Source organism: Stenotrophomonas sp. YJH_SMC_6, assembly GCF_059371335.1.
In genome coordinates, this window is record NZ_JCAFUM010000001.1 from 1 (window position 1) to 53,971 (window position 53,971).

The 53,971-nt window shown below is 66.3% G+C and carries 61 protein-coding genes and 1 tRNA gene (1 of these 62 cut by a window edge); 30 read left to right on the top strand and 32 right to left on the bottom strand.

What is annotated here, in order from left to right; genetic code table 11:
• On the top strand, nt 1-128 hold a 128-nt coding region (locus tag AC5P9N_RS00005), incomplete at its 5' end, for an integrase core domain-containing protein (RefSeq protein WP_146256670.1).
• 140 nt (nt 129-268) lie between these two features.
• Here the strand turns inward: AC5P9N_RS00005 and AC5P9N_RS00010 are convergent.
• On the bottom strand, nt 269-838 hold the full coding sequence (locus AC5P9N_RS00010) for a Maf family protein (RefSeq protein ID WP_012479286.1): 570 nt from the start codon (nt 836-838) through the stop codon (nt 269-271).
• A gap of 113 nt (nt 839-951) precedes the next feature.
• Here AC5P9N_RS00010 and AC5P9N_RS00015 point away from each other — a divergent pair, with 113 nt between their 5' ends.
• The 16 genes from AC5P9N_RS00015 (at nt 952) to AC5P9N_RS00090 (ending at nt 14,372) form a co-directional block, all read left to right on the top strand.
• Nucleotides 952-1,461 (top strand): YceD family protein, encoded by a 510-nt coding sequence (locus AC5P9N_RS00015; protein WP_012479287.1) that lies wholly within the window; start codon nt 952-954, stop codon nt 1,459-1,461.
• 107 nt (nt 1,462-1,568) lie between these two features.
• A complete protein-coding gene (gene rpmF / locus AC5P9N_RS00020; protein ID WP_005408308.1) occupies nt 1,569-1,763 on the top strand; it encodes a 50S ribosomal protein L32 in 195 nt (64 codons plus the stop codon).
• A gap of 91 nt (nt 1,764-1,854) precedes the next feature.
• A complete protein-coding gene (locus AC5P9N_RS00025; RefSeq protein WP_005408309.1) occupies nt 1,855-2,832 on the top strand; it encodes a beta-ketoacyl-ACP synthase III in 978 nt (325 codons plus the stop codon).
• Between the two features lie 78 nt (nt 2,833-2,910).
• Nucleotides 2,911-3,693 (top strand): BUD32 family EKC/KEOPS complex subunit, encoded by a 783-nt coding sequence (locus AC5P9N_RS00030; RefSeq protein ID WP_005408310.1) that lies wholly within the window; start codon nt 2,911-2,913, stop codon nt 3,691-3,693.
• A 239-nt stretch (nt 3,694-3,932) separates the two neighbouring features.
• On the top strand, nt 3,933-4,877 hold the full coding sequence (gene fabD, locus AC5P9N_RS00035) for an ACP S-malonyltransferase (protein ID WP_099484759.1): 945 nt from the start codon (nt 3,933-3,935) through the stop codon (nt 4,875-4,877).
• Between the two features lie 82 nt (nt 4,878-4,959).
• Entirely contained in the window at nt 4,960-5,703 is a 744-nt protein-coding gene (fabG, locus tag AC5P9N_RS00040; protein ID WP_005408312.1) for a 3-oxoacyl-ACP reductase FabG, read from the top strand.
• 152 nt (nt 5,704-5,855) lie between these two features.
• Nucleotides 5,856-6,095, top strand: a complete 240-nt coding sequence (gene acpP, locus AC5P9N_RS00045) for an acyl carrier protein (RefSeq protein ID WP_005408313.1) — start codon at nt 5,856-5,858, stop codon at nt 6,093-6,095.
• A 143-nt stretch (nt 6,096-6,238) separates the two neighbouring features.
• Nucleotides 6,239-7,501 (top strand): beta-ketoacyl-ACP synthase II, encoded by a 1,263-nt coding sequence (fabF, locus tag AC5P9N_RS00050; protein ID WP_012479290.1) that lies wholly within the window; start codon nt 6,239-6,241, stop codon nt 7,499-7,501.
• A gap of 190 nt (nt 7,502-7,691) precedes the next feature.
• On the top strand, nt 7,692-9,056 hold the full coding sequence (locus AC5P9N_RS00055; protein ID WP_099484760.1) for an aminodeoxychorismate synthase component I: 1,365 nt from the start codon (nt 7,692-7,694) through the stop codon (nt 9,054-9,056).
• A gap of 197 nt (nt 9,057-9,253) precedes the next feature.
• Entirely contained in the window at nt 9,254-10,315 is a 1,062-nt protein-coding gene (gene mltG / locus AC5P9N_RS00060; RefSeq protein WP_099484761.1) for an endolytic transglycosylase MltG, read from the top strand.
• Nucleotides 10,312-10,977, top strand: coding sequence for a dTMP kinase (tmk, locus tag AC5P9N_RS00065; RefSeq protein ID WP_005412450.1), 666 nt, complete (start codon nt 10,312-10,314; stop codon nt 10,975-10,977). The genes mltG and tmk overlap by 4 nt, the downstream gene beginning before the upstream one ends.
• The gene (locus AC5P9N_RS00070; protein ID WP_005412451.1) at nt 10,974-11,930 is read left to right on the top strand and encodes a DNA polymerase III subunit delta'; all 957 of its coding nucleotides are present in this window, start codon (nt 10,974-10,976) and stop codon (nt 11,928-11,930) included. The genes tmk and AC5P9N_RS00070 overlap by 4 nt, the downstream gene beginning before the upstream one ends.
• Nucleotides 11,927-12,280: a PilZ domain-containing protein gene (locus AC5P9N_RS00075; protein ID WP_005412452.1), complete on the top strand. Its 354-nt coding sequence runs from the start codon at nt 11,927-11,929 to the stop codon at nt 12,278-12,280. The genes AC5P9N_RS00070 and AC5P9N_RS00075 overlap by 4 nt, the downstream gene beginning before the upstream one ends.
• Nucleotides 12,281-12,454: 174 nt before the next feature.
• Nucleotides 12,455-12,529: transfer RNA gene (locus tag AC5P9N_RS00080), tRNA-Val, on the top strand.
• Nucleotides 12,530-12,616: 87 nt separating this feature from the next.
• The gene (locus AC5P9N_RS00085) at nt 12,617-13,177 is read left to right on the top strand and encodes a hypothetical protein (RefSeq protein WP_033835182.1); all 561 of its coding nucleotides are present in this window, start codon (nt 12,617-12,619) and stop codon (nt 13,175-13,177) included.
• Nucleotides 13,178-13,349: 172 nt separating this feature from the next.
• Nucleotides 13,350-14,372 (top strand): hypothetical protein, encoded by a 1,023-nt coding sequence (locus AC5P9N_RS00090; protein ID WP_143569564.1) that lies wholly within the window; start codon nt 13,350-13,352, stop codon nt 14,370-14,372.
• A gap of 210 nt (nt 14,373-14,582) precedes the next feature.
• On the opposite strand, the gene AC5P9N_RS00095 is transcribed toward AC5P9N_RS00090, so the two are convergent.
• Nucleotides 14,583-14,990 (bottom strand): hypothetical protein, encoded by a 408-nt coding sequence (locus AC5P9N_RS00095; RefSeq protein WP_033835184.1) that lies wholly within the window; start codon nt 14,988-14,990, stop codon nt 14,583-14,585.
• Between the two features lie 567 nt (nt 14,991-15,557).
• On the opposite strand from AC5P9N_RS00095, the gene AC5P9N_RS00100 reads away from it, so the two are divergent.
• Nucleotides 15,558-15,938: a tautomerase family protein gene (locus AC5P9N_RS00100; RefSeq protein ID WP_005408320.1), complete on the top strand. Its 381-nt coding sequence runs from the start codon at nt 15,558-15,560 to the stop codon at nt 15,936-15,938.
• Between the two features lie 30 nt (nt 15,939-15,968).
• Here AC5P9N_RS00100 and AC5P9N_RS00105 read toward each other — a convergent pair whose 3' ends face one another.
• The 23 genes from AC5P9N_RS00105 to AC5P9N_RS00215 all read right to left on the bottom strand — a co-directional run bounded on the left by AC5P9N_RS00105 (nt 15,969) and on the right by AC5P9N_RS00215 (nt 34,819).
• On the bottom strand, nt 15,969-17,042 hold the full coding sequence (locus AC5P9N_RS00105) for a phage late control D family protein (protein WP_051187995.1): 1,074 nt from the start codon (nt 17,040-17,042) through the stop codon (nt 15,969-15,971).
• Nucleotides 17,033-17,248, bottom strand: a complete 216-nt coding sequence (locus AC5P9N_RS00110; RefSeq protein ID WP_005408322.1) for a tail protein X — start codon at nt 17,246-17,248, stop codon at nt 17,033-17,035. The genes AC5P9N_RS00105 and AC5P9N_RS00110 overlap by 10 nt, the downstream gene beginning before the upstream one ends.
• Nucleotides 17,232-17,699: a phage tail protein gene (locus AC5P9N_RS00115; RefSeq protein WP_005408323.1), complete on the bottom strand. Its 468-nt coding sequence runs from the start codon at nt 17,697-17,699 to the stop codon at nt 17,232-17,234. The genes AC5P9N_RS00110 and AC5P9N_RS00115 overlap by 17 nt, the downstream gene beginning before the upstream one ends.
• A gap of 2 nt (nt 17,700-17,701) precedes the next feature.
• Nucleotides 17,702-20,149, bottom strand: a complete 2,448-nt coding sequence (locus AC5P9N_RS00120; RefSeq protein ID WP_099484762.1) for a phage tail tape measure protein — start codon at nt 20,147-20,149, stop codon at nt 17,702-17,704.
• 120 nt (nt 20,150-20,269) lie between these two features.
• Nucleotides 20,270-20,560: a phage tail assembly protein gene (locus AC5P9N_RS00125; protein WP_005412456.1), complete on the bottom strand. Its 291-nt coding sequence runs from the start codon at nt 20,558-20,560 to the stop codon at nt 20,270-20,272.
• A gap of 80 nt (nt 20,561-20,640) precedes the next feature.
• Complete coding sequence (locus AC5P9N_RS00130; RefSeq protein ID WP_005412457.1) at nt 20,641-21,144, bottom strand: phage major tail tube protein; 504 nt, start codon at nt 21,142-21,144, stop codon at nt 20,641-20,643.
• A gap of 2 nt (nt 21,145-21,146) precedes the next feature.
• Nucleotides 21,147-22,349 carry a phage tail sheath C-terminal domain-containing protein gene (locus tag AC5P9N_RS00135; protein WP_099484763.1) on the bottom strand — a complete coding sequence of 401 codons (1,203 nt, stop codon included), beginning with the start codon at nt 22,347-22,349 and terminating at the stop codon, nt 21,147-21,149.
• A 106-nt stretch (nt 22,350-22,455) separates the two neighbouring features.
• Nucleotides 22,456-23,115 (bottom strand): hypothetical protein, encoded by a 660-nt coding sequence (locus AC5P9N_RS00140; protein ID WP_099484764.1) that lies wholly within the window; start codon nt 23,113-23,115, stop codon nt 22,456-22,458.
• A gap of 1 nt (nt 23,116) precedes the next feature.
• On the bottom strand, nt 23,117-25,141 hold the full coding sequence (locus AC5P9N_RS00145) for a phage tail protein (protein ID WP_099484765.1): 2,025 nt from the start codon (nt 25,139-25,141) through the stop codon (nt 23,117-23,119).
• Nucleotides 25,142-25,148: 7 nt separating this feature from the next.
• The gene (locus tag AC5P9N_RS00150) at nt 25,149-25,697 is read right to left on the bottom strand and encodes a phage tail protein I (protein ID WP_227860081.1); all 549 of its coding nucleotides are present in this window, start codon (nt 25,695-25,697) and stop codon (nt 25,149-25,151) included.
• A gap of 223 nt (nt 25,698-25,920) precedes the next feature.
• Complete coding sequence (locus AC5P9N_RS00155; RefSeq protein WP_099484766.1) at nt 25,921-26,817, bottom strand: baseplate assembly protein; 897 nt, start codon at nt 26,815-26,817, stop codon at nt 25,921-25,923.
• A 2-nt stretch (nt 26,818-26,819) separates the two neighbouring features.
• Nucleotides 26,820-27,158 carry a GPW/gp25 family protein gene (locus tag AC5P9N_RS00160; protein WP_005408332.1) on the bottom strand — a complete coding sequence of 113 codons (339 nt, stop codon included), beginning with the start codon at nt 27,156-27,158 and terminating at the stop codon, nt 26,820-26,822.
• A 52-nt stretch (nt 27,159-27,210) separates the two neighbouring features.
• On the bottom strand, nt 27,211-27,801 hold the full coding sequence (locus AC5P9N_RS00165) for a phage baseplate assembly protein V (RefSeq protein WP_012479303.1): 591 nt from the start codon (nt 27,799-27,801) through the stop codon (nt 27,211-27,213).
• Nucleotides 27,798-28,352 (bottom strand): hypothetical protein, encoded by a 555-nt coding sequence (locus tag AC5P9N_RS00170; protein WP_005412464.1) that lies wholly within the window; start codon nt 28,350-28,352, stop codon nt 27,798-27,800. Before AC5P9N_RS00170 ends, AC5P9N_RS00165 begins: the two co-directional genes overlap by 4 nt.
• Before the next feature lie 353 nt (nt 28,353-28,705).
• Nucleotides 28,706-29,083, bottom strand: a complete 378-nt coding sequence (locus tag AC5P9N_RS00175) for a hypothetical protein (protein ID WP_012479305.1) — start codon at nt 29,081-29,083, stop codon at nt 28,706-28,708.
• The gene (locus tag AC5P9N_RS00180; protein WP_012479306.1) at nt 29,080-29,565 is read right to left on the bottom strand and encodes a glycoside hydrolase family 24 protein; all 486 of its coding nucleotides are present in this window, start codon (nt 29,563-29,565) and stop codon (nt 29,080-29,082) included. Before AC5P9N_RS00180 ends, AC5P9N_RS00175 begins: the two co-directional genes overlap by 4 nt.
• Nucleotides 29,562-29,912, bottom strand: a complete 351-nt coding sequence (locus AC5P9N_RS00185; RefSeq protein WP_005408337.1) for a hypothetical protein — start codon at nt 29,910-29,912, stop codon at nt 29,562-29,564. The genes AC5P9N_RS00180 and AC5P9N_RS00185 overlap by 4 nt, the downstream gene beginning before the upstream one ends.
• Nucleotides 29,909-30,337 (bottom strand): helix-turn-helix domain-containing protein, encoded by a 429-nt coding sequence (locus AC5P9N_RS00190; protein ID WP_223846372.1) that lies wholly within the window; start codon nt 30,335-30,337, stop codon nt 29,909-29,911. Before AC5P9N_RS00190 ends, AC5P9N_RS00185 begins: the two co-directional genes overlap by 4 nt.
• Nucleotides 30,338-30,692: 355 nt before the next feature.
• Complete coding sequence (locus AC5P9N_RS00195) at nt 30,693-31,076, bottom strand: hypothetical protein (protein WP_060380095.1); 384 nt, start codon at nt 31,074-31,076, stop codon at nt 30,693-30,695.
• Between the two features lie 152 nt (nt 31,077-31,228).
• Nucleotides 31,229-31,867: a deoxynucleotide monophosphate kinase family protein gene (locus AC5P9N_RS00200; protein WP_060380096.1), complete on the bottom strand. Its 639-nt coding sequence runs from the start codon at nt 31,865-31,867 to the stop codon at nt 31,229-31,231.
• A gap of 41 nt (nt 31,868-31,908) precedes the next feature.
• On the bottom strand, nt 31,909-32,136 hold the full coding sequence (locus AC5P9N_RS00205) for a hypothetical protein (protein WP_024956102.1): 228 nt from the start codon (nt 32,134-32,136) through the stop codon (nt 31,909-31,911).
• 64 nt (nt 32,137-32,200) lie between these two features.
• The gene (locus tag AC5P9N_RS00210; protein WP_043033658.1) at nt 32,201-32,482 is read right to left on the bottom strand and encodes a DUF7696 family protein; all 282 of its coding nucleotides are present in this window, start codon (nt 32,480-32,482) and stop codon (nt 32,201-32,203) included.
• A complete protein-coding gene (locus tag AC5P9N_RS00215) occupies nt 32,483-34,819 on the bottom strand; it encodes a VapE domain-containing protein (protein ID WP_099484768.1) in 2,337 nt (778 codons plus the stop codon).
• A gap of 486 nt (nt 34,820-35,305) precedes the next feature.
• Between AC5P9N_RS00215 and AC5P9N_RS00220 the strand changes: the two genes are divergently transcribed.
• From AC5P9N_RS00220 to AC5P9N_RS00240, 5 genes are all read left to right on the top strand, one after another.
• Complete coding sequence (locus tag AC5P9N_RS00220) at nt 35,306-35,530, top strand: hypothetical protein (RefSeq protein ID WP_005408344.1); 225 nt, start codon at nt 35,306-35,308, stop codon at nt 35,528-35,530.
• A gap of 11 nt (nt 35,531-35,541) precedes the next feature.
• Complete coding sequence (locus tag AC5P9N_RS00225; RefSeq protein WP_012479313.1) at nt 35,542-35,796, top strand: hypothetical protein; 255 nt, start codon at nt 35,542-35,544, stop codon at nt 35,794-35,796.
• Between the two features lie 211 nt (nt 35,797-36,007).
• The gene (locus tag AC5P9N_RS00230; protein ID WP_099484769.1) at nt 36,008-36,394 is read left to right on the top strand and encodes a DUF2946 family protein; all 387 of its coding nucleotides are present in this window, start codon (nt 36,008-36,010) and stop codon (nt 36,392-36,394) included.
• Between the two features lie 129 nt (nt 36,395-36,523).
• On the top strand, nt 36,524-38,662 hold the full coding sequence (locus AC5P9N_RS00235) for a TonB-dependent receptor (protein WP_012479315.1): 2,139 nt from the start codon (nt 36,524-36,526) through the stop codon (nt 38,660-38,662).
• A gap of 11 nt (nt 38,663-38,673) precedes the next feature.
• Nucleotides 38,674-40,179 (top strand): PepSY-associated TM helix domain-containing protein, encoded by a 1,506-nt coding sequence (locus tag AC5P9N_RS00240; protein WP_099484770.1) that lies wholly within the window; start codon nt 38,674-38,676, stop codon nt 40,177-40,179.
• A 9-nt stretch (nt 40,180-40,188) separates the two neighbouring features.
• On the opposite strand, the gene AC5P9N_RS00245 is transcribed toward AC5P9N_RS00240, so the two are convergent.
• Together AC5P9N_RS00245 and AC5P9N_RS00250 are read right to left on the bottom strand one after the other, a co-directional pair.
• Nucleotides 40,189-41,322, bottom strand: coding sequence for an MFS transporter (locus tag AC5P9N_RS00245; protein ID WP_049459421.1), 1,134 nt, complete (start codon nt 41,320-41,322; stop codon nt 40,189-40,191).
• Between the two features lie 11 nt (nt 41,323-41,333).
• Entirely contained in the window at nt 41,334-42,110 is a 777-nt protein-coding gene (locus AC5P9N_RS00250) for a DeoR/GlpR family DNA-binding transcription regulator (protein ID WP_012479318.1), read from the bottom strand.
• Between the two features lie 157 nt (nt 42,111-42,267).
• On the opposite strand from AC5P9N_RS00250, the gene smqnr reads away from it, so the two are divergent.
• On the top strand, nt 42,268-42,915 hold the full coding sequence (smqnr, locus tag AC5P9N_RS00255) for a SmQnr family pentapeptide repeat protein (protein WP_044569588.1): 648 nt from the start codon (nt 42,268-42,270) through the stop codon (nt 42,913-42,915).
• A 3-nt stretch (nt 42,916-42,918) separates the two neighbouring features.
• On the opposite strand, the gene AC5P9N_RS00260 is transcribed toward smqnr, so the two are convergent.
• Nucleotides 42,919-43,593 (bottom strand): class I SAM-dependent methyltransferase, encoded by a 675-nt coding sequence (locus AC5P9N_RS00260; RefSeq protein ID WP_049453891.1) that lies wholly within the window; start codon nt 43,591-43,593, stop codon nt 42,919-42,921.
• 87 nt (nt 43,594-43,680) lie between these two features.
• Entirely contained in the window at nt 43,681-44,379 is a 699-nt protein-coding gene (locus AC5P9N_RS00265) for a glutathione S-transferase family protein (protein ID WP_024956092.1), read from the bottom strand.
• A gap of 115 nt (nt 44,380-44,494) precedes the next feature.
• On the opposite strand from AC5P9N_RS00265, the gene AC5P9N_RS00270 reads away from it, so the two are divergent.
• Complete coding sequence (locus AC5P9N_RS00270; RefSeq protein WP_099484771.1) at nt 44,495-45,439, top strand: LysR substrate-binding domain-containing protein; 945 nt, start codon at nt 44,495-44,497, stop codon at nt 45,437-45,439.
• Here the strand turns inward: AC5P9N_RS00270 and AC5P9N_RS00275 are convergent.
• Nucleotides 45,378-46,757 carry an aminotransferase-like domain-containing protein gene (locus AC5P9N_RS00275; protein WP_043033647.1) on the bottom strand — a complete coding sequence of 460 codons (1,380 nt, stop codon included), beginning with the start codon at nt 46,755-46,757 and terminating at the stop codon, nt 45,378-45,380. The genes AC5P9N_RS00270 and AC5P9N_RS00275 overlap by 62 nt on opposite strands.
• Before the next feature lie 133 nt (nt 46,758-46,890).
• On the opposite strand from AC5P9N_RS00275, the gene AC5P9N_RS00280 reads away from it, so the two are divergent.
• The 3 genes from AC5P9N_RS00280 to AC5P9N_RS00290 all read left to right on the top strand — a co-directional run bounded on the left by AC5P9N_RS00280 (nt 46,891) and on the right by AC5P9N_RS00290 (nt 49,712).
• Nucleotides 46,891-47,754, top strand: a complete 864-nt coding sequence (locus AC5P9N_RS00280; RefSeq protein WP_043033646.1) for a DMT family transporter — start codon at nt 46,891-46,893, stop codon at nt 47,752-47,754.
• Between the two features lie 159 nt (nt 47,755-47,913).
• A complete protein-coding gene (locus AC5P9N_RS00285; protein WP_024956089.1) occupies nt 47,914-48,795 on the top strand; it encodes an SDR family NAD(P)-dependent oxidoreductase in 882 nt (293 codons plus the stop codon).
• A 38-nt stretch (nt 48,796-48,833) separates the two neighbouring features.
• On the top strand, nt 48,834-49,712 hold the full coding sequence (locus tag AC5P9N_RS00290; RefSeq protein ID WP_024956088.1) for a LysR family transcriptional regulator: 879 nt from the start codon (nt 48,834-48,836) through the stop codon (nt 49,710-49,712).
• 13 nt (nt 49,713-49,725) lie between these two features.
• Here AC5P9N_RS00290 and AC5P9N_RS00295 read toward each other — a convergent pair whose 3' ends face one another.
• A complete protein-coding gene (locus AC5P9N_RS00295; RefSeq protein ID WP_024956087.1) occupies nt 49,726-50,625 on the bottom strand; it encodes a LysR family transcriptional regulator in 900 nt (299 codons plus the stop codon).
• A gap of 107 nt (nt 50,626-50,732) precedes the next feature.
• Between AC5P9N_RS00295 and AC5P9N_RS00300 the strand changes: the two genes are divergently transcribed.
• Nucleotides 50,733-52,250, top strand: a complete 1,518-nt coding sequence (locus AC5P9N_RS00300) for an MFS transporter (RefSeq protein ID WP_065183977.1) — start codon at nt 50,733-50,735, stop codon at nt 52,248-52,250.
• Between the two features lie 279 nt (nt 52,251-52,529).
• On the opposite strand, the gene AC5P9N_RS00305 is transcribed toward AC5P9N_RS00300, so the two are convergent.
• A complete protein-coding gene (locus AC5P9N_RS00305; protein WP_033834825.1) occupies nt 52,530-52,934 on the bottom strand; it encodes a GFA family protein in 405 nt (134 codons plus the stop codon).
• Between the two features lie 171 nt (nt 52,935-53,105).
• On the opposite strand from AC5P9N_RS00305, the gene AC5P9N_RS00310 reads away from it, so the two are divergent.
• A protein-coding gene (locus AC5P9N_RS00310; RefSeq protein ID WP_044569600.1) for an Lnb N-terminal periplasmic domain-containing protein crosses the window boundary here: on the top strand, nt 53,106-53,971 show its 5' portion. It continues 112 nt past the right edge of the window; the window shows 866 of its 978 coding nt (coding positions 1-866); it begins with the start codon at nt 53,106-53,108; its stop codon lies off the right edge, out of view.

Consider the following 53,971-nt stretch of genomic DNA (forward strand, 5'->3'; position numbering starts at 1 on the left):
ACCAGCGCAATTCCGTGCTGACCCAATGGCTGCACCACTACAACTGGCACCGCCCTCACATGGGGATCGGTGGCCAGCCACCTATTTCCAGAGTCCTGCTGAACAACGTGGTGGGTTTACACAGTTAGTCGACTGCTCTTCCAGCCGCCGGCAAAACCCCGCGCTGCGCGCGATGGTCGACTGACAGTCGACGCTACCCGGCTCAGGTCCTACCCGGCCCATGTCCGGCCTGTTTCCGCGATCGGTGCCGGCAGTCAGTGTGTCGCCTTCAGGGCACCGCGAACCCTGCCTGGCGCAGCAACCCGCACAGCGCGATCAGCGGCAGGCCGATCAGCGCGGTCGGGTCGCGGTTGTCGATCGCTTCGAACAGGCTGATGCCCAGGCCCTCGCACTTGAAGCTGCCGGCGCAGTCCAGGGGCTGTTCGGTGGCCACGTAGCGCGCGATCTCCTCCTGGCCCAGCGCGCGGAAACGGACCTCGGTCAGATCCACGGCACTGAATGATTCTCCGTCTCGCGTGAGACTGATGGCGGTATGGAAGCGTACTGTCTGCCCGGACATCGCCGCCAGCTGCGCGCAGGCCGCCCCGGCCGTGCCCGGTTTACCCAGCGGCCGCCCGTTCAGGTCCGCCACCTGGTCCGAGCCGATCACCCAGGCGCCGGGGTGGCGGGCGGCGACTTCGGTTGCCTTGGCCGTGGCAAGGCGCGTTGCAAGGGCCAGCGGCGTCTCACCGTTCAATGGGGTTTCATCCACCTCCGGGCGCGCGCAGTCGAAGGGCAGGCCCAGCCGCTGCAGCAACTCGCGGCGGTAGCGGGAGGTGGAGGCCAGGACCAGTGACATGCGACAATTCCGGGGCAGGGCGCGGCAGTCTGGCCTGTGCGCAGCGCCAGCAGCAAGTGCTGTATGGCGGGCATTTGACAGCAGCCCCCCCGATCCTTAGTATTCAGCGGCTTATGTCCGCGAACGTGCCCGAATCGCTGGATGCTTGGCGGATGGTCGTAGCGCGAAGGCGCTTCGACGGCCAGGTCTCCCTGGCTGAATTGACCCGCCTGCAGGGGCTGGTCGCAGATACCGACGGCGAGTGTTCCTACTCGCTTGAATTCGGTCGCGACGAAGTCCTGCGGGTATCCTATGTGGAACTGACCATCGACACCGCGTTGCCGCTGACCTGTCAGCGCAGCATGCAGCGATTCCTGTTGCCGGTGAAGGTGACCCAGAGGCTTGGCCTGATCCGCGACGAGGACGAGGAATCGTCCCTGCCGGAGGAGTACGAGGCGTTGCTGGTGCCGGAAGACGGCCAGCTGCGTCCGCTGGACCTGGTCGAAGACGAGTTGGTGCTGGCGGTGCCGGTGGTACCGCTGTCGCCCGACGGTGAAGCAGTCGACAAGGACTGGGCGCCGAGCGAAGAAGAAACAAAGAAGGCCAATCCGTTCGCGGCATTGGCGGCATTGAAGAAACAATAGCAGCCGGATTGTCGTCGGCGGCTGCGGCGAAAGCGAAAGTGTGCTGGGCGCTGGCGTCCTGCGCGACGATACGACGAAGCAAAACGAACCGAGTTTGGAGCAATCCCATGGCTGTGCAGAAATCCCGTGTTACCCCGTCCCGCCGCGGCCAGCGCCGTTCGCATGACGCCCTGAGCGCCAAGCAGCTGTCGACCGACCCGACCACCGGCGAAGTGCACCTGCGTCACCACATCACTGCCGACGGTTTCTACCGCGGCAAGAAGGTCATCCAGACCAAGACCTCGGCCGTCGAAGAAGATTGATGTGCCGGGAAGGCCGCTGCCCCCGGGCAGCGGCCTTTGCCTTCTTTCCCGGGCGTGCCGGTGATCGGCGGCCCGCGCAACAGGAAACATGATGAGCAAGCGGATCTACTCGAGGATCGCGGGCACCGGTAGCTATTTGCCGGAAAAAGTCCTGACCAACGCCGACCTGGAAAAAATGGTCGAAACCTCGGATGAGTGGATCCAGTCGCGCACCGGAATTCGTGAACGGCACATCGCGGCCGAAGGCGAAACCACCAGCGACCTCGGCTACCAGGCCGCGTTGCGCGCACTTGAAGCGGCCGGTATCGACGCTTCGCAGCTCGACATGATCGTGGTCGGTACGACCACGCCCGACCTCATTTTCCCCTCCACCGCGTGCCTGATCCAGGCCAAGCTCGGTGTTGCGGGGTGCCCTGCCTTTGACGTCAACGCCGCCTGCTCGGGCTTCGTGTTCGCGCTGGGCGTGGCCGACAAGTTCATCCGTTCCGGCGACTGCAGGCATGTGCTGGTGATCGGCACCGAAACGCTGACCCGCATGGTCGACTGGAACGATCGCACCACCTGCGTGTTGTTCGGCGATGGCGCCGGCGCCGTCGTGCTCAAGGCCGACGAGGAAACCGGCATCCTCAGTACCCACCTGCATGCCGACGGCAGCAAGAAGGAGCTGCTGTGGAACCCGGTGGGCGTCTCGACCGGCTTCAAGGACGGTGCCAACGGTGGCGGCACCATCAACATGAAGGGCAACGACGTGTTCAAGTACGCCGTCAAGGCGCTGGACTCGGTCGTGGACGAGACCCTGGCTGCCAATGGCCTGGACAAGTCCGACCTGGATTGGCTGATTCCGCACCAGGCCAACCTGCGTATCATCGAAGCCACCGCCAAGCGCCTGGACATGTCGATGGACCAGGTGGTGGTGACTGTCGACAAGCACGGCAACACCTCGTCCGGCTCGGTGCCGCTGGCGCTGGACGCCGCGGTGCGTTCGGGCCGCGTCGAGCGCGGCCAGCTGCTGCTGCTGGAAGCCTTCGGCGGCGGCTTCACGTGGGGTTCGGCCCTGCTGCGCTATTGATAGTGCAAGTTACGACAATGTGAAGTTTTGTCGTTACGGCCCCTCTGGGGCCGTAACGCGTTTAAAGGAGTACACGTCATGGTTGAGCCCATCGTCATTGAAGGGCAGCGCGCCTGGCTGAAGCAGTACGGCAAGGGAAGCCGCGCAGTGGCCCTGGGCCTGCTCAATTTCGTTGCCCGTCGTTTCCATCTGGACGCCCTGCGACCACCGCCGCACCGTGGTGGTGATGCCGCGCGAGAAACCGAAGCCCGTCGCCTGGGAGAGCTGCAGGCGCAGGGCGTGAACGTGCCCGACGTGCTGGGCAGCGGCCACGCCGCGCTGGTGATCGGTGACAACGGCAGCTCGTTCAATACCTGCCTGCGCCAGGCCGACGAGGCCGGCCGCGACCGGCTGGTGATGGCGGCCATGCAGGCCATCGCCGAAGCGCATGCGCGCGGCGCCTATTTCGGCCAGCCGCTGCCGCGCAACCTCACCTGGGATGGGCAGAAGGTGGGCTTCATCGACTTCGAGGAAGATCCGCTGGAAGTGATGGATCTGTCCGAAGCGCAGGCCCGCGACTGGCTGATGTTCGGTTACGGCGTGGCCAAGTACTACGCCGACCGCCCCGAGCAGCTGCAGGCGATGATGGCCGAGGCGATGGGCGAGGCCCAGGCGCCGGTGCGCGAACACGTGCACGCGGTCAGCGGCCGCCTGCGCAGCCTGGCCCGGGTCTGCATGAAGCTGGGCCGTTCAGCGCGCGCGCTGGCGCATTCGATCTTCATCGCCCATGGCGCCAGCACGGCGGGCGTACTGATGCTGGTGGGCCTGTGCGTGGACTTCCTCGCCGACGGCGACCTGGACGTGCTGCAGCTATTCTGCTGATGGCAGGTTCGCGCTGCGGTAGAGTCGACTGTCAGTCGACTTCCGCGCGCAGCGCGGGTTTTCAGCGGCTGATCGAAGGGCAGTCGACTGACAGTCGACTCTACCAGGGCGGGGCACCGCACCGGATGCGGGGTTGTCCCGCGGCGGCGCTCCATACGCCTGCATACGCGCACGTACAGACGACACAGCGGATTCGCCCTTATCATGGCCCGCTTCGATTGCAACAAGCGGATGACCGCGTGACCGTATCCACCCTCGCTTTTGTCTTCCCCGGCCAGGGCTCGCAGTCTGTGGGCATGGTGGCCGAGCTGGCCGAACTGCACCCGCAGGTGCGTGAAGCCTTCACCGAAGCATCCGATGGTGCCGGCGTCGACCTGTGGGCGCTGTCCCAGGGTGGCCCGGAGGAAATGCTCAACCGTACCGAATACACCCAGCCGGCCCTGCTGGCCGCGAGCATCGGCGTGTGGCGCGCCTGGAACGCCGTGGGCGGTCCGCGCCCGTCGGTGCTGGCCGGCCACAGCCTGGGCGAGTACACCGCCCTGGTCGCCGCTGGCGCGCTGAGCCTGCATGACGGTGCGCACCTGGTGCGCCTGCGCGGCCAGCTGATGCAGGAAGCCGCACCGGCCGGTGTCGGCGCCATGGCCGCCGTGCTCGGTGCTGAAGACCAGCTGGTGCTGGACGTGTGCGCCGAAGCCGCGGGCAGCCAGGTGGTGGTGCCGGCCAACTTCAATTCGCCGGGCCAGATCGTGATCGGCGGCGACGCAGATGCGGTTGACCGCGCGCTGGCGCTGCTGGCCGAGAAGGGCGTGCGCAAGGCCGTCAAGCTGGCCGTGAGCGTGCCCTCGCACACCCCGCTGATGCGCGAAGCCGCCAACCGCCTCGCCGAAGTGATGGCCGGCCTGAACTGGCACGCGCCGCAGCTGCCGGTGGTGCAGAACGTCGATGCCCAGGTGCATGACGGCATCGACGCGATCCGCACCGCACTGGTGCAGCAGTTGTACCAGCCGGTGCAGTGGACCGGTTGCGTGCAGGCGCTGGCCGCACGTGGCATCACCCAGGTTGCCGAGTGCGGCCCGGGCAAGGTGCTGACCGGCCTGGTCAAGCGCATCGACAAGGCCATCGACGGCCGTTCACTGGCCACCCCGGGCGACTTCGAAGCCGCCCGCGAGGCATGGTCGGCCTGACTCCCCCTGTTCCTGCCGACCGTACCGGTGGCCGCTGCACGCGGTACGGGTACGGCGGCCGCCCCAGCCTGAGGAAAACATCATGAGCAAGCCCCTGCAGGGTGAAATCGCACTGGTCACCGGCGCCAGCCGTGGCATTGGTGCCGCCATCGCCGATCTGCTGGCCGCCCAGGGCGCCACCGTCATCGGCACCGCCACCACCGAATCCGGCGCTGCCGCGATCGGTGAGCGCCTGGCCGCCCACGGCGGCCACGGCCGTGCACTGAACGTGACCGACGCTGCCGCGCTGGACAGCGTGCTGGACGGCATCGCCAAGGAGTTCGGCCCGATCTCGATCCTGGTCAACAATGCCGGCATCACCCGCGACAACCTGCTGATGCGCATGAAGGACGAGGATTGGGCGTCGATCATCGACACCAACCTGACCAGCGTGTTCCGCACCAGCAAGGCGGTGATGCGCGGCATGATGAAGGCACGCAAGGGCCGCATCATCAACATCGCATCGGTGGTGGGCGTGACCGGCAATGCCGGCCAGGCCAACTACGCGGCCGCCAAGGCCGGCATCATCGGCTTCAGCAAGTCGCTGGCCAAGGAAATCGGTTCGCGCGGTGTCACCGTCAATGTGGTTGCTCCCGGCTTCATCGACACCGACATGACCAAGGCGTTGCCGGAAGAAGCGCGCACCGCGCTGATCAACGACATCGCCCTCGAACGCCTGGGTTCGCCGGAGGACATCGCCCATGCGGTGGCCTTCCTGGCCAGCCCGGCTGCCGGTTACATCACCGGCGAAACCCTCCATGTGAACGGTGGCATGTACATGCCGTAAGCAAGGGGCGCAGGGATTGCGCCGCAAGTGGTTGATCTGCTGAGGTTTTTGCTGCGATGCAAGGCCGCGCCGGTTTCCACTACACTATCCCACGGCCATCGCCTTTGATGGCGACCACTTTTGAACCACAACTCCATCTGGAGCGAGATCCCATGAGCACCATCGAAGAACGCGTCAAGAAAATCGTCGTCGAACAGCTTGGCGTCAAGGAAGAAGAAGTCACCAACAGCGCATCGTTCGTCGATGACCTGGGCGCTGACTCGCTGGACACCGTCGAGCTGGTGATGGCCCTGGAAGAAGAATTCGAGTGCGAGATCCCGGACGAAGAAGCCGAGAAGATCAGCACCGTGCAGGCCGCCATCGACTACGTCAAGGCCCACGTCAAGGCCTGATGTCAGACGGCAGTGCGCGTGCAGGTATTTCCTTGCCGCGCACCGCACCCCATGGGGCCGCTGTTGCGGCCCCGTGTGTTTGGGCATCACATCGAAGCAAACCGAGTTACCCGTAGAAATCATCCGGGTCAGGAGAAACAGCAATGAAGCGTCGCGTCGTCGTAACCGGCCTGGGTATCGTCTCGCCGTTGGGCAATGATCTGGCCAGCAGCTGGGAAGGCATCACCCACGGTCGTTCGGGCATCGGTCCGCTGACCAACGTTGCTGATGCCTACGTGGATCGGTTCACCACCAAGATTGCAGGTGAGGTCAAGGGATTCGACATCACCGCCGACAATGAACTGTTCGGCAAGTTCCGGGTCAGCGGCAAGGATGCCAAGAAGATGGACCCGTTCATCCATTACGGCCTCGGTGCCTCGTTCATGGCCCTGCATGATTCGGGCCTGGAGATCACCGACGCCAATGCCGAGCGCATCGGCGCCATCGTCGGCGCCGGCATCGGCGGCCTGCTCGGCATCGAAGAGCAGACCATCGAGTTCCACGAGGGCAAGAAGATCTCGCCCTTCTACGTACCGAAGACCATCATCAACATGCTGCCGGGCCAGCTGAGCATCATCACCGGCCTGAAGGGTCCGTCGTTCTCGGCGGTCTCGGCGTGCGCGACCTCGAACCACTCGATCGGTACCGCGATGCGCATGATCCAGTACGGCGATGCTGACGTGATGGTGGTCGGCGGTGCCGAGCGTGGCTCGTCGCCGACCGCGCTGGGCGGCTTCTGCGCGATGAAGGCCATGAGTACCCGCAACGATGCCCCGGAACAGGCCTCGCGCCCGTGGGACAAGGACCGTGACGGCTTCGTGCTGGGCGATGGCGCCGGCATCCTGATCCTGGAAGAGTACGAGCACGCCAAGGCACGTGGCGCGAAGATCTACTGCGAACTGGCCGGCTTCGGCGCAAGCTCCGACGCGTACCACATGACCGCGCCGAGCGAGAACGGCGAAGGCGCCGCGCGCTGCATGGTCATGGCCATGAAGGACGCCGGCGTGACCCCGGAGCAGGTGGGTTACCTCAACGCGCACGGCACCTCCACGCCGCTGGGCGACCTGGGCGAGACCATGGCGATGAAGACCGCCTTCGGCGACCACGCCTACAAGATGATGGTCAGCTCCACCAAGTCGATGACCGGCCACCTGCTGGGCGCTGCCGGCGGCGTGGAAGCGATCTTCTCGGTGATGGCGCTGCAGGACAACGTCATTCCGCCGACCATCAACCTGGAACAGCCGGGCGAAGGCTGCGACCTGGACTACGTGCCGAACGAAGCACGCCAGGCCAAGGTGGACGTGGTGATGTCCAATGGCTTCGGCTTCGGCGGCACCAACGGCACGCTGATCTTCAAGCGCGTCTGACTGGTGCGGTAGGTTGTAGAGTCGACTGTCAGTCGACTGCCCTTCGATCCGCCGCGGTGATCGTTGATGGGAAAGCAGTCGACTGACAGTCGACTCTACCCATCGGCAATCCGACAAACGGATCAACGCCGTGCACCACGGAGCCGCCGCAAGGCGGCTTCCGTGCATCTGAATTCCCGAACTGGCTGCCATGACCCACGCACCGCTGATCCACCCGCTGCCGCACCCGATCGATCTGCTGGCCCTGCAGCAGCACGACCCGGCGCGCTTCCCGCTGCTGATGGAATCCACCGCCTCGGGCACCGCCCAGGGCCGCTGGAGCCTGCTGCTGGTCGCGCAGGGCGATGGCCTGCGGCTGGATGCCGACGGCCAGGTGCGCGACCAGCACGACGTGGTGCAGCCCGGCACGTTCCTGCAGGCACTGGATCGCGCCTGGCAGCTTGAGCGCCTGCCGCATGACGGCAGCCACAGCCTGCCGTTCCGCGGCGGTTGGGCGTTGATGCTCGATTACGAAGTGGCCAGCCAGATCGAACCAGTGCTGCCGGGGCGTGCTCGCGGGGATGGTCGCCCGACCGCGCTGGCGCTGCGCTGCCCGGCCGCGGTGCTGCATGACCATCACAACGATGCCAGCTTCGTCATCGCCGAAGCCGGCGAGCAGGCGTTGCTGGATGCGCTGGTGGCACTGGCCTCGGCCGCGCTGCCCGAAGCCGGGCAGGGCTGGCAGCCACCGCAGGCGGTCGACGAGGACGCGCCGCAGCGTTTCACCGATGGCGTGCGCCGGGTGATCGAGTATCTGCGCGCCGGCGACGTGTTCCAGGTGAACCTGTCGCGGCGCTGGAACGCGCAGTTCGCTGCGCCGGTCAGCCCGCAGGCGCTGTACGCACAGCTGCGTCGTGCCAACCCGGCGCCGTTTGCCGGCCTGTTCAGCGCGCACGGCCGCCATGTGGTCAGTTCCTCGCCGGAGCGGCTGGTGTCGGTGCACGCCGGCCATGCGCAGACCCGTCCGATTGCCGGTACCCGTCCACGCTTCGAAGGCGACGACGATGCCGCGCGCATCCAGGAACTGGTCGGTCACCCCAAGGAGCGCGCCGAGCACGTGATGCTGATCGACCTGGAGCGCAACGACCTGGGCCGCATCTGCCTGCCGGGCACCGTGGTGGTCGATGAGCTGATGACCGTGGAGAGCTACGCGCACGTGCACCACATCGTCAGCAACGTCAGCGGCCACCTGCGCCCGGAGGTCACGCCCGGCGAGGTGATCGCCGCCACGTTCCCGGGTGGCACCATCACCGGCTGCCCGAAGGTGCGCTGCATGCAGATCATCAGCGAGCTGGAGCAGGTGCCGCGTGGTGCCTACACCGGCGCGTTCGGCTGGCTGAACCGCGATGGCGACCTGGACCTGAACATCCTGATCCGTACCGCCGAAGTGGATGGCCACGAGGTGAGCTTCCGCACCGGCGCCGGCATCGTGGTCGATTCGGACCCGGACAAGGAGCTGGACGAGACCCGCGCCAAGGCCCGCGGCCTGCTGCGCGCACTGGGCCAGCAGGGGTAGTGCCGGCCGCTGGCCGGCAACCTCATTCATCCACGATCCACGCGATTGCCGGCCAGCGGCCGGCACTACCGGTACCGGCGGGTGCCGTTGTTCCGGTGGGTGCCGACCGTTGGTCGGCACGGCTGCGTGGCCCCGGTCATGACCCCAATCCACCGGCACGGTATCCTGCACGACGGAATCGAGTTCAGAGGTAGTCCATGGCGGGAGCCAAGCGCGGGTGTCTGTTCGTGGTAACGCTGGTGGTGGTGCTGGGAGCCGTCGTGGCCGGCGTGGGCGCGTGGTTCTTCTACCAGCAGACGCGTTTCGCCGCTGCCCCGATCACCCCGACTGCCGAGAGCATGGTCATCGCCAGCGGCGATGGCATGAACAGCGTGCTGCGCAAGCTGCGCGATGCCGGCGTGGACGAGGGCCAGGACACCCAGTGGCAGCTGCTGGCGCGCCAGCTTGATGCCGCCGGCAAGCTGAAGGTGGGCGAGTACGCGCTCAATGGCGAGCTGACCCCGCGCGAGCTGTTGCTGCGCATGCGCGCGGGCAAGGTGCTGCAGCACCGCGTCACGATCGTCGAGGGCTGGAACATCCGCCAGCTGCGTGCTGCGCTCAAGCGCGCCGAGCCGCTGCTGCACACCACCGACAATCTTGATGATGCCGCGCTGATGCAGCGCCTCGGCTTCGGTGGCCAGCATCCGGAAGGCCGCTTCCTGCCGGAGACCTATGTCTACCAGCGTGGCGACAGCGATCTGGACGTGCTCAAGCGCGCCCATGCCGCAATGGAAAAGGCGCTGGATGAGGCTTGGGAAAGCCGTGCGCCGGACCTGCCGATCAACACGCCCTACGAGCTGTTGACGATGGCCTCGATCATCGAGAAGGAAACCGCGCTGGCCAGCGAACGCCCGCAGATTGCCGGCGTGTTCATGCGCCGCCTGAAGATCGGCATGCGCCTGCAGACCGACCCGACCGTGATCTACGGCCTCGGTGCCGCGTATGACGGCAACATCCGCCGTCGCGACCTGACCACCGATACGCCGTACAACACCTACACCCGTGCCGGCCTGACCCCGACCCCGATCGCGATGCCCAGCCGCGATGCGCTGATGGCCGCCGCGCAACCCGCTGCGGGCGACGCGCTGTACTTCGTCGCGGTGGGCGATGGCAGCGGCGCGCACGTGTTCTCGCCCAGCCTGGACCAGCACAACGCCGCAGTCGCCCGCTACCTGCAGCAGCTGCGCCAGCAACGTACCCAGGAGACCCCGGCGCAATGAGTCCCGCGCTGCTTCGCCACCCGCGTTTCGTCAGCCTGGAAGGCGGCGAGGGCGCGGGCAAGACCACCGCCATCAATGCCATCCGTGACTGCCTGCGCAGCCACGGGCATGAGGTGGTACTGACCCGCGAGCCGGGCGGTACGCCGCTGGCCGAGCGCATCCGTGGCCTGGTGCTGAAACCCGATGCCGAGATCGCCGCCGAACCGCTCAGCGCCGAAGCCGAGCTGCTGCTGGTGTTCGCCGCGCGCGCGCAGCATGTGCGCCAGGTGATCCAGCCGGCGCTGCAGCGCGGCGCTTATGTGCTGAGTGATCGCTTCACCGATTCCAGCTATGCCTACCAGGGCGGTGGCCGTGGCCTCGACCCGCAGTGGATTGCCGATCTGGAGCGCCGCGCGGTGGGCCTGCTGCCGGGCCTGACCCTGCTGCTGGACGTGGACGTGGCCGTCGGCCGGGCACGCGCCAATGGCCGTGACCTGTGGCCGGACCGCATCGAGAGCGAACAGGATGATTTCTTCCAGCGCGTGCGCGAAGTGTTCCGCAGCCGCGCACAGCAGGACCCGCAGCGCTTCGCGTTGATCGACGCCGGCCAGGAGCAGGCGCGCGTGGCCGCCGATGTGGTCGCGCGTGTCGAGCGCTGGCTGCAGGACGGGGAAGGCGCATGAGCACGTTTTCGCCCTGGCAGCAGCGCGCGTTCGACCAGACCGTGGCCGCGCTCGATGCGGGTCGCCTCGGCCATGGCCTGCTGATCTGCGGGCCGGCCGGGCTGGGCAAGCGTGAGGTGGCGTTGGCGTTGGCCGACCACGTGCTGGCGCGCGGGGACGCCGCGCACGCCACGCGCACGCGCCAGCTGATCGCCGCCGGTACCCATCCGGACCTGCAGCTGGTCAGCTTCATTCCGAACAAGAGCGGCGACAAGCTGCGTACCGAGATCGTCATCGAGCAGGTGCGCGAGATCACCGACAAGCTGGCGCTGACCCCGCAGTACGGCGTGGCGCAGGTGGTGATCGTCGACCCGGCCGATGCGATCAACCGCTCGGCGGCCAACGCGCTGCTGAAGACGCTGGAAGAGCCGCAGCCCGGCCGCTACCTGTGGCTGATCAGCAGTGACCCGGCACGCCTGCCGCAGACCATCCGCAGCCGTTGCCAACGCCTGGAATTCAAGCTGCCGCCGCAGCACGAAGCGCTGGCCTGGCTGCAGCAGCAGGGCCACAGCGAAGCACTGGCGCGCGAAGCGCTGGAGGCCGCCCGCGGCCATCCCGGCCAGGCCGACAACTGGCTGCGCGAAGACGGCCTGAGCCTGCGCCGCGAAGTCGGTCGAGATCTGGAACAGCTGGCCGCCGGCAAGACCGGCGCGGTGGAGCTGGCGCAGAAGTGGTGTGGTGACGACAACGCGGCGCTGCGCCTGCGCTTTGCCGCCGACCTGGCGCTGGCCCAGGCCAGCACCGATGCCTTGACCACGCCGGAGCGATTGCACAAGCTTGCAGCCTGGTTCGATGCGGCCAACCGCACCCGCGACCTGCTGCGCACCACGGTGCGTGCAGACCTTGCGGTGGTCGAGTTGCTGCTGGCCTGGAACAAGGTGAACGAGCGGCCTGCCGCAAGGGGAAATCGATGAGTGCCAGCAACGCCCGCCAGGGCATCCTGTCCCTGGCCGTGAAGGACAAAGCCGCGCTGTACAGCGCGTACATGCCGTTCGTGAAGAACGGCGGCATCTTCGTGCCCACGCCCAAGCGCTACTTCCTGGGCGACGAGGTGTTCCTGCTGCTGACCCTGCCCGATTCCAGCGAGCGCCTGCCGGTGGCCGGCAAGGTGATCTGGGTGACCCCGGCCGGCGCGCAGGGTAACCGCACCGCCGGCATCGGCGTGCAGCTCGCCGACGGTGCCGAAGGCGAGGGCGTGCGCCACAAGATCGAGACCCTGCTGGCCGGGCTTACCGGCTCGGACAAGCCGACCCATACGATGTGATTCCGGTAGCGCCGGGCCGTGCTCGGCTGCATGCCCTGAAGCGTTGTGAACCCGTTGTTCTGTAGAGCCGAGCCACGCTCGGCTGCGCACCCCGAAAACGCCTGTGAACACGAATGTGAAAAAGTGTTGACGGCCTCTGAAAAGCCCCTATAATGAGCGGCTCAGCAACACACCGGGCGGTTAGCTCAGCGGTAGAGCATTGCCTTCACACGGCAAGGGTCACAGGTTCGATCCCTGTACCGCCCACCAAATAGAACCCTGATTTTAAAGGGTTAACGTCAAAGCCGGCCTTGAGCCGGCTTTTTCGTAAGTGCAGAGTAAGTGCAGGGAGGTCGAATGGGCTCCAACAAGCAATTGACTCGCCGCCAGATGAAGATGGGGCTCTACAAGCTCACTCTGGCCCGCTCTGACTTCTTCGCCAGCCGAAAGGCTTGTGCCTACATGGTCAAGCATGTCACTGGGTTCGATCACCCGCTTTACTATCACCTGTACGCATCCTCCGTTGTTTCGTACGCGAAGCCCTTCGTGAACTCCGCTATTGGCGTCCTTCCAAGTAGATGGGCGAAGTTTGAGCACCGGTGGATGACCGACGTCCATAATGACGTAATCAGGGCGCGGCACGAGGTGATCGCGCACAACGATCAGAACGCCCGCAAGTTGACGATAGTGCCCCCTGGGGCTGCGCCCGATGACATCGTTCCCATGTCGCGCATTGGGATAGCGTTGAAGCTTGACACCTACTACATCAGTGGCGGCCTGTTCTCGTCGCTCGGGCAGGTCTGTCAGTACCAGATTGATCGCCTCAATAAGGCAATTGATGATGCACTTGACGAGCTCTATGAGGGAAGAGAGCTGCCGTCGGAATCTTTCGAGCTGACGCTAGACGATGAGCTGTAGGACCGGGATGTCTCGATTCCCGTTGATCGTTGATCGTAGTGAGTGGTGCACCACCGCTGGTGATCTCTGATAGTAGAGACGTTCTTTCTCTAGAGCAGACACTTGAAGTGTTGTTGTTTGAGTTAGTTTTGACATCACGGTCGATACCGAAAGTCCCCACGGGAGTGCTTCTGTGAACCAGCGAATCATGTCGCAACGAGATCAGGCAGGGCAGGTCAAGCTGGTAGAGGGCACCGGACCTATTACCAAGATGCTACCTATGGGTGAGTTTTTAGAGGTATACAAGCGTGATGTGACTTTTCGCTTGAGGACCCCAGATTCCATAGATCCAGACCGGACAAATGTGAATTTGCCATGGGTGACTTCTCCAGTCGCTTGGGTCGGATCCTCACACCCGGCCATCGCCCGGGTATTGATCCAATCGGATGAACTTCTGAACCACGCTACGCTCGCTCCGGGGAAGCAGAGGCAAGACCTAATGCTTCAACTTCATGCATGCAAAGAGGCGCTTTTGGCCTGTGACGCAGTAGCAATTCGCGTGGGAGGACGGGTAGAGGCGATCGTTGAAGCCATCCAGTCGGCAGGACTCTCCATTGATTCTTCGGGTCACGGTTTGAACCCGTTCCCACAGGTTGAAGACCTGGATGCTGACTGTGTAACGTTTCTTGTACAGGCGAACAGGGCTGTAAAGCTGATTTCGCAGGTCCCGTCTTACTTTCTGGAGCTTGCGAAGCAGTGCAACAATTTTGATCATTTGGGAAGAGCGCTGCGAGCAAAAATTGGCGAGTCGCCGCTCTGCATCTTTGTTGAAGAAAATTCAGAGTTCATAGCCAAAATCGCCGCTCTTCGAAACTTCCAAGAGCACCCGGCTCCAGAGAAAAAGACGGTCGTTCGGAATTTCCATCTTCTCCCCAACGGAAGTGTCAGTGTACCAACCTGGTTTATCGTCGGTAGCGATGATGAGACTACGGGAGCGATTCATCTGGATATGCAGGTGATCGCGGAGAGTCTTGTGGAGATTGCTGAAATCCTGGTCGTACATCTCGTAATGCAGACGTTGTCATCAAGCTTCCCGTATGCGCTAGAGATGATCCCCGAGGCCGAAATGGACGCAGACGCGCCCATAAGGTTCAGGCTGGGATTGGATTTTTCGCAGATTCAGTTCGAAGAGGTCAGAGCTGATCCTCGGCCATGATGCCGCCAGATGGCCAGCAGCGGGCGACCGTTCGCGTCCATTACGTCCGCTGAGAACCGCGTGCAGTACATTTCATAGTGCTTGTCCGCCGTACTACGGGACACGACGCTAACCCCTGCGAGCAGGCGTTCATCAAGTTTGCTGAACTTCAAGCGCTGTGCGGTTTCCTGCGCTCCCTGCGCGAATGTAGCAGGGGCATATCTGGGCCGGTCAGGCGTCGCCACCGGAGAGGCAATGATGCGCCTCGCGCACCAGTTGCCGTGCCGCCACGATCAGCCCATCGGTATGGAAAGCACCCAATTGCTGGTCCGGGCCGCACTCGGCACGCGCTCGGTCGGCGGCCTGCAGCAGATCGAGCACTGCGCTGAGCCCGGACATCGAGCGGCGCAGCGAGGCGTGATTGCTGGCGCCGAGGGTGAGGCTGCGGCACGGTTGCCCGTCATCGCCGTCGGCGCAGCTGATGGCGTTGAGGCACGCGAAGAAGGCAGGCGACTGCATGGGCAGGTTCTGTTCCTGCAGGGCGCATTCGATCTCGTGCGCAAGGTCTTCAGGCACGTCGGCTGCGACGTCGCCGATCAGGGCGTGCAGGCGGGGATGGATGGCGGTGCGGTTGGTCATGGCGAAACCCTCACTGGCGTAGGGCCACCTTCCGGAGTGAAGGTGGCGGACGGTGCGGGTTGGCGTACCAAGGCTGAAAAGCTCACAGGGAGAAAAGGCCCGGCGGATCTTGCGATCCCCACGCACCGCCCGCCATTGAAGGCAATCGGCGCATTCTCTTTGCTGCGATCGATATCGCAACATCCTGTGAGCCTGTTCGTTTATTCGAGACGCCAATCCCGGCCAAGGCGTCTTGCCTCGGCACGGCGATCATCTGGCCGGGCAATCACATCGGTCTGTAAGGAAAGTTCTCAACCGTCCCTGGGCAGGCCAGACATTTCCCGTTGTGTGCCGTCCGACACCTGCGAGTAGTGCGGCCCATCACTGATGGCGCACATCGCCGGCCCTGCCGACCGTGCACATGACGACTCCGGAGGGATGCCGCCATGGCAATCGCGTCACCCCGCGCGCCGGAGGCGGGACCATGCCACGCATGGAGCCAGAGGGTTCCATCCCTGTGCTGTCCCGCCGCCCCGGGCAGGCGTACTCTCAGCCCGTTGCCGTGCCCATCCACTCTGGAGTGCCACCATGCCGCTCGCCCGCATCGATCTTCGCAAAGGTAAATCCGCCGACTACCTGCAACGTGTCGGCGAAGCCATCTACCAGGCCATGCGCGCGGTGGGCGTGCCGGAGAACGACCGCTTCCAGATCTTCCAGCAGCACGACGCCGGCACGCTGATCTACGACCCCGGCTATCTGGGCGTGGACCGCACCGACGATTTCATCTGCATCCAGATCACCTGGAACGAAGGGCGTACGCTGGAGCAGAAGAAGGCGTTGTACGCCGGCATCGCCGATGGACTGCACGCGGCGGTGGGCATCCGCCGCGAGGATGTGTTCATCAATCTTGTTGAAGTAAAGAAGGAGAACTGGTCGTTCGGTAATGGCGTGGCGCAGTACGTGAGTTGATGCGCGGAAAGCACCACGCATGGCGTGAATCTACACCTCGCTGCCGACCTGTTCGCCTTCGCTGGCCGGGGCATTGCTGGCCGCTTTCACTGCGTCGGCGCTGTTGGGTTGTTCGCATTCGATGCGGGTGACATAGCCCTCGCTGCCGATGCTGTGCTCGGCACGCTTGACCAACCACTGGCCATCCACGCCCTCGCGGAACCCCTGCATCACCACGGTGGCTTCGGCCATCAGTGTTTCGCGGCCGGGCAGGGTGTAGCTGAGCGTCCGCGTCTGCCGTGCCTGTTCGCGATGCTTGGCGCGCGCCGCCGCCTCTGCGCTCTCCCGGTCGGCATAGGCCATGCGCAGGCGCATGATCGGTTCACCGCTGCCGACCTTCACTTCCTGGCGCTTGGCACTGCGCACGTCGCGGTAGTACGCAATGGTGGTACCGGCATCTTCGCGTGCGGCAAGGGTTACCCGATAGTCGCTGCCATCGGCCGGGGTGAGGGTGACATCGGGAATGCGCTCGCCGCTGGCGCTGGTGGATTCGCCACGCTTCACGAACACCAGGCGCCCGCCTCCGGGCTTGGCGATGGCATCGTGCTGTTTGGCCAGGCGCAGCAGAAGGTTCATGTCCGACTCCTGCGACTGCACCGTCAGCGGCAGCACGATGGACGCCAGCGATGCGCTCACCGCTGCGTTCAGCCCATGCTCGCCGGCCATGCGTCGCACCATGTCGCCGATCGTGGTGCCCTTCTTCCAGGTGCGTGTCTTCTGCGTCTGCAGGTCGCTCTTGCCCCCCTTGCTGGTCTCGAACGGTGCCGCCCGGGCGCGCAGCGTCATGCTGCCGGGAAAGCCGGAGATCTCCACCTCGTCGCAGATGTACAGGCCTACGCGCCGCACTTCGCCGTCATAGCCGATGAAGGCTTCCAGTTCCGCGCCAACCGGTGGCAGCTGGATCGGATCGGACGGATCGTGGTCGGCCAGCTGCAGTTCCAGCGTGTCGGACGTGTTGCCGGTCTCGTCGGTGATGCGCAGCGACTTGAAGCGCGCCATGATCTTGTCGGTGATGTCCTGGCTGTTGGCCACCACGCGGAAGGCCGGTGTGATGTTCAATCCCACAGGGCGACTCCCTTGCGCTCGCTGGCCGGGCGCTGCACCTCCGGCAGGGTGATCGCTACGCCGGCAGGCAGTACCGGGCCGCGTGCGGCCAGGCCCGGGTTGGCATCGAACACCGCGCGCAGGATGGCCGGTGACTGCTCGCCATAATGCGCGTAGGCGATACGGTCTACGACGTCGCCGTCGCGGGTGCTATACGTTCGTGCCATTGCTGTGCTTCCGCAGTGAAAGGGTGAATTCCTGTTTCAGGATCGCGCTGTCGGCGGTGAACTCGCTGGCGGTGGCATCGATCTTCTCGATGACCCACAGGCCCAGGTTGCCGCCTTTGCCGGTCAGCAGTCGATGAGGCGTGCCCTGCGCGGCCAGCTTGCGCAGCTGTGAGAGCTCATTGCCGGCGCCGCGGAACTGGTAGTAGATGACGCCCGGCAGGGTCATGCTGGCTGAGCCCGGTCCGGTGTACTGCAGGGCCGCCATCTGGCCGATGCGGTCCTGCGCCTGCCAGCGATACTCGTTGGATTGCTGGATCTCCCGGAAGACCGCGGTGTTGAGGCTGAACTTGAAGCCGCCCAGCATCAGCAGGACCGGGGCGTTGCCGGAGTCATTGGCTTTGAACTGCGACAGCAGCTTGTCCACAGTGCCGGTTACGAATTCGCGTTTCATGCTCAGTTCCTGTCTGCCAGGCCACCACGGGCGGCAACCGCGTTGCGACGCTGCAGCTCGTCGGCAGTGCGGCGTGCCACCGATTCGCTGGATTCACCGGGTTGCTGGTGGATGGTGATGTGGTTGGTCTGTTGCTGCTGCACGGTGGTCGGTGCGCGCATCGTGGGCGAGGGCATGTCCGGCGCACGGCGTCCCTGCGCGCCGCTCAGCTCGGCCATGCGGCGGTTCAGGCCATCGTTGTCGTTGGTGCCGACCGCGTACGCAACGCGCGCCATGTCGCCGATGCCACCACCGCCGCGCGCCTTCATGCCGCTGTAGATGTTGGCGGCGCCCACTGCGGTCTGCAGCCCGTCCTCGGCAACGCCCAGTGCCTTGTCCTTGGCCGCGCCCACGCCGCCGCCGAGCTTGTCCATGAACCAGCCAACGCCTTCAATGACCGGCTTGAGCTTCTCCAGGATGCGGTCGAACGCAGCCGTTGCCTTCTCGCTGATCGACTCCCAGATGCTGCCGAGCGTCTCGCTGATGAAACCGGCGACGGTGCCGAGCATCTCGCCCAGCCACACCACCGCCCCCACCACGCCGCCGATGACCTGGATCACCAGCCGGAAGTTGGTCAGCAGCGCCTCACCCACCAGCGAGCCGATCTGGGCGACGCGTGACAATTCATTGCCGGTGTACTGCGCCGGCTCCAGCATCTTCGACAGCCAGTCCCAGGCCTGGCCGATCAGCCCGCTCATGACTTCCCAGGCGGGGCGCAGTGGTTCAACCGCGCGCATCAGTTCACCCATCGCTGCGGTGCCTGCACCGCTCAGGCCTTCCCAGACGCCGCCCAGGAATGCCTTGATCGGTTCCCAGTACTTGCGCACCAGCAGGGCGCCGGCGGTGATGGCGGCGACGGCAACGGCGATGGGGCCACCGCCGATGGCACCAATGGCAGTTGCGACGATGCGGAAACCCGATGCCAGGCGCATGGCCATCGGCCCGAAGCGCCCCAGCTGTGCCAGCAGGCTGCCGCCACGGAACAGCTGGAAGGCCTTCTGCACAGCCAGGATCGGGCCCTGCAGGAAGGTCCAGGCGTAGCGTGCGCCGAGCACCGCGGTGCGCATGCCCAGCATGCCGACCACGATCTGCGTGGTGTTGGCGATCAGCTTCGGGTTTTCCTGCACGAACGAGGTGACCCCGTTCAGCAGTTCGGTCAGCTTGACCGCGGCCTCGCCCACTGCTGGCAGCAGCGCGGCACCGAAGGCCTTGGACAGGTTGTCCACGGCGATCTTGGCGCCCTCGATCTTCTGCGGATCGGTCTGCATCGCATCGGCATAGGCTGCATCGGTGGTGCCCACCGATCCATTCAAGGCCTTGTCGCGGACACGGATGTAGGTGTCCCAGTTCTCGATCATGGGCTGGACGAAGTTCTTCGCCTGTGCATCGCTGAACAGGGTGCCGATCTTCTTCTGGTCGCCCGCAGTCGCCTGGATGATCCCCTGCATCGCAGCATCGAAGGGATTGCCGCCGCTGGTCTGTGCATCGCCGATGATCTTGCGCAGATCCAGGTTCAGGCTCTTCTTGGCCTTCTCCTGAATGTCCGGCGAGAGCACCTCGGACATGAAGCTCTTCATGTTGCTGGCGGCCTTGTCGGCGCCACCTGCCGAGTCCAGCGTGGCTTCCAGTGCCGCACCCAGCGTAGCCGCGGCCGATGTGCCCTGCAGCTTCATCGCCTCGAACGAGGAACCCAGCACCGGCAGCACCTGGGCCATGTCCTTCAGGCCCAGGCTGCCCTGCTGGCTGTTCACCACCAGCACGTCCAGCGCGTTCTGCATGCGCGAGGGATCGATATCGAACGACTGCTGCAGGGCGGCCGCAGCTTGGGCCACATCATCGATGCTGGCACCGGTGACAGTGGTGGTCCGTCCAACGGCGCCGAGGCTGGCCTGCGCGGACTGTGCGTCCATGCCGGCCGCGACCATCAGTTTGATCGACCGCTGCAGATCGTCGGCGCCCTGGTTGGTTGCACGCGATTGCTGCAGGATTGCCCGGCCGAGCGCACTCACCTGCGCGCGGCTGAGGTTGGCTGCCACGCCGATCTGCTGGTTCTGGCGGGCGAAGCCGGAGGCGTTCTCGACCGGCTTGGCCAGTGCGGTGACGGCGGTGCCGAGTGCGCCGCGCGCTGCCTTGAACGAGGCGCCGAGTTTCTCGCGCTTCTCCAGGTTGGCGGTGCGCTTGGCTTCGACACGCTCCAGCGCTTCCTGTGAGGCGCGCAGCGCATCGGCCTGCGCGCGCATGCGGGTGTATGCGGTGCCCGACTTCTTCATCGCGGCGAGCTTGAGCTCCAGCTTGTCGGCTTCATCGCCGAGGCGCTTCACGCCATCATTGGCGAAGGACAATGCGTCCTTCAGCGACTTGGACACCTCACCGCCGATCGTGATCGTTGTCGTTTGAACGTTACTGGCCATGTACCGGCAATCCCTGAATCCACCAGATGAACTTCGACACCCGCAGTGTCATGATTTCGCGCAGGCCCCAGCCGGTATGACCGGCCAGAGCAAGCACTCCCTGCCTGATCTGTGGCAGGGTCAGGTGGTAAAAAGCGCGACGCCTGCCTGCAGTCGTGCGTAGTCGCGCAACGGCATCTTGCGCACGTCGTCCGGCGAGATCTCGCACAGGTTGGCGATCATCCGCACCTCACGCTGGGCGTCGCTGCCCTTGTCGTCCTGGTAGCGCTCCATGTCTTCCACGGTCGGCTCGCGCATGCGCAGCACGGCGGTTTCCATGCCATTGACTTGGCGCGGACGGGTGAGGGTGATCTCGGCGAATCCATCGCGCTCGATGACGGTGTCGGTGGGGGTCTTGGTCTTGCTGGACATGGATGCGTTCCTGGAATGCGATGCGGTGCGATGGATGCGGGGGCGCGAGGCGCCCCCGGGTTCTTCGGTGCGGCGTGGGCTCAGATGCCCAGCGCGCCGCGGATGCCGGCCAGGACGTCGACGCCACCCTGGCGGGCGATCATGTTGACCACGTCGATCTCCTGCACTACCTGAGCACCATGGGTCAGCTTGTAGTAGCTCAGCGCCAGGCTGACCTTGATCGTGCCCTTCTCGCCGACCTTGGTTTCGCCACGGTCCAGCAGCTTCACCTTGCCACGCATGTTGTGCACGACCTGGGTCACTTCGCCGTCGTCGCCTTCCAGTGCCTCGCGGGCGGTGAAGCCGTATTCCTTGCTTTCGATGACGTGGAACTTGCTCATGATCTCCGCGTCGTCGGAGGCGAACTCCACATCGGCGGTCAGCTTTTCATGGCCGAGCACGATCTCGGTCGGGGCCAGCATGCCGCCGGCCTGGAAGTCCTCGGTCTTCAGCGACAGCTTGGGGGCGGTGAAGGACATCACGCTGCCGGCATAACCCTTGCCGTCGACGTAGAAGTTGAAGTTTTTGCGGATCTTGCGCGCCATGCTTAGAAGATCTCCGAGACGTAGTTGTTGTTCATGTGCATGCGGAAGGTCAGCTGCTCACCCGGGTAGGTCGGAGTGAAGTCGAAGTCCCAGTAGAAGCGGCCCTGGGCCACGCTGTCCGCTGCGTTCAGTTCCGGGTCGATCCAGCAGTTACCGCCGAGGATCGCGCCCTGGGTCTTCAGGCCGCGCAGGAAGGCATTGACGCCCTCGCGCACGTCATCGACGTAGGTCTTGCTGATGCCGCGGTCGACGGCCCACAGGTGGGCGGCTTCCAGGCTGTCGGCGATGATGTCGGCGGTGCGCACCACGCACAGGAACTGCCACTTCGGATCGATGCTGGTGGTGCGGTTGCCCCACAGGCGGAAGCCCCCTTCGCGGATGACCGTGGCCACGTTGGCCTGGTTCAGCAGGTTGGCGCGGCTGGTGGCATCGGACAGGCCGAAGTCGATCGCACGCGCGGTACCGACCACGCCGTTGAGTTCCAGGTTCGACGGCGACGCCCACCAGCCGCGCTCGTTGTCGCTGCGGGCGATGGCACCGGCCACGGCACCGGAGGCATGGCGGGTGACGATGGCATCACCGGACTGCACCAGCAGCGCGGGGTCGACCACGTAGACGCGCTTGGAGCCGGTCAGGGCGGCGGTGGACTTGGCAGCGTCGTCGTTGCTGTTCGGGCCATCCTTGATGATCACCGCGCGCAGCTTGTCGGCGATGCCGAGCAGCTCGGCCACGACCGGGTTGGCCAGCACGGCCTCCGGCTTGGTCGGATCGGCCGGGTGCACATGGGTAAAGCCGGGTGCGACCAGGATGCGCGGCTTGACGCCGACGATGGACTTGGCGGCCAGCAGCGCATGCACGCCTTCGTAGGCGCCGGTCTGGGCGTTCACGCCGCCCAGCACGTTGGCCAGGGTGGCGCTTTCATTGGCGCCCTTCTCGACGCGGACGACGACGACGACGGCACTGGACTGGTCGAAGATCGTGTCGAGCGCACCGGGCAGGGTGCCGGCATCGGTGCCGGTGGTGGCCGACAGCTTGGCGGCCTGCGACGGCGAGGTCACCAGCACGGGCGTGTTGATGGGGAACGCTTCGGTGTCGGCCAGCGGTGCGGTGCCGACGATGCCGATCACGCTGCTGGAGGCGATGGCAATCGATCGGGCACCGGTATCGATGTTGACGACCTGTACGCCATGGAGAAATTCGGTCATTCGGGGTTCTTCCTCGGTGTGGGTGTGTGCCGGCTTGTGCAGGCGACGGGGTAATGTTCGGAGAATGTGGTTGTCGGGATAATTGCAGCGGTGGCCCGCTGATCGATCAGACCCAGCCGGAGGCGCTGACGCTTGCGTTGAAGGTGGAAACCTGGGCGATTCCTCCGGCACGACGCAGCGCGACGGAAATATTGACGCTGTCCGACTCGTAGCTGGCGGACCTGGCAGGGACGCTGATCGACACGCCTGCCGACGGTGCCGCCGATGCCGGCACGAACGAGGGAGCACTCGTGCTGAAAGAGGCTTTCGCGGGCGCGGAGCCGGTGATCTGCACTTCGTACTCGGAAGCGCTTGCACCTGCCGGAAGCCATTGGCCCGATGCTGCTACCGAGCTGCCTCCATTGCCGCCACCGGCGACGCCCGTGCGGATGGCATAGGTGCCGTCGGCATACATCAGGATCGAGACGGTTGCCGACACGGAGCCGGTGGAGTTGGTCTTGGCGCCATTGCTTGCCGAGTAGCCCTTGCCATGGAACGGCAGCCTGTAGGTGGCGCTGCCGCGGGCCGCCCACAGGTTGGACACGTCCATGCCGTTGATGCGATGGCCTACGTCGGCACGTTTGCTGCCGTACTGGATGTGCGCGTAGCGGCGGCTCAGGTCGGTGCCGCCGATACGGCGGCCCGAATCCTGCGCCAGTGGACCTTCGACGTACGGATCGAACAGGTCGTCAAAGTCGACACCGGAAGAGCGATATCCGCTGGGCATGTCAGCGCTCCGCTTTCAGTGCGCGCACTTCGGCGGCCAGTTCCTGGATGGCCTTGGCCATCACCGGCAGCAGCTGGTCGAGCTTGACCGATGCCACGCGCTCGCCCTGGAACTCGACACCTTCCAGGTCGACCGCTTCCGGCACCAGTTCGGCCAACTGCTCGGCGACGAAGAACAGACGGCGACGACCGTCGTCGTTGTATTCGGGCTTGTAGTGACCGGCTGCCAGTTCCATTTTCTGGACAGCAGCCAGACCGTAGGGGAGCGCGCCTTCGATGTTCTTCAGCTTCAGTGAGGAGCCGACGTCGAAGCCGCCCGAGCTCGCGATGTTCCCGGACCATCTGAGCGTATAGTTGTTCGCAGCGTTACTTGCGATTGAAGCGACATCGTCTCCACCCCCGTCCAGGCCGTGAATGTAGCCCGCTCCCCCGCGTGGAATTCGGAACTGCAGAATTCCACCGTCTCCCGCACCTGAGAGGACTGCCTTGTCAACGCTGAGCTGACCGCTGCGCGTAAGCCGTGCGACCTGTTTCAAAGCATCATTCGAGAGTGATCGCACCCACCACGTGAATCCACCACCTCCTCCACCATAGTTGTTGATCGATTCATTGCAGCCATTGCCGCTTTCGGCAACATTCCAGAGCAGCTGCATGCCTTGGCTGTTGCGATCGCCACCAATGAAGGCCGCGTTCGCTAGTAGCGTGCTGTTGGTTTCTACGGGAGCATTGACAGTGAGCTTTCCCAGCATTGTGTCGCCGGACTTGTTGACCTTGCCCGCAGGTTCGAAGTTGGTGCTGGTCCAGATGTTTCCGCCTGCATTGAGCGTAGCCGTGTACGCCCCTTCCAGATTGCGGAAAGTGAACGTGGATCCGGACTTGAAAAGATAACTGTCACCCGTGCCGAAGTAGACGACACCATCGGTCGCGGTACTGCCCCACCCGGACAGGCGCAGGGAGTTGTTGGAAATGGTGACGGTGCCACTGAACGTTCCGCCACTCTTGTCCATCTTCGTGTCAGGCGCGAAGTTCCCGGCATGCCACATCGGCGAGCCGTTCCAGCGCGGCGTGTCGCCATGCTTGATGGTGATCTCACTACTGGCACTGCGGTCCGCGCTCCACACGCGCCACAGGCTGGAATTACCCCAGCCGCCAATGAAGGACTGCTCGGCGCCGGCGGCACCGAAGCCCAGCAACGGATACGTGCCGCTGATGAACTGCTGGTCGGTGAACGTGTTGCCGCCCCTGGACGCCTTGCCATCCAGTGCCGGCTGCAGCCCGGTCACATCGGCAATCACATGCTTGTGGCCCACGGTGGCGAAGTCACCGGCCAGGGCGAACTCGGAGGCGTGCTTGCCGTCCAGGGTGTCGGCGTCCAGGCCGTTGCCATGCCCGGTGTCCTTCAGCGCGGCGCTCTTCAGTTCCAGCGCTGTGCGCGCCGCGGTGGTGTTTGCTGCAGACAGCAGCGTCTTCGCCAGCGCGGTCGGGGCGCTGGCACCGAAGCGCTTGTCGGTGTACGCACGCACGCCGCGCGGGGTTACCGCGCGCTGGGTGTCGGTGGCATCTTCGGCTTCGGTGCTGGTGGCCAGCTCGACCACACCGACCACCTCGGTGGTGGCCGGCGGATAGAGGAAGCCGGCATCGCCGAACTGGATCTGCGTCGTGTCGATCCCGCTGAAGCGGGTGTCGGTGGCCAGCAGCAGCATCGATGCGGCCGACTTCTCCATGATCGGATCGGCCTGGCCGTAGCTGGCGAACAGGGTGCCGTCAGCCAGGTACAGGCCGAACCCGCGCAGCGTGTAGGAGGTGGCGCTGTCGTCGCGGATGGTGACGTGCACGGTGTCATCGCCCACGGCCTGGCCGCCGAAGGTGGCGACGCGCTTGATCTCGCCAGGCAGCGCGGTGAGCCCCGCCGAAGGCACGAAGGCGGTCGAGGTCAGGCCGATCTGGGTGATCAGCACGGCGTTGGTGCCGGTGTTCGGCGGATTGACCAGCTTGGCGAAGCCGGCATCGGTGATTTTCAAGCGCATGCGGGGGTTACTCTCCGATCAGTTGAAGGCGGCGGAAGGCCGTGGCGTGGGCGGCTGCAAGTGCGCCGACGGCGGCGTCGGCCTGCATGCCCTGGGTAAAGGTGAAATGCGAGCGCACCGGCTTGGTCCGGGTGATTTCGCCGATGACGTCCTCGACGAACATCGCCGTGGCGGACTGGCCATCCTGGTTGGCGATGGTCATCACCGCTTCGAAGGTGTGCGGCGCGCCCTTGGGCTGCAGCTGCCACCACTCGCGGATCAGCACCGAGCCACCGAAGGCGGCCACCACGTCGCGTACGCTGCCTGCGGTGCCCTTGCGTCGCTGGATGGCGATGGCCGTACGCACCCGGGCGCGCTTCACGGCTTCGGGCCAGTAGGCCTTCCATTCGTCCACCGACAGCGCCCAGGCCAGCCAGGGCAGCAGTGCGGTCGGACAGCGGTCGGCATCCCACAGCGCGGTGATGTCCACCGGCAACGGACGCGCAACGATGGCGCGGGCAAGCGCGCGCTCGGCGTGGGTGGCGTTGGCGGGAAGCAGGTTCGCCGCCGAGGGCACCACCACCTGGGCGTCACCATCGATGACCTCGCCGGGCGCCGGTGCAGCGGCCAGGGTGACCCTGCTGCCCTCGATGACGCTGCCCTGCAGCAGCTGCCGCCCCTGCGCATCGGTGCGGAATACCGACTGCAGGCGCGCCAGCGCGCCGCCGGGGTGGCGGAAGGTGCGGTTGCGGCCATCGATCGCGCCGCGCAGGCGCGCGTTGATCAGGCGCGTGCTCGGCTCATTCATCGGTGCCGCCATGGGTCAGGGTCACGCCGGTGCAGTGCGTGGCCTGGGTTCGGTCCACCACCACATCTGCAGCTGGATGGACGATTTCCACGCGCTGCACGCCCTCGGCATGCAATGCGGCGAACAACCCCGAACGGGTGACATCGCGGCCGAGACGATGTGACTCACTGATGTAGCGGTCCAGGCGGGTGCGCGCTTCGGCAAGCACGACCTGCGAATCCGGGCCGGCAAAGGTGAACAGCGTGGCGTCGACCGTGTAGTTGACGATCATTGCCGGCTTCACCAGCACGTGGTCGGTCAGCGGTCGCACGTCATCCGCGCTCAGCTTCGCCTCGACGATGTCGAGCAGGCCCTGGGTGGCGGTGCCATCGCCTTCGCGCGACAGCACCGAGACCACCACTTCGCCCGGTGAGGCACTGGTCGCGCTGGCGTCGAGCACGCGCGGGTCCGCGCTCAGCGCATGGAATACATAGGCACCTTCCGGCCCTGCCACGCTGAACCCTTCCGGGCCCAGCTGGATGCGGCGGCGGAAGTCCTCATCGCTCTCATATCGCGGTGGAATGCCTTCCTGCGGCCTGCCCGGGTCGAGCACCTGGCGGGCGACGCCGAAGATCGCGGCGAGGTGGTCCAGGTCGCTGCCACCGGCATAGGCCAGCATCACGCCACGCGCGGCGTCGTTGACACGCTGGCGATCGAGCAGGCGCAGGTAAGTGCAGACCTCCAGGATCTTGAAGGCCGGGTCCGACGGCAGCAGCGCGTCGAAGGTGGGATCCAGGGCCTGCAGTGCGGTCAGCGATTCATCGAACATGGCTTCGAAATCGAGCACTTCGATGACCGCCGGTGCAGGCAGCTGGGACAGATTGACACTGGTGAACGAGCCGGATGCCACGGTTAGCGAACCTCGATTCCTTCGATGGTGATGGCCTCGCCGTCCGGCAGGTGGATCCCGGTCACTGCCAGGATCATCACGCCGGGGGCGGGGAGGGAGACGTCGACGTTCTCGACGTGGAGACGCGGTTCCCATCGCGCCAGCGCGTCGACGGTGGCCGCGATCAGGTCCATGCGCAGCGAGCGGTTGGTCGGCGCATCGATCAGTTCGAATACGCGTGAACCGTATTCGCGGCGCAGTACGCGGGAGCCAAGGGGCGTGGTGAGAATGTCACGCACGGACTGGTGCAGATGGGCGAGCCCATCCAGTGATTTGCCGGTGTTGGCGTCGATTCCTCGCATGGCCTCTATCGTCGTGGAGTGCGGTTTTTCAGGGCATTGCAGGCGTGGCCGCTCAGGCCTGGGCCGGCGTGGTCGGGGCGGTTGGGCCCTGTGCGGTGTGCGTGTGTGCCTTCAGGCCGATGGCACCGGCCTTGACCTCGCCCGGTGTGCTGATGTCCTTGCCGGCGCTGATCGCGCCGCTGACATCCAGATCGCCGGTCGCCTTGATCGAGGGTGTATCGAGCACGATCGATTCGCTGGCGATCACCTGTGCATTCGCGCAGGTGACGATGACCTTGCCGCTGCCGACATGGACGTTGAGCGTGGTGGTTTCCTGGTCGTACTCGACGCTGCTGCCGTCGGCGAACTCGGTGCGCTGCCGCAGGCGCGAGTCGGCCGGCGGCGGAAAGCGGTCCTGGTACAGGCTGCCGAGTACCAGCGCCTGGCCCGGGTCGCCATAGGGGCACGCCAGTACGACCTGCTCGCCGGGTTCGGGTGCGCACCAGCTGCGCATGCCCGGTCCGGCGCGGCGCTCCAGCCAGGGAATCCAGTCGGTAAGCATGCCGTCGGCATCGACGCGAACGCGTCCGTTTGCCTCGTCCAGTTCGCGTACCACACCGATCATCAGCAGGTTGCCGATCAACCGCGCGTGTTCGGCGCTCATGGTGCGCGCTCCGGCAATGGCTGGTAGCGGGACTCATGGACGCGGCCGATCTCCGGCGCGAAGCTGTAGCACGCCTGCGGCACCACGCCGCCAGCGTCGTCCCAAGGGTTGTCGCCCAGCGCGACCGGCAGTGACCACTCGACGATCCAGGTGCGCAGGCCCGGCTGTGCCGCCGCGGGGTCTTCCGGCAATGCTGCAATCACATCGATCGCACCGCTGGCAACGCCGGGGAAGCGGCCGAGCTGGTGCAGCCAGGTCGCCAGGGCGAGGGCCGCGTTGCGCAGCTGCAGCGCTGTGGTTGCATCGGTCGCCGGCAGCGCAATGCGCGCTTCGAAGCGTAGCGTGGCCTGCAGCAGGCCACTGCCATCATTGTTGTCCCTGCTGCGGTCACAGCGGGTCATCGCCAGCAGGCAGGCCGGCAGGGGCATCCCCTCAGCGTTGGCCTCGCGATGGAACTCGACGCTTGCAAACCCCGGAAAGCGTGCGCGGATAGCGGCTTCGATCGCGGCAATCAGCGGATCGAGCGTGGGAGGGAAGGAATCGTTCGCCATGTCAGCTCATGCAGGGAAGGAAGGAGGGGCGTAGCGCTGCAAGGCGCGCACGGTCTGCAGCCAGTGTTGCCATCACCGCAGTGAGGCGGCATTGCAGGCGTGGCCTTGTCCGGAAGGCTCAGTGCGTGGGAGTGGCACTGCTGCCGCAGTCGGCGGGTGCTGCCGGCGCGGCGCCATTGATGGTGATGCCGCGCTGGCTGCCGAGGCTGCACAGCAGCGCACTCAGCTGGTCGGCCAGCGCGTGGTACTGCTGTGCGACCGCAACGTGATTGCGCAGCAGCGCGTCATCGCTGGCTGCGTGCAGGTCCGGCGGGCGGGGTGGGGGAAGCAGCTGGGCAGGTGCGATGCTGAGGTCAGCGCGGCAGGGCGTGGCCGGCGTTGGCCTCGCGCCAGATGCGCATGAACTCAGCGTCAGCGTCGCCGCGATCACGACCAGGAGTCTTGGCATGGGTCTCGATGTCCCGTTGCAGGGTGTTGAACTGTTCGGTGCGCCGGGCCTGGTGGGCCAGGCGCTGTGATTCGGCCTGCGCGCCTGCGGCGCTGTTGGCGAGGGCCTGCTGGTGCGCGCGCTGGACTGCATCGGTGCGGGCCTCCTGCTGCGCTGCCCGGGTGGTGGCAACGGCAAGGTCCGCAGTGCGGTCGCGCAGGGTCCATCCCAGCCAGGCGCAGCTCGCGTGGCTACCGGCAAGGACCAGCAACCCGATGCCCAACCTCAGTCCCGCGGGCGTCACTGCAGGGCTCCGCCGGCGGCACGGTACGCCGCGCGCAGTGTTTCCAGTGCGTGCTCCTTCTGGCCGTAGCCGGCGCCCGGCAGCGATGCCCAGATGCGCCGGGCCGCGGTGACGGCGGCATCGAAGCGTCCCAGCCGGATCAGCTCGTAGGCACCGCACTGTTTCAGCAGGGCGACTGCTGCACGGTCCTGGGAGACTGGCCCGAAGTCAGGCAGACCCAGTCGCGCGCGCAGGTCATCCCAGGTGCTGCGCAGGAACTGGTAGCGGCCGGCGGCGCTGGATTTGATGCCATAGCGTGGCAACGACACCAGCACGCGGGGATGGTCGCGGTAGTCGGTGAACAGCTGGCCACCGACGATGACGTCGTAGCCGCGGTCACGTGAGCGCTGGTTCGGAATGTCGGTGCCTTCGGATACCGCCAGCATGTCCAGGAATGCGGCGACGTTGGCGCCACCGAGGGCGCTGGCTGCAGCGGCGGTCATGCGGCGGCCCCCGGCTGCTTGCGAACCAGGTTCAACAGAGCGTCTATCTGTACGCTCTGCTGGGCGATCTGTGCACGCAGGGCGCTGACTTCACCGCGCAGCTGCCCGATCTCCTGGGCCATTGCCTCGCGCTCGTGCATCAGCCCATCGGCGCGTGTACGTTCGGCCGCGAGCTGTTCCTGAAGGGTGCGCAGGGTGTTGCTGGTGGCTTCATCGGCGGTGCGGTCGACCTTGGCCGACGACAACCACTGGCGCAGCCACAGCGACACCGCGATCAGCACGCCCGAGGTCCCGCCCAGGTACTTGGCCCAATCCGGCACGCCGGCCAGCAGGTCGCTCTCGTTCATGCGCGTGCGTATCCCTTGAGCAGGGCCGGGTGGACAGCCGGTGGCAACGCGGTGCGCGCACCGCGCAGGGCGCGCTTGATGGTGGTCTGTGAGACGCCGAACTCACGCGCAACATGGTCGCGTGGCATGCCGCTGGCGACCGCGCGGGCAATCTGCTCGCGGCGTTCGTGCGCGCCGGCAGCGAAGCAGGATGCCAGGAACAACAGTTCGCCGCCGAAGTGCGCGACCAGCCGCTGGGCGACGTCGTGGCCAAGGATGTCGATCAGCCGGTGCTGGTCGGGCAGGGTGGAGGGGACGTAGACAATGACGCGGTGACGGCCGGTGGTGCTGGAGGTGGTCGGCGGCCAGGCACGCACCAGCGTGAGGGCTGCGGATTCGCCGATGACCTCGGCCAGGGTCTGGATGCTGTCGGGCAGGGCGTTCATGGAGGATGTCTTCAGTGGCATTGATCTCCACTGTTGCCATCCCGCCTGTCCAGTCAACACCTTTCATCTACTTTTATATCGGTGCGCTGAAGACGTTCAGTCGTGCGTGAGGAGGGGGGAGGAGCACGACACGCCTGCTTGCAGTGAGCCGAATCCGCTTGCTCTGGCCGCTGGTGTTTTCCTGCACATCCGTACTCGTTGTCCTCACCTGGCAGGAACAGAGGCAGATCAAGGGGATGGGGCAGGTACAGGGTGAGGACGGCCACCTGCCACACAGCCTCATGCGCCGTGTACTGGCCGGAAACGAAAAAGCCCCGGACGATGCCGGGGCTTCAGGACTGCAGGGGGCGCTGGATCAAAGATCGAACACCAGGTTGCCGCCGGTCTTGCGGGGGATGTACCCGGCGTCGCGCAGCCAGCGTGCCGCGTTGACCTGGTCCATGCGCTTGACCGGGAAGCGGTTGGCGAACATCAGGAAGCGCGCCACGGTGATCGACTCGCCCTTGCCCTTCAGGGCCGCAAGGGTTTCGACGAACCATGGCGCGGGCGGCTGCTGGCTGCCCGGGCGGGCCACGGTACGCGCCTGCTGGGCGCTGCCTGCGCCCGCCCGGGCAGTGGCCAGCGTGCACAGCGAGATGAAGATCGCATCCAGGCTCACGATGTCCTTGCTGCCCTTGGGCTGGGACTTGAACAACTCGATGGCCTTCAGGCGCGTCGACGTGAACTGTTCGACCTCCATGGCGTTTCCTCTTTGCGAAATGGGTTGGGGATGCAGGGTGACGACAGGTGTCGTCGGTGATGGGGGATGACCTTACATCATTTTCGCCGATGATGGGTCGGGGCCTGCGCTGGGTTCGGGGGATGGACCGGATGGCGGGCCGGCATTCCGGATCAGATCACACCGCGCGAACGCAGCTGGTCCAGCGATCTGCGGACCAGATCGGCCGGGGTGCTGTCATTGTCGACTTCGATGTCGACCAGCTCATGCGGCAGCGGCTGCTCGCTGGCATGAGGGTCGCTGCTGCGATGGCCTGGGCGATTGACGCGGATCACGACACCACCACGACGCCGGATCGCGCGGGCCTCATTGGCGAAGCGGACGTCGGGTACCAGCCCGCCCTCGGGCAGGCGTGCGAACAGCGAGCGTACCCACAGCTCGGGATGGACGCGGTCACGCCCCCACTCGGTACCGGCGGTCTGCATCAGGTGGCGCGGGGTGAGTTCGGCCAGCCAGTCGATGGCGTCCTCCTTGCGGCTGTCCAGTTCGTGCAGGGAGAGCCCGAGGAGGGTGGCGACCAATTGCCGCAGCGGGCCCGCGAAGCTGTCGCATGGCAGTGACAACGCCGACGCCAGTCCATTGGCGAGTGTGTCCTTGCCCGAGCGCTTGCTGCCGGCGATGCCGATGTAGAGCGGCACACGAGAGCGTGGCGCCGGCCGCAGGGCAACGCTGCCCAGTCCAGGGCCGGCACGGAACGCGGCCAGTGTGTCGGCAATCAGGCGATGACCGCTGTCGAGGGAGGCGGGAATCATGCGGAATCTACTCCTGGAGAAATGCGGCAGGTGCCGGAGGATCAGGAATCGCGACCGACGACGCTGCGGGCGCGGAGGATGCGCTGGGTGATGCGCCCTCCCCGGGCCGCTGCGGCGATCGGGTCAAAGCACAACATGGCGGTGCGGGTACGCCGGCCGGCAGCAAGGTGGTCGCGGATGGTCCGCTCGGACAGCACCGGTACCCGCTGGTGGATCTGCTGCACGGTCAGCTGCTCACCTTCGAAGGCATGCAGTCGGGGACGGGACATGGCGGAAGCGCTCCTGGAAGGTGGCGGGCCGATACCTGCATCTTGCCCCTGTAGATGCTCCCAGTCAACACCTTTCATCTACTTGCATCATGGTGCGGTTGGGCGGGCTGGCGATCCACAGCCGCAATGCCGCTGCTGCCAGACGCTCACGCTCAACCGGCCCGCGTGCGGCCAGGACACCCTCGAGATACTGTTGGCGGTGCCGGCGCGGACTGACCGTCGTCCAGCGCCCGTCGGTGCCCACGCGCCGGTAGCCGTCCAGTTGCAGCAGGCGACGTGCTTCGCAGTGCAGGCGCCAGTCGCCGCTGCTGCTGTCAACGTCGCGACCATCATGGAGGCGCGGCATCTAGAACGGCCCTGCCGCGTGCTCGGCCAGACTGCGTCTGCGCTGTGGCATCAGCCAGACCTTGGCCCGCTCCTTGCCCACCACGCGGGTGCGCACGCCATGCCGCTTCACCACGTAGGCGGCGGCCTCGTTCACCTCGCGACGGTTGGGCCTGTCGATGCCCACCGCGATGACGATCTCGGTGGCGCGGTAGTGCGCGCTCCAGTGCTCGGCAGGGAGCGACCAGTCGAAATGACGATCGATCAGTTCGGCGATCGGCGAGATGGGCTCGTGTTCGCTGTTGGTGGCATTGAGCGCATCCAGTTCCTCGGCACTCAAGTGCCAGGTCTCGCCACTGCAGTACAACGCATGGGCCTCAGCCCAGACCTGCTGCATGTCGATCCGCGCCGGTTCGCCCAGCGCCACGGCGTGCACGGTCCACCAGCGGGTGTTGCCGGTGGCATCGCGGAGGAAGCGTTCGTCGTTGACACTGGCAAACAGGATGGTGCGCCGCGCATAGCGGGATTCGGTGCGCGCGTAGGGGCGACGGATCTCGTCATGGCTGCGCGAGATGAATGATTTCAGCGCCGCGATATCGGTACGGCGGAAGGTGGCATCGACTTCGCCCAGCTCGACGATCCATCTGGAGATGACCTGCTTGACGCTGTCCTTGTTGGCCGGATCGAGCACCACACCGTCGGCGATCAGTTGCAGCTCTACCGGCGCCAGCTGCCGCGCCCAGCGTGTCTTGCCCAGGTTCTGTTTCGAAACGAACGTCAGCACGCCGCGCGCGACCACGCCATCGGGCTCAAACGCCGCAGCCACGCCGGAGATCAGCCAGCGCCGCATCAGGACTTCCTTCAGCACGCGGCCGTCGGCCATGTGCGTGGGCTTGGCTTCCTGCACTGTATCGAAGAACGCCTGCAGGCGGGACTGGCCATCCCACGGCCGTGAGGTGATCCAGCTGGCGACCGGGTTGTAGGGATTGGCTTCGGCCACCTGGCACAGGTTGGTCTCGAAGCTGGCGGTGGCCATGCCGGCGCGGTGCATGCAATCCATCACTTCGCCCGCCGCGACCTCCTTGGCGTTGTCCACGGTCGTCTGCAGCCCAGGGACCAGAATCTCCAGATCCTTGCGGATGACGTTGTAGCGCACGGTCACACCGGTACGACGGCACAGTTCGGCCAGGTTGCGGGCGGTTGGCAACGGCCGCCCGCGCGCGTTGGTATCGGGAAACGGGGTGAAGGCATCGAATGCGGACAGGTTGCCAGGCACCTGGTAGCGCGCGCTGGCCGATGACGGCGCATCGTCCAGTGCCACGTCGTCGCCCCCTGCCGGCGGCATGGGGGGCAACAACTGGGCACGCACGGTGTCCAGCCCCTCGCGCAGATGCAGGTCGTTGAAGTCGGTAGGGCGGTCATCGTCGCCATGCAGCGTGGCGAACTCGGGCCAGACCACGCGGGCATCGATGTCCGCGGCAGCCTGCGTGGCCAGGGTGACGCCAGGGTTGTCCAGCGGCTGCCGCGTCCACTGATCGTTGTCGGCACACAGCACGAATGACGCGTCCGGCATGGCGCCGCGCCAGGCTCGGGCGACCGCGCCAAGGTTGCCTGCATCCCAGGCCACCACCACGCACCAGCCCGTGGCCTGGTGGATGGATCCGGCGGTGGCATAGCCCTCTGCAATGGCGATCGGCTGGCCGGTAACCGGCTTGCCGATGACATGGAAGCAGCCCTGCTTGCGGCCACCGGAAAGGAAGTCCTTGTCGCGGCCAAGTGCTGGATCCACGCGGGGAAAGATCGCCTGCAACGAGACGATACGGCCCGCGCTGTTCATCACCGGTACCAGCAGGGCGCTGTCGATGTGGCGGAAGACAAGGCCATCGCTGTTGCGCACCGGCCATGGCGCCACACGCAGGCCATGTGCGTGGATGCCCTTGCGTACGAGATACGGGTGGTGGGCATCGGCAGGAATGGCACGGTTCCACAGCACGTTGGCCGCCTTGGCGGCGGCGTCCTCGCGTTCGCGCTGATGCCGTTCGCGCTCGCTGCGGGCCGCCTCCTGGCGTTGCCTGATGGCACGCTGCTCGGCGGCGCTCAACGCGGTCGGCGATTTCGCGCACCAGGCATGGCGGGTGCCGGTCCGCCAGCTGCCGAACTCGCCGGCCGGCACGTGGTCTCCAAACAACACCGCCCAACCATTGCGCGTGCCACGACGGTCGCCTTCCACATGGAAGCGCACCAGCGTGCCATCGGCGTTGAGCGCGTCGCGGCCGCGCGCGTCCGGCACGATGCCGTGCGCGTGCATGGCCTGCAGGAACGCGGGAACGATGTCCTGCGTGGGATGCGGTGTGTGCATTCGACAAGGCCCCTGGGAACGTGAATCGGTCCACGGCGGCCGATGGCGGCCAACGTGCTGTGCAGTGTCCGGCGTGCGCAGGTCACGCAGCGGCCGACCGACGCAGTGTGGTCAGGATGTGATGGAAGTGGTGATACGGTCATGGTGTCGGAACGGGGCTTCATTTGCAACACCTTCCAGCACCTTGCATCCCTGACCGCGATGGCGCCACCCAGTACGCGTTGGATCTGCGATGGCGTTCGCAGATCACTGTGATCGTGCCGATGCGTCGCAGTTGGCGAGAACCGGTTTTCGGATGATGCGATCGCCGTCAACGACGGCCCATCGTTTCTCTCCATCGCGCCTTCGGGCGCCCGTGCACAAGGAGCCTGCATGCTTGAAATCCACTGCAACCACGAACGCCGATCCGCCGCGGAATCCGCGTCGTTGACCGTCGTTGCGACGTTCTCAATCGGTGCGACCACCCCTCGATAAAATACAACCCGCATGACGGACACCATCGACGAAGCGCAGGAAATGGAAGCGCGCCACCTGCAACGCGCCCTGGCCCAGCACGCAACGCGGGCCAGCAACGTTGCCCCTCTCACTCCCATGGGGGAATGCCACAACCCGGACTGTAGCGAGGACTTCGACAACGATCCGGCAAGACTGTTCTGCGGGCCTGCCTGTGCCGAGCGTTTCGAAGCCATCCATCAACACCGCAACGCATAGGAACAGGGGACATGTCTCTGAACAGCAACGACGCTGGCTTCACCGAACGCATCGCCGGTTTATCGGCCGAGCTCGCCGTGCTGGTGAGCCTGGTGGAGAACCACATCCATCTGCAGCTGGCTGATCTGGCCGACTCGGGTGATGTGGATGCACAGGAGCGATTTGCGGTAGCCGATCCGGAGCGCTGGTTGGAGAACGCCCGCAACAGCCTGCAGGCGGGTTTCATGTTCCTGGAGCGCGCGGTGCAGCAACCGGCGCGGTTCTAGTCATCCGGTGCGGGGGCGGAAGGGGCCGGCCAGGCTGCCTTCCGTCCCCCTCGGGCAGTGGACGATCCCCTGCGCTGGAGGCTGCGTCATAACGTCGCACTGGCCGCCGGGCAACCCTGAACGTGGTCCAAGGTTGACCGCAGGCCCGTAGAATGGCCGGGTGCGTCGTTCTGTCCTCCACCGCCGGTTCCAGGCCCTGGCATGGCTAGCCATGCTGCTGGTGCTGCTTGCCCCGCTGGTGAGCCGCTGGCTGGCGCATGGTCACGTTGCAGCGGCTGTGCCGGTAGCGGCGATGGACCATTCCCAGCATGCGCAGCATGCGATGGAGGGCCATCACGACCACCACGCGATGGCGATGCAGCAGGGCGAGGTCTCAAAGAAGCCGCCCGCCGATCCACACGCCGCGCATGAGATGGGCGTGGACTGCGACTACTGCCTGATCGCCGCGCGGCTGATCACCCTGCTGGTGGCGGCATTGCTGCTGTTGGCACCGATGGTATCGATATGCCGTGCGCTGCGTGGTGCAGTGCAGGCGTTGCCGCAGCGGGTCAGCGGCACATTGGGAGCGCGCGGGCCACCGGTCTTCATGGCTGTCTGAGCCCTGCGCGCACGCCTTTGGATTGATTTTCCCAAGCTGCCAGGCCTGGCCTGGCGCGACTGCGTGCGCGTTCGCCGAACTCCCTGAGCTGCCCTGCCACTGCAGGGTGGCCTTGCATGCCGTGAACAGATGAAAACGAACCCCAACTCCGCGCGCCTGCGCCGGGCGACGCTGCCTGCCATGTGCGCGTTGCTCCTGCACACCGCCTCTGTACTTGCCGCCGATGCGGCACCACCGACCACGCTGGATACCGTGCGCGTGGTCGATACCCGCAGCGGCGAGCTGTCTTCCACCTCCAGCGCAGGCTCTGCGTTGGGCCTGAGCGTGCTGCAGACACCGGCCAGCCTGACGGTGATTTCGCGCGAGCAGCTGGAACAGCGCGGCGACACCAACCTCAATGATGCGATCAGCCGCGCCGGTGCGATCAGTGCGATGCCGCACCCGGGCAACGGCCTGAGTGCGCTGTCCAGCCGTGGCTTCACCGATGGCGCTTCCGTGATGCGCCTGTATGACGGGCTGCGCCAGTATGGCGGCGTGGGCATCACCTTTCCGTTCGATACCTGGTCCATCGAGCGCATCGAAGTGCTGCGCGGTCCGGCTTCGGTGATCCATGGCGACGGTGCGATCGGCGGCGTGATCAGCATCGTGCCGAAGAAGCCCACGCGTGGGGCAATCGAGAACGAGATCAGCGCAACCGTGGGCAGCGAGGACACCGCACGCCTGGGCTTCGGCAGTGGTGGCGCGCTGACGCCCGAGCTGGCCTACCGGCTGGATGTGAGCGGCAACTACAGCGGTGGCTGGGTTGATCGCGGGCGCAGTAGTGATGCCACCTTCTCCGGCGCACTGCTGTGGCAACCGCGTGCGGATCTGCAGCTGTCGCTCACCCATGCGGAAGGCTATCAGCAACCGATGCGCTACTTCGGCACGCCACTGGTGGATGGCCGCCAGCTGGAGGCGCTGCGCCACCGCAACTACAACGTGGAAGACAGCGACATCCGCTACCGCGACCGCTGGACCCAGCTCGATGCGCTGTGGACGCCGAACGCAAGCGTCGAATGGCGCACGCGCCTCTACCAGATCGACAGCCAGCGCGATTGGCGCAATGCCGAAGCCTACGTCTACAACCGCGCTACCGGCTTGATCGATCGCTCAGGCAATACCGAGATCACCCACGACCAGGACCAGACCGGGTTGACCTCGACGCTGAGGGTACAGGGGAACATTGCGGGCCTGGCCAACAGCTTCGCCGTGGGCCTCGATGCCAACCGCGCGCACTTCAAGCACACCAACAACACCTATGCCGGCAGCTCGGGCCCGGTCGATCCGTTCGATCCGGTGCCGGGCCAGTTCACCAGCGACGCGCCGAACCTGCCGCGCTACCGTAATCGTGCCGAGCAGTACGCGCTGTTCGTGGAAGACCGCTTGGCGCTGAGCGAGCGCTGGTCGATGCTGGGTGGGCTGCGCCACGACCGCGCGCGCATTGATCGTACCGATCTGATCAGCGGCCAGAACGCGTTCTCGAAGACCTACCGCAGCACCGGCTGGCGTGCAGGCACGGTGTTCGCGTTGCGGCCGACGCTGAGCCTGTATGCGCAGTACTCGCAGGCGGCGGACCCGGTCAGTGGCCTGTTGATGATCAGCCCGGCCAACGGTGCCTTCGACCTGGCCAAGGGCCGGCAGATCGAGGTGGGCCTGAAGCAGGCCTTCGATGGCGGCGAGTGGACGCTGGCGGCGTACCGCATCCGCAAGACCGGGCTGCTCAGCCGCGATCCGCTGGTGCCGGATCGCCGCGTGCAGGTGGGCGCACAGACCTCGCGTGGCATTGAGGCGTCCTTGAACTGGAACTTCGCGCCGCGCTGGTCGCTCGATGCCAATGCCACGGTGCTGAAGGCCGAGTTCGAGGACTTCCTGGAAACCACCGGTTCGCCGGCGGTGCTGGTGTCGCGTGATGGCAACGTGCCACCGAACGTGGCCGAGCGCCTGGCCAATGTGTGGCTGAGCTGGCAGTTTGCACCGGACTGGAGTGCGGCGGGCGGCGTGCGTTACGTCGGCAAGCGCTACGCCGACAACGCCAACACCTTGGAGCTGCCCGGCTACAGCACCACCGACCTGGCACTGACCTGGCAGGCGGCACAGCGCACGCGGCTGTCGGCGCGGCTGTTCAACGTGTTCGACAAGGCGTACTACGCCACCGCGTACTACACCAGCACGCAGTGGCTGCTGGGTGCGGACCGGCGCGTCGAATTCACCGTTGATCATCGCTTCTGAGGAGGCTGGCGATGACGTTGCGATCCACCGCCAAGCGCTGGACCTATCTGGTGCACCGCTGGCTGGGCATCGGCGGATGCCTGCTGATGTTGCTGTGGTTTGTCAGCGGCATGGTGATGCTGTTCATTGGTTACCCGAAGCTGACACCCGGTGAGCGGCTGGCGGCGTTGCCGGTGCTGGGGGATGCTCGCGATCTGCAGGGGCTGTCGGTACTGCCTGCCGTGGTGCAGGCCGAGCCGGAGGTTGTGGCGCTGACGACGCTGCGTGGCGAGCCTGCGTACGTGGTGCGCAATGGCAGCAACGTGGGCGCCTGGTCTGCCGTGACCGGCCAGGCGCTGCTGCCGGTGTCGGCACAGCGAGCCGAAGCATCCGCCGCACAGTTCGCGGGCGGCCAAGCCTTCGTCGGCGCGACACGCGTGGATGAAGACCGCTGGACGCATTCGCGTGCGCTGGATGCGCATCGGCCGCTGTACCGGGTTGAAGTGGGCGGCGCGCAGCCAGGGGATGTGTATGTGTCCTCACACACCGGCGAAGTGGTGCAGGACGCACCGCATGTGCAGCAGCGCTGGAACTATGCGGGCGCCTGGCTGCACTGGTTGTACTTCCTGCGCATGCAGTCGGTGGACCCGGTGTGGACGTGGGTGGTGATCGTGCTGTCCGCGCTGTGCTCGGTGGCAGCGATCAGCGGCATCGTGGTGGGTGTGTGGCGCTGGCGCTTCCGCGGGCACTACCGCACTGGCGCGAAGACGCCGTACGTCGAGCCCTGGATGCGCTGGCACCATCTGATCGGGCTGGTGGCTGCGGCCTTCATATTCACCTGGATCTTCAGCGGGCTGATGTCGATGAATCCGTTGGGAGTTTTCAGCAGCACGCGTGAAGCGATCGACAGCGGACGCTATCGTGGCGGTACGGTGGCGGTGGATGGCGCGTTGGGTGAACCGGCGGCGCTGCTGGCGGCCGTCGACGACGCGCGCTTCAAGCCGGTGGAGATCCAGTGGCGACGCATCGGTGGTGAGTTGTTCGCGGTGTTGCTGGACGGGCAGGGCGAGACCCGCATTGTGTCCGGCAGTGATGGTCATCTGCAGGTTGCGCGGTTGCTGCCGGCCGCATGGCTGCAGCAGAAGGTGCGGGCGTTGTCCGATGCGCCCGTGCAGGGGTACTGGGTCCAGCATGCAGCGGATGCGTACTTCTACCCGCGTGCACCGGAAGCCATGAACGGCGCAGCGGTACGCCGCTTCCCGGTGGCGATCGCTGATTTTGACGATGCCGAGGCGACGCGGGTCTACCTCGATCTGGCCACTGGCGACCCGTTGCTGACGATGGGGCGTCGCGAGCGCGTGGGTCGCTGGCTGTTCCACTTCCTGCACAGCTGGGACCTGCCGGCGATGCTGCGTCAGGTCACCGCCCGGCTGGCGGTGTTGCTGCTGCTGAGCCTGGCTGGCGCTGCGTTGTGTGCAACGGCCACGGTGATCGGCTACCGCCGGTTGCGGATGAAGCTGCGGCGCAGGCGGCGCTGATGCCTTGGACTAAACCCGCAGCCAACGTGTGGACACGGCCACCAGCAACAAGGCCGTGGCCACACCGATGAACGCAGCAATCAGACCGAAATGATTGGCGGCAAAGCCGATCAACGCCGGTCCGGCAAGGATGCCGGCAAAGCCCAGCGTGGAAACGGCGGTGATGGCCAGCGCGCCGGGCATGCGGGTCTGGTGGCCGGCCAGCGAGAACAGCGCGGGCGCGATGTTGGCGCAACCGAGGCCGACCAGCACATAGCCCGCCAATGATGCCTGCCACGGCGTGACCAGGGTCAGCACCAGCACGCCGGCAGCGGCGAGCAGCGCGCCGAACACGATCGCGCGCTGGCGGCCCACGCGTGCCACCAGTGCATCGCCGAACAGGCGCGCGACCGTCATGGTCAGGGTGAAGGTCACATAGCCGACGCCGGCGAGGCTGGCATCGACGCGACGTACGTCGCTGAGGAACACCGCGCTCCAGTCGAGCATCGCACCTTCGCCGAGGAAGGCGACGAACGCCAGCACGCCGATGAACAGCACGATGCCATGCGGCAGGGCCAGCATCGGTGTGTCGTGCGGCATGCGTTCGCTGTGCCAGTAGGTCGCCGACAACAGCGTCACCAGCAGCATGGTGCCGACACCGATCAGCACCGATGCCAAGGGCGGCAACTGTGCGGACAGCAGCACGGTCATGGTGGCCGCGCCGAGGAAGCCGCCAATGCTGAAGAAAGCATGGAAGCCAGACATCATCACCCGCCGTGCTTCGCGCTCGACGATGACGGCCTGCACGTTCATCGTGCAGTCCATCGCGCCCACGGCCGCACCGAACACGAACAGCACCACGCCCAGCGTCCAGGCCGAACCCGCCAGGGCCAGGCCGGGCACGGTCAGGCAGATCAGCAGGCTGCTGGCCACCATCACCCGGCGGCAACCGAGGCGTGCGGCCAGCACGCCGGACAAGGGCATCGCCAGCAGCGAGCCGGCACCGAGGCAGAGCAGCACCAGCCCCAGCGTGGCGTCATTGATCCCGGTGCGCGCTTTGGCGAATGGCACCAGGGTGGCCCACAACGCGGTGGCGAAGCCGGGAATGAAGAACGCAGCGCGGGTCGCGTGCTGTTCGGCACGCGCGCGGTTGGCAAGGGACATGAGCAGTACGGTCAGGGAGGCGTGGGGTGCACCGCGATACCGGCGGCGTGGAAGCGAGCCGCCAAGGCGGGCGGTGCGGTGGTGGTCAGCACCAGGTCGTCGATCTCGTCCAGGCTGGCGATCTGCCAGTTGCCGCGGGCACCGAGCTTTTCAGTGGTGGCGGCGACGATGACGCGGCTGCTGCAGGCCACCATCGCACGCTTCAGCGTGGCTTCTTCCGAATCCATTGCCCACACACCGGTGTCGCCGTCCACCGCGCAGGGGCCGGGCAGGTACACGTCGGCACGCAGGCGCTGCACCTGGGCCAACGCCTCGGCACCGACCGCACCGCCACCGCTGGCCAGGCGCCCGCCGATCAGCTGCACTGAAGTGCCTTCGAGCATGCTGGCGGCGGTGGCGATCTGCGGGGCATTGGTGATCACCGTCAGCCCGAGAGCGGCCGGCAGCTGCTGGGCGATCGCCAGATTGGTCGAACCGGCATCGAGCAGTACCACCTGGCCGGGTTGCAGCAGCGCGCAGACGCGGGCGGCCAGCTCGGCCTTGTCGCCGCGGTCGCGGGTCAGGCGCTCGCGCAGCGGCCGTTCCTTGGGCGGCGGCAGCACGGCGCCGCCGTAGACGCGCTGGCACAGGCCCTGGGCGGCGAGCTCGCGCAGGTCGCGGCGGATCGAATCTTCGGAGACGGCATAACGGCGCGCCAGTTCGGCGGCGACCACGCGGCCCTGCTGGCGCAGCTCCTCGAGGATCTGCCGGGTGCGCTGGGCGGGTAGGGGGCTGGGGTCGGCGCTCATGCCGCAAGTCTGCACGTTCGTGCATAATCATGCAACAACATGCATTGGTCGGGAGGGCACAGGGCGGCTGGACTGCCGGTGAACCCGCCCGCCCCGGGGTCTATGGATCGGCCTCGCGGCCCGGCATCATGGCGGGGCACTTGGCATGGAATCCCTGATGTCTCCCACCGTTCACCGCAAGCTGCGCATCGGCGCGGACCAGTACACCGGCCAGAAAGTGGTCGACCAGCAGTTCCACGAGTGCGATTTCTCCGGTGCGGACCTGACCGGCACCGAGTTCATCAACTGCAGTTTCTACGATGCCGACAGCCGCGCCGGCTGCCGCTTCAATGGCGCCACGCTGAAGGAAGCCAGTTTCCGCAGCTGCGATATCAGCATGTGCCATTTCAATTTCATCAAAGCGCTGGGCCTGGAGATCAGCGAGTGCCGTGCGCAGGGCGCGGATTTCAGCAACGCCAGCTTCATGAACCAGATCACCACGCGCAGCTGGTTCTGCAGCGCGTTCATCAAGAAGTCGAACCTGCGCTATGCCAATTTCTCGCGGGTAACGCTGGAAAAGTGCGAGCTGTGGGAAAATCGATGGGATGGCGCGAATGTGAGTGGCGCCAGCTTCGCCGGATCGGACCTGTCCGGCGGCCAGTTCGAGGGCATCGACTGGAACAGCGCCAACTTCACCGACTGCGACCTGACCAACTCGGAGCTGGGTGAGCTGGACCTGCGCAGCACCAACCTGCGTGGTGCCACGCTGGACGTGCAGCAGGTGGCGCTGTTGATGCAGCGCATCGGCATCACCGTGGTGCCGTAGGCATCACCCGGCGTACGCCACCCAGCCCTTGAAGCTGAAGCCTGCGTAGAACAGCTCCACGCCGTCGAAGCCGGCCTCCTGCAGCAGCGCCACTTCCTGTTCGGGGGCCAGCAGCGGCAGCCGCTCGGCGATGGCCTCGATCGCGCGCTGTGCATCGGCGTGGGCAACGCCCGAGGCTTCGGCGAACGCTGCGTAGCGCTGCAACCAGCGCAGCTTGCCGGCCGGTTCCTGCGGCACGCTATGGTGGGCCACAACCAGCGGCGCGCCGGGCTGCAGGCGCCGGTGCAGCTCGCGCAACGTGTGCAGGCGCTGCCCGGCATCGAGGAAGTGCAGGGTCAGCAGGCAGCTGGCCCCATCGAAGCGCAGATCGGGCGCATCGTCGATGTAGCCTTCCAGCAGTTGCACGCGCGGCATCAGCGGACCCAGTGTCTGCTCGGCCAGGGCCAGCATCGGCGCGGCCGGATCCACGCCCAGCAGCTGCCAGCCCGGCTGCGCCTCGGCAAAAGCCTTCAGCTCCAGCCCGCCTCCGGCGCCCAGCACCAGCACACGGCCCTGCGCGGGAACGCGTTCGGCCAGCAGCAGGCGGCTCATCTGCTGCAACGCGAGGAAACCGGGCACCTGGCGCAGCGGCGCTTCGGCATAGCGGGCCACCGCCTGCGGATCGGAGAACGTGGACATGCGCGGATTCCTGCGGCGGGGGACATACCACTGTAGCGCGGCGCGCAAGAGGCATTGCGCGCCGCTGCCACACGGGCAGGACAGGGCTCAGGCCGCTGCTGCCTCAAGCACGTCTTCCAGCCGCACCTCGCCGAGGAAGCCACCGCTGCTGGTTGCCGGCTGCTGCGCTTCGATGGCGTGGGCGAACTGCACGCCGGCGTCGTCCTGCAGGCGCTCGAACAGCTGCTGCACCCTGGGGAACTCGCGACGATCGACCACCTGGTGATAGTCGTTCCAGCGCGCGATGCCGGCGAAGTAGGCATCGGCAAAGCTGCGCTGTTCGCCCAGCAGCCACGGGCCCGTGCCGATCATCTGCTCCAGCGCCTGGTGGGCGTGGCGCACCTTGGTGGTGCCATAGGCACGCAGCGCCTCGCCTTCATCGCCTTGCGCATGCTCCAGTGCGTGCCAGAGCGGCGCGTAGGCACCGAAGAAACTGGTGTTGAGATAGGCCAGCCGGTGGTTGAGGCGATCGAAGCCGGGCGTGCCCTGTGCGAAGCCCAGCCCCTGCGCGATGCCCTTCGCGGCCAGATGGTTGAGGATGGCCAGGCTCTCGCTGAGCAGCTCGCCCTGCGCGGTGCGCAGGGTCGGGGTTTCACCCAGCGGATTGAGGCGGCGGTAGTCTTCGCTCTGCACCTGGCCGGGCATGTCGATGCGGCACAGGTGATACGGCTGGCGCAGCCATTCCAGGGCGACGATGGAGCCGAACGAGCAGCCCGAGGGCACGCCGTAGAAGAGGATCGGGGTCATGGCAGGTTTCCGGTTCAAGCCGCGATGCGGCGGGTGAGGAAAGCGTGCCTGCGTGGACATTGCCCCGGAAGCCGCTTGAATGGCATCCTGAAGTCCACATCTGTGGACGTTGCGCATGCTCAACCTCAACGATCTGGCCCTGTTCGTGACCGCGGTGGAGCAGCGCGGGTTCGCTGCAGGCGGGCGCCATCTGGGCCTGCCGCGCTCGACCCTGAGCAAGCGCGTGGCGCTGCTGGAAGAACAGCTCCAGGTGCGGCTGCTGCAGCGCAGTTCGCGCCGCTTCGCATTGACCGAGGTCGGTCAGGAGTTCTTCGAGCGCGCACGCGCAGCGTTGTCCGAGGTCGAGGCCGCCGAGGCCATTGTCCGCGACCGCCAGGCCGAACCCAGCGGGACCGTGCGAATCAGTGCTTCGATTCCGGTGGTGCAGGGCGAGCTCGCCGCGTGCCTGCCTGTACTGGCCCGCCGCTATCCACGGCTGCGCATCGAAGTTGAAGTGAGTGATCGTTTCATCGACCTGGCGCAGGAAGGCATCGACATCGCCCTGCGCAGCCACTTCGGTCCGCTGCCGGATTCCGGGTTGGTGCAGCGCATGCTCGGTAGCGAACGCATCGTGCTGGTGGCGTCCCCTGGTTATCTGGCAGCCGCGCCGGCAGTGGACACGCCCGAACAGCTACGCGCGCATGCCGGCCTGCTGACCGCGCGCCATGCAACGCGCTGGACGCTGCACGGCGCCGACGCCCGCACCGTGCAGGTGGAGCCGCAGGTGGCGCTGGTCGGCAATGAATCGCAGCTGCTGATCGCGGCGGCAGAAGCGGGTCTTGGCATCACCGTACTGCCACACAGCCTGTGTGCTGCGGCCATCGCCGCCGGCCGCCTGCAGCAGGTGCTGCCGGCGTGGCATGCCGGCGAAGTCACCACCAGCGTGTTGCTGCCGCATCGTCGCGGCCAGTTGCCGGGCGTCCGCGTGGTGGTGGATGCGCTGGTCGCGCATTACCAGCTCAACGCAGCGCGCGCGCCAGTACCTGCCAGATCCTCGGGTCCTGGCACTGCGAAACGTTGAAACGGACATAGTCGGCCGCGCGCTGCGACTGGCTGAACGCGTTGCCCGGCGCCAGCACGATGCCCTCGCGCAGGCATTGCCGCGCCAGTGCGGCGGCGTCGCGGCCATCGGGCAGCTGGCACCACAGGAACAGGCCGGCTTCCGGCTGCAGCCACGGCATGATGCCCAGCGTCTGCAGTTTCCGCAGTGTGTGCCGGCGTGCATCGGCCAGGCGCGAACGTATCGACTGCATGTGGCGGCGGTAACCGCTGTCGGTCAGCGCGATGTGCATCAACTGCGCGGCCAGATGACCACCGCCGAAGCTGGTCGCCAGCTTCAGGTCGGTCAATGCCTCTATCCAGTCGTGGCGCGCGGCGATGTAGCCGCAGCGCGACGCTGCCGACAGCGTCTTGGAGAAACTGCCGACGTGGATCACCCGTGACAGTCCATCGAGCGCGGCCAGCCGCGGTGCCGGCTGCAGTTCGAAGTCGGCGAAGATGTCATCCTCGATGATGATCAGTTCGCTGCGTTCGGCCAGGCCCAGCAGGCGGTGTGCGGTGCTCGCGGAAAGCACCGCGCCGGTCGGGTTGTGCAATCCGGAATTGGTGATGTACAGCCGCGGCGAATGTGCCTGCAGGGCCTGCGCGAACGCCTCCAGGTCCGGGCCGCTGTGCGTGTACGGCACGCCGATGGCCTGCACCTGGTGCGCCTTCAGCAGCGCGTGGTAATTGAAGTAGCTCGGGTCATCGACCAGCACGCAGTCGCCGGGCTTGAGCAGGAAACGGCAGAGCAGATCGACCGCGTGGGTACCGGATTCGGTCAGCAGGATCTGCTCCACCGGTGCATCGATGCCAAGCGTGGCGCTGCGCCTTTGTAGCAGCTGGCGCAACGCGGGCAGCCCGAGCGGGGCGGCGTAGTCCACCAGTTGCATGGCATCGGCGCGCGCCAGCCGGCGCAGGCCGCGGCGCACGCCATCGTGATACAGCCAGTCACTGGGCATCCAGCCGCACCCTGGCTTGAGGTCGCCCGCGGGCGTTTCCAGCGATTGCCGTGATACCCACAGCGGATCCACCGCGCGATCCAGCCGCGGCTCCAGTTCGGCCAGCGCCAGCGGTGCGGCCGGGCCACTGACGTAGAAGCCCGAGCCTGCGCGCGCACTGATCAGGCCTTCGGCCGCCAGGCGCTCGTAGGCCTCGACCACGGTGGAGACTGAAACTCCCATCGTCGCAGCCTGCGCACGTACCGAAGGCAGGCGTGAGCCGGGACCATCCACCCGTGCACTGATGCGGGTGCGGACGGTCTGGATGACCGATTCGATGCGGGTAAGCGGGCGCGGCATGGTGGAACCGTAGTGGAAGTGTGGGTAGTACAGTTACTTGCGACTGTACTGGATTGTAGCTGGGGTCTTCCCGCGCCGGATGCTTCCATGCAGGTCCAGCCGGGCATCGTCCGGCACCTTCAGGAGTACAGGCGTGGAACGGTCGGCGAGTGGTTGGATCAATGGCTTCATCGGTGTGGTGATCTTCGCCGGCTCCCTGCCGGCCACCCGCTTGGCGGTGCTGCAGCTGGACGCCGGATTCGTCACCGCTGCACGCGCGACCATTGCCGCCGTGCTCGGCCTCGGCCTGCTCCTTCTGCTGCGCCAGCCGTGGCCGCGGCGCAGTGACCTGCCAGGCCTGGCAGTGGTCAGCCTCGGAGTGGTAGTCGGCTTTCCGTTGTTGACCGCACTCGCGCTGCGCCACGCATCGTCGGCGCACACCATCGTGTTTCTCGGCCTGTTGCCGTTGAGCACTGCGGTGTTCGGCGTGCTGCGCGGTGGCGATCGGCCGCGCCCGGCGTTCTGGCTGTTTTCGTTGCTGGGCAGTGCCTGCGTGGTCGGCTATGCGGTGCGCAACGGCATCGATGCATCGTTGCAGGCCGACCTGCTGATGCTGGCGGCGATCGTGGTGTGTGGGCTGGGCTATGCCGAAGGTGGCCGGCTGGCCCGTCATCTCGGCGGCTGGCAGGTGATCAGCTGGGCGTTGCTGCTGGCCTTGCCGGTGATGCTGCCGCTGACGGTGCTGATGCGCCCGTCCTCGTTCACTGCGGTCGGTGCCTCGGCGTGGTGGGCGCTGGGCTATGTGGCAGTGTTCAGCATGCTGATCGGCTTCCTGTTCTGGTACCGCGGGCTGGCGCAGGGCGGCATCGCCGCCGTCGGCCAGTTGCAGTTGCTGCAACCGTTCTTCGGCCTTGCCCTGGCCGCGCTGCTGCTGCACGAATCGGTCAGCCTCAGCATGGTGCTGGTGACCGTGGTCGCGGTGATCTGCGTCGCCGGCGCGCGCCGCTTCAGCCGCTGAACGAAAAAAGGGGACGGAGGGGATTAAGTCGTTTCAGGCACGGTAGGGCGAGTTACGACTTAATCCCCTCCGTCCCCTTTTCCGGTGATAGCGAGAGCGTATCGTGGCCGATGGTCAACGGTATTGGCGGGGGCGGTGAGCTTGGCTGAAGCTGTGCGCATGAAGCCGATTTCGCATATTTCCTTCAAGGGCCGGGTGGGCCTGGTGACCGGTGCCGCGGGTGGGTTGGGCCTGGCCTACAGCCGCCTGCTGGCCGAGCGCGGTGCGCAGGTGGTGATGCATGACGTCGGTGCCGGTACCGATGGCCGCGGCGCCGATCCACAGCGCATCCTGCGCAGCGTCGAAGCGCTGCAGCGGCAGGGTTTGCCAGTGCAGGCCGCAAATGGTCCCATCGATCATCGCAGCGGTTGCCATGCGCTGGTGCAGGAACTGCTGCAGGCGCACGGCCGCATCGACTTCCTGATCCACAACGCGGGCTGGGTCGAGTACCAGCCACTGGAAGCGATCGAGGACGATGCGTTGGAGCAGATGCTGTGCCTGGCGGCGAAGACGCCGCTGTGGCTGGCGCAGGCGGCGTGGCCGGCGATGCGCGCGGCGGGCGGTGGGCGCATCGTCATCACCACGTCTGATCGCGCGCTGTATCCGCAGTACGCACAGCGCGGGCTGTCCGCTTACGCGATGGGCAAGCTGGCCGCGCTTGGCCTGGTCAATGTGCTGGCGCTGGAGGGCGCCGAGCATGGCATCGTGGTCAATGCGGTTTCGCCGGTGGCAAAGACGCGCATGTGGGGCATCGAGGGTGAGCCCGATGAGCTGCATCCGGAAGCTGTTGCGCAAGGTGTGGCCTATCTGGCATCCACGCGCTGCCAGGACGGCGGCTGGGTGCTGCGCGCAAGCAATGGCCAGTTCCACGCACTGCGCCTGCAGGAGGCCGAGCATGTGGCGTACCCAAGGGATCTGTGCGCGGTCAGTGCCGACAGCATCGAGTCGGTGGCGCTGCAGTGGCCGGCCATCGCCCGCGCCAGCGTCGACGTGCGTGGCTGAGGGCGTACCCTAGGCGGATTCCCACTGCCTGCTTCGAGATGATCGACCTGCGCCTGCTTCGCCAGTATGTCGCCGTGGCCGAAGAACTGCATTTCCACCGCGCCGCCGCCCGCCTGCACATGTCACAGCCGCCGCTGACGGCGGCGATACGACGGCTGGAAGACGAGCTCGGAAGTGAACTGATCGTGCGCGGAAACCGCACGCTGGGCCTGACCGTGGCCGGGCAGACCTTGCTGGTGGAGGCGCGGGCAACGCTGCAGCAGGCCGAGCAGGCATTGCAGCGCACGCGCGAAGCTGCTGCCGGACAGTCCGGCAGCCTGCGCGTAGGCTATGTCGGCAGTGCGCTGTATGGCCGACTGCCAGGTTTGATCCGCCGCTTTCGCCAGATTTACCCGCACGTTCAGCTGCATCTGCAGGAAGCCACATCACGCCAGCAGCAGTTGTGGCTGCGTGAGCAGCGCATCGACGTCGGCGTGCTGATTCCACCGATCCCCGCCGCCGAGCTGGTGCTGCACGACTTCGACCACGACCGCCTGGCGATTGCGCTGCCGCGCGCTCATGCGCTGGCCGACGCGCCGGAGGTCAGTGTGGCGATGCTGGCCGACGAATCGTTCGTTTCATGGCCGGCGGGCGAGGGCATCGGCTTCCATGCACAGGTGCTGGGCCTGTGCACCGCGGCGGGGTTCACCCCGCGCGTGGTGCAGGAAGCGCAGGGCATGCACGCGGTGTTGTCGCTGGTGGCGGTGGACGCCGGCGTGGCGATCGTCCCGGCCAGCATGGCCAGCTTCCGCCCGCAGGAGATCGTCTATCGCGTGCTGGAGGACGAAGCAGCGCGTTTCGACCTGCCGTTCTGCATGCAGCCGGAACAGCCGTCGCCGGTGCTGCGCAATTTCCTGCAGACGGCGGGCACCAACTGATTCTGTGGACCCGCTACGCCTTGTCGCCCTGGAACAGATGCGCAACGGCGTAGTCGATGAACACCCGCAGGCGTGCACTGGGATGGCGCCCACCGGGCCATAGCAGCGAGAACTGCCCCTGGTGCGTGGGCAGCGCAGGCAGTACCCGTTGCAGGCGGCCATCGGCCAGCGCGTCGGCTGCGAGGAAGTCAGGCATCCAGGCCAGGCCCATGCAACCGATCGCAGCGGCAAGCACGGCCTCCATGTTGTTGCAGGTCATCGCCGTGGGAAGGCGTGCCCCCGCATCGCCTTCGATGCCCGGCAGCTGCCACGGATGCAGCTTTCCGGTGGTGGGGTAACGGAAACGCAGCGCGGTATGCATGCGCAGCTCGCTCACATCACCGGGCGTGCCATGCGCCTGCAGGTAGCCCGGCGCCGCACAGAGGATGAAACGAAAGCCGCCCAGTCGCCGTGCGGTCAGGCTGGAATCGGCCAGTTCACCACTGCGTATCACCGCGTCCAGGCCTTCGCTGACCACATCGACGATACGGTCGTTGAAGTCCAGTTCCAGCTGCACCTGCGGATAGCGTTGCTGGAAGCCGGGCAGCACCGGCAGCAGGAAGCGGTACCCGATGGTGGGCAGGCCGATGCGCAGCAGCCCGCTGGGGGCATGCTGTCGCTGCGCCAGGTCCGCCTGTGCTTCGGAAAGCTCGTCCAGTGCACGCCGACAGCGCTGCAGCAGCAGTTCGCCTTCGTCGGTGAGATGCACGCGGCGGGTGGTGCGTTGGAACAGCCGGGTGCCGAGCTCCTGTTCAAGGCGGGCGATGCGCTTGCCGACCGCCGACGCGGACAGGCCAAGTGCACGCGCAGCACCCACGATGCTGCCGGCCTCCGCGGTGCGGACGAAGGCGAGCAGGGCAGAAATGGAGTCCATGCGGGGCATGATTACGGAACATTGAGACGCAATCAATGTCCATCGAGCCTGTTTTTCAGGAATAGCGGCCTGTCCATCATCAATGCCCCTGATGGATGGAGGCCCGCATGGCCCCGGTTTCGATGCTCCCTGTACCTGTCCAGACGCAGCAGCGCTGGACCCTGCTTGCCGTCTGCCTGGCCGCACTGGCGTTGCCGTTGTCCTTCTCGGCCGGTGCCGTCGCGGTGCCCGCGCTGGCCCGTTCCGTGGCGTCGTCGCCGAGCGTGCTGGCCTGGGTGACCAACGCCTTCATGCTCACCTTCGGCAGCCTGCTGCTCGCTGCCGGTGGCCTGGCCGACCGCTATGGCCGGCGGCGGTTGTTCCTGCTGGGCACAGCAGGCTTCACCGTCGCCACGATCGTCGTCTGCCTCGCGCCCACGCTGCTGTGGCTGGATCTGGCGCGTGGGTTGCAGGGCGTTGCCGCCGCAGCGGCGTTGGCGTCCGGCACGGCTGCGCTCGCGCATGCCTGGCAGGGGCCGATGCGTGGCCGTGTGTTCGCCCTGCTGGGCGCCACATTCGGTGCGGGGTTGGCGCTGGGGCCGCTGCTTGCGGGTCTGCTGCTGCAGGCATTGGGATGGCGCAGTGTGTTCGCCGTCGGCGGCGTGCTGACATTCGCCGCCTTCGTACTGGGCGCGCGTGTGTTGCCCGAGAGCCACGGTGAACGCGGGCGGCTGGATGTCGGCGGCATGCTGGGCTTCAGCCTGATGCTGGCAGCGTTGACCCTGGCCCTGCTGTGGCTGGGCGAGTTCGGCCTGCATACCGTGCGCGTGCAACTGGCGCTGTTGGCGACGCTGCTGCTGGGCGCAGCGTTCATCTGCATCGAACGACTGCACCGCTCACCCCTGCTGGACCTCTCGTTGTTCTCGCAACCGGCGTTCCTCGGTGTCCAGCTGCTGCCGGTCGCAACCTGCTTCGGCTACGTGGTGCTGCTGGTGGTATTGCCGCTTCAGTTGATGGGCGTGCACGGCCAGAGCGCGACCCTGGTGGGGTTGCAGATGCTGGCCCTGTCCGCGCCGATGCTGGTGCTGCCGATGCTGGCCGCGCGCTGGGCGGAGCGCGTGGGAAGTGCGCGGCTGTGCACGCTGGGACTGCTGGTCTGTGCCTCTGGCCTGTACCTGCTGTCGCGCCATGCATCGCAGCCGTCGCCTTCGCAGTGGGTGCCGTGGCTGATGCTGGTCGGTGCAGGGACGGCCTTGCCATGGGGGCTGATGGATGGGCTGTCAGTGAGCGTGGTGCCGGTACAGCGTGCGGGCATGGCCGCCGGCATCTTCGGGACCGTGCGTGTAGCCGGTGAGGGCATCGCATTGGCCGCAGTCACTGCCTTGCTTGCGCTGCTGATCGGCCATCAGCTGCAGGGCGCGTCGCCGGCATCGCTGGCGCGTGCCGGTGCCTATCTGGCCACGGGGGCGCGGGAACAGGCGCAGGCACTGCTACCGGCGATGAGTCGCATGCAGCTGCAGCATGCCAGTAGTGAGGCGCTGGCAACACTGCTGCGTGTACTGGCGCTGCTGACCGCCGCATGTGCTGCGTTGTTGCACCTGTTGCTGCGGAAACGTAAAGACGCGTTGGTCGGGCGTACTGCGTAGCAGGCTCATCGCCCGCCTTCGCCGTCATCCCGTTGTCGTGTCCCGCTCACGCTGCCTATGCCCACCCGGGCCTAGGCTTGGTCGTCCCCGTCCCCCACGGAGACCTGCCATGTGGCTGCTCGATCATCTCTGGCCTGGCCGTCGACCGCTTCCTCCCCCGGCCGCGGATGCGCCACCGGCACCGCCGCGCCGGCCCTGGCTGAAACGCCCGGCGCGGGCCGGGCGCAGCGGCATGGCGCCCTGGCAGAAGGTGGCCACGCCGCCGCGGCGCACGCGCCACTAGCCGGTGCGGTCTGATGGGTGGTTGACCCCATCGCTGACCGGGATCACCCCCAACGCGAACGGGTCGATGCCCTCCAGGCAGGCCACGTTGTAGCCGTACTGGTCGGGGTTGGAGCGGCGCCGGTGATGGGTGTAGATGCCGCACACGCCACAGAAGTAGTGCTCGGCCACATGGGTGTTGAACTGGTACATCTGCAGGTGGTTCTGCCCGCGCAGCACCTGCAGGCCCTGGCGGGGGACGCTGGCGGCGATGGCGCCCCGGCGCCGGCACATCGAGCAGTCGCAGCGGCGGGGATCGACGATGCCGTCCGGCAGGTCCAGCAGCAGCTCGACGGTGCCGCAGTGGCAGGTTGCGCGGTGCTGGGGTTGGACCGGAACGCCGGCCACGGAAGTGATGCCCATCATTGCTCCTGTGTGATCCGTCTGGCCGCGGGGGCCGCCGCAGACGGTGCGCCGATGTGCCTGAACGGGCCGTAGATGCCACGGTGAACCCGCTTGTGGCTAACTATGCGGCTTCAGGACCGCGACAGGATGCCAGTGAAAGCCGCAGGACGATGGATGACAGGAAGTGCCATGGCGCTGCTGGCGCTGTGGGTGACCGGGCTGCTGGCCTATCAGTTGCCGGGGCCGGGCTGGCTGGCTACCGGCGTCGCCGGGCTGTGGCTGCTGGTAGCGCTGTGGGTGTCGTGGCGGGTCGCGCGGGGCCGTGCCTCGCGCCGCCTGGGCCTGGCGTTCGGGGCATCGCTGGCGCTGGCCGGCCTGTGGTGGCTGCTGCTGACCCCGCGCCAGGACCGCGTGTGGGCCGATGACGTGGCCCAGCGCCTGCACGTGGTGTCTTTCGATGGCCGCCACGTCGTGCTGGACAACGTGCGTGATTTCAGCTGGCGCAGCGAAAACGACTACGACGCCCGCTGGGTGCGCCGCGAGTACGACCTGGACCAGTTGCGCTCGGCCGATCTGGTGCTGTCGTACTGGATGGGCCCGGCCATCGCCCACACCCTGATCTCGTTTGGTTTCGAGGACGGCCGCCACGTGGTGTTCTCGCTGGAGATCCGCAAGGAGCGCGGTGAATCGTTCTCTGCGCTGGGCGGCTTCTTCCGCAAGTTCGAGATGACCCTGGTAGCTTCGGAGGAGACCGACATCATCCGCACCCGCACCAACGCGCGCGGCGAGGATGTCTACCTGTACCGGCTGCATGGCATGAACCGCGCACAGCTGAAGGAACTGTTCGCTGCGTACATCGCGCAGGCCCGCGAACTGGATGCCAAGCCCGGCTTCTACAACACGCTGACCAGCAACTGCACCACCATCGTCTTCGACCTGGCCCGGCACATCGCACCGCGCCTGCCGCTGGATTACCGCCTGCTGCTGTCCGGTTACCTGGCCGAGTACGCGCAGGAGGTCGGCGCGCTCGCTCCAGGTGTGCCGTACGCCGAGCT

What these genes read in the sequence shown, in the direction of transcription:
- AC5P9N_RS00010 (WP_012479286.1), bottom strand. Translation starts at nt 838, where the DNA reads ATGTCACTGGTCCTGGCCTCCACCTCCCGCTACCGCCGCGAGTTGCTG.
- AC5P9N_RS00015 (WP_012479287.1), top strand. Translation starts at nt 952, where the DNA reads ATGTCCGCGAACGTGCCCGAATCGCTGGATGCTTGGCGGATGGTCGTA.
- rpmF (WP_005408308.1), top strand. Translation starts at nt 1,569, where the DNA reads ATGGCTGTGCAGAAATCCCGTGTTACCCCGTCCCGCCGCGGCCAGCGC.
- AC5P9N_RS00025 (WP_005408309.1), top strand. Translation starts at nt 1,855, where the DNA reads ATGAGCAAGCGGATCTACTCGAGGATCGCGGGCACCGGTAGCTATTTG.
- AC5P9N_RS00030 (WP_005408310.1), top strand. Translation starts at nt 2,911, where the DNA reads ATGGTTGAGCCCATCGTCATTGAAGGGCAGCGCGCCTGGCTGAAGCAG.
- fabG (WP_005408312.1), top strand. Translation starts at nt 4,960, where the DNA reads ATGAGCAAGCCCCTGCAGGGTGAAATCGCACTGGTCACCGGCGCCAGC.
- acpP (WP_005408313.1), top strand. Translation starts at nt 5,856, where the DNA reads ATGAGCACCATCGAAGAACGCGTCAAGAAAATCGTCGTCGAACAGCTT.
- fabF (WP_012479290.1), top strand. Translation starts at nt 6,239, where the DNA reads ATGAAGCGTCGCGTCGTCGTAACCGGCCTGGGTATCGTCTCGCCGTTG.
- AC5P9N_RS00055 (WP_099484760.1), top strand. Translation starts at nt 7,692, where the DNA reads ATGACCCACGCACCGCTGATCCACCCGCTGCCGCACCCGATCGATCTG.
- mltG (WP_099484761.1), top strand. Translation starts at nt 9,254, where the DNA reads ATGGCGGGAGCCAAGCGCGGGTGTCTGTTCGTGGTAACGCTGGTGGTG.
- tmk (WP_005412450.1), top strand. Translation starts at nt 10,312, where the DNA reads ATGAGTCCCGCGCTGCTTCGCCACCCGCGTTTCGTCAGCCTGGAAGGC.
- AC5P9N_RS00070 (WP_005412451.1), top strand. Translation starts at nt 10,974, where the DNA reads ATGAGCACGTTTTCGCCCTGGCAGCAGCGCGCGTTCGACCAGACCGTG.
- AC5P9N_RS00075 (WP_005412452.1), top strand. Translation starts at nt 11,927, where the DNA reads ATGAGTGCCAGCAACGCCCGCCAGGGCATCCTGTCCCTGGCCGTGAAG.
- AC5P9N_RS00085 (WP_033835182.1), top strand. Translation starts at nt 12,617, where the DNA reads ATGGGCTCCAACAAGCAATTGACTCGCCGCCAGATGAAGATGGGGCTC.
- AC5P9N_RS00095 (WP_033835184.1), bottom strand. Translation starts at nt 14,990, where the DNA reads ATGACCAACCGCACCGCCATCCATCCCCGCCTGCACGCCCTGATCGGC.
- AC5P9N_RS00100 (WP_005408320.1), top strand. Translation starts at nt 15,558, where the DNA reads ATGCCGCTCGCCCGCATCGATCTTCGCAAAGGTAAATCCGCCGACTAC.
- AC5P9N_RS00110 (WP_005408322.1), bottom strand. Translation starts at nt 17,248, where the DNA reads ATGGCACGAACGTATAGCACCCGCGACGGCGACGTCGTAGACCGTATC.
- AC5P9N_RS00115 (WP_005408323.1), bottom strand. Translation starts at nt 17,699, where the DNA reads ATGAAACGCGAATTCGTAACCGGCACTGTGGACAAGCTGCTGTCGCAG.
- AC5P9N_RS00120 (WP_099484762.1), bottom strand. Translation starts at nt 20,149, where the DNA reads ATGGCCAGTAACGTTCAAACGACAACGATCACGATCGGCGGTGAGGTG.
- AC5P9N_RS00125 (WP_005412456.1), bottom strand. Translation starts at nt 20,560, where the DNA reads ATGTCCAGCAAGACCAAGACCCCCACCGACACCGTCATCGAGCGCGAT.
- AC5P9N_RS00130 (WP_005412457.1), bottom strand. Translation starts at nt 21,144, where the DNA reads ATGGCGCGCAAGATCCGCAAAAACTTCAACTTCTACGTCGACGGCAAG.
- AC5P9N_RS00135 (WP_099484763.1), bottom strand. Translation starts at nt 22,349, where the DNA reads ATGACCGAATTTCTCCATGGCGTACAGGTCGTCAACATCGATACCGGT.
- AC5P9N_RS00140 (WP_099484764.1), bottom strand. Translation starts at nt 23,115, where the DNA reads ATGCCCAGCGGATATCGCTCTTCCGGTGTCGACTTTGACGACCTGTTC.
- AC5P9N_RS00145 (WP_099484765.1), bottom strand. Translation starts at nt 25,141, where the DNA reads ATGCGCTTGAAAATCACCGATGCCGGCTTCGCCAAGCTGGTCAATCCG.
- AC5P9N_RS00160 (WP_005408332.1), bottom strand. Translation starts at nt 27,158, where the DNA reads ATGCGAGGAATCGACGCCAACACCGGCAAATCACTGGATGGGCTCGCC.
- AC5P9N_RS00165 (WP_012479303.1), bottom strand. Translation starts at nt 27,801, where the DNA reads ATGAGCGCCGAACACGCGCGGTTGATCGGCAACCTGCTGATGATCGGT.
- AC5P9N_RS00170 (WP_005412464.1), bottom strand. Translation starts at nt 28,352, where the DNA reads ATGGCGAACGATTCCTTCCCTCCCACGCTCGATCCGCTGATTGCCGCG.
- AC5P9N_RS00180 (WP_012479306.1), bottom strand. Translation starts at nt 29,565, where the DNA reads ATGACCGCCGCTGCAGCCAGCGCCCTCGGTGGCGCCAACGTCGCCGCA.
- AC5P9N_RS00185 (WP_005408337.1), bottom strand. Translation starts at nt 29,912, where the DNA reads ATGAACGAGAGCGACCTGCTGGCCGGCGTGCCGGATTGGGCCAAGTAC.
- AC5P9N_RS00190 (WP_223846372.1), bottom strand. Translation starts at nt 30,337, where the DNA reads ATGAACGCCCTGCCCGACAGCATCCAGACCCTGGCCGAGGTCATCGGC.
- AC5P9N_RS00195 (WP_060380095.1), bottom strand. Translation starts at nt 31,076, where the DNA reads ATGGAGGTCGAACAGTTCACGTCGACGCGCCTGAAGGCCATCGAGTTG.
- AC5P9N_RS00200 (WP_060380096.1), bottom strand. Translation starts at nt 31,867, where the DNA reads ATGATTCCCGCCTCCCTCGACAGCGGTCATCGCCTGATTGCCGACACA.
- AC5P9N_RS00205 (WP_024956102.1), bottom strand. Translation starts at nt 32,136, where the DNA reads ATGTCCCGTCCCCGACTGCATGCCTTCGAAGGTGAGCAGCTGACCGTG.
- AC5P9N_RS00210 (WP_043033658.1), bottom strand. Translation starts at nt 32,482, where the DNA reads ATGCCGCGCCTCCATGATGGTCGCGACGTTGACAGCAGCAGCGGCGAC.
- AC5P9N_RS00215 (WP_099484768.1), bottom strand. Translation starts at nt 34,819, where the DNA reads ATGCACACACCGCATCCCACGCAGGACATCGTTCCCGCGTTCCTGCAG.
- AC5P9N_RS00220 (WP_005408344.1), top strand. Translation starts at nt 35,306, where the DNA reads ATGACGGACACCATCGACGAAGCGCAGGAAATGGAAGCGCGCCACCTG.
- AC5P9N_RS00225 (WP_012479313.1), top strand. Translation starts at nt 35,542, where the DNA reads ATGTCTCTGAACAGCAACGACGCTGGCTTCACCGAACGCATCGCCGGT.
- AC5P9N_RS00230 (WP_099484769.1), top strand. Translation starts at nt 36,008, where the DNA reads ATGCTGCTGGTGCTGCTTGCCCCGCTGGTGAGCCGCTGGCTGGCGCAT.
- AC5P9N_RS00235 (WP_012479315.1), top strand. Translation starts at nt 36,524, where the DNA reads ATGAAAACGAACCCCAACTCCGCGCGCCTGCGCCGGGCGACGCTGCCT.
- AC5P9N_RS00240 (WP_099484770.1), top strand. Translation starts at nt 38,674, where the DNA reads ATGACGTTGCGATCCACCGCCAAGCGCTGGACCTATCTGGTGCACCGC.
- AC5P9N_RS00245 (WP_049459421.1), bottom strand. Translation starts at nt 41,322, where the DNA reads ATGTCCCTTGCCAACCGCGCGCGTGCCGAACAGCACGCGACCCGCGCT.
- AC5P9N_RS00250 (WP_012479318.1), bottom strand. Translation starts at nt 42,110, where the DNA reads ATGAGCGCCGACCCCAGCCCCCTACCCGCCCAGCGCACCCGGCAGATC.
- smqnr (WP_044569588.1), top strand. Translation starts at nt 42,268, where the DNA reads ATGTCTCCCACCGTTCACCGCAAGCTGCGCATCGGCGCGGACCAGTAC.
- AC5P9N_RS00260 (WP_049453891.1), bottom strand. Translation starts at nt 43,593, where the DNA reads ATGTCCACGTTCTCCGATCCGCAGGCGGTGGCCCGCTATGCCGAAGCG.
- AC5P9N_RS00265 (WP_024956092.1), bottom strand. Translation starts at nt 44,379, where the DNA reads ATGACCCCGATCCTCTTCTACGGCGTGCCCTCGGGCTGCTCGTTCGGC.
- AC5P9N_RS00270 (WP_099484771.1), top strand. Translation starts at nt 44,495, where the DNA reads ATGCTCAACCTCAACGATCTGGCCCTGTTCGTGACCGCGGTGGAGCAG.
- AC5P9N_RS00275 (WP_043033647.1), bottom strand. Translation starts at nt 46,757, where the DNA reads ATGCCGCGCCCGCTTACCCGCATCGAATCGGTCATCCAGACCGTCCGC.
- AC5P9N_RS00285 (WP_024956089.1), top strand. Translation starts at nt 47,914, where the DNA reads ATGAAGCCGATTTCGCATATTTCCTTCAAGGGCCGGGTGGGCCTGGTG.
- AC5P9N_RS00290 (WP_024956088.1), top strand. Translation starts at nt 48,834, where the DNA reads ATGATCGACCTGCGCCTGCTTCGCCAGTATGTCGCCGTGGCCGAAGAA.
- AC5P9N_RS00295 (WP_024956087.1), bottom strand. Translation starts at nt 50,625, where the DNA reads ATGGACTCCATTTCTGCCCTGCTCGCCTTCGTCCGCACCGCGGAGGCC.
- AC5P9N_RS00300 (WP_065183977.1), top strand. Translation starts at nt 50,733, where the DNA reads ATGGCCCCGGTTTCGATGCTCCCTGTACCTGTCCAGACGCAGCAGCGC.
- AC5P9N_RS00305 (WP_033834825.1), bottom strand. Translation starts at nt 52,934, where the DNA reads ATGGGCATCACTTCCGTGGCCGGCGTTCCGGTCCAACCCCAGCACCGC.